The 48,164-nt window shown below is 43.2% G+C and carries 44 protein-coding genes (1 of these 44 only partly in view); all 44 read right to left on the minus strand.

All coding sequences use genetic code 11. The annotated features are described in order from the left end of the window. A protein-coding gene (locus HGJ98_RS09155; RefSeq protein ID WP_291350763.1) for an acyl-CoA dehydrogenase family protein crosses the window boundary here: on the minus strand, nucleotides 1–531 show its beginning. It extends 678 nt beyond the left edge of the window; 531 of the gene's 1,209 nt are visible here — the first part of the coding sequence; the start codon lies at nucleotides 529–531; its stop codon lies beyond the left edge, outside the window. A gap of 63 nt (nucleotides 532–594) precedes the next feature. Further along, the gene (locus HGJ98_RS09160; protein WP_291350764.1) at nucleotides 595–2,247 is read right to left on the minus strand and encodes a long-chain fatty acid--CoA ligase; all 1,653 of its coding nucleotides are present in this window, start codon (nucleotides 2,245–2,247) and stop codon (nucleotides 595–597) included. 342 nt (nucleotides 2,248–2,589) lie between these two features. Further along, nucleotides 2,590–4,143 carry an acyl-CoA carboxylase subunit beta gene (locus HGJ98_RS09165; protein WP_291350765.1) on the minus strand — a complete coding sequence of 518 codons (1,554 nt, stop codon included), beginning with the start codon at nucleotides 4,141–4,143 and terminating at the stop codon, nucleotides 2,590–2,592. A 39-nt stretch (nucleotides 4,144–4,182) separates the two neighbouring features. Next, a complete protein-coding gene (locus HGJ98_RS09170; protein ID WP_291350766.1) occupies nucleotides 4,183–5,661 on the minus strand; it encodes a 4-hydroxyphenylacetate 3-hydroxylase N-terminal domain-containing protein in 1,479 nt (492 codons plus the stop codon). 155 nt (nucleotides 5,662–5,816) lie between these two features. Next, a complete protein-coding gene (locus tag HGJ98_RS09175; RefSeq protein WP_291350767.1) occupies nucleotides 5,817–6,938 on the minus strand; it encodes a 4Fe-4S dicluster domain-containing protein in 1,122 nt (373 codons plus the stop codon). Nucleotides 6,939–7,073: 135 nt separating this feature from the next. Further along, nucleotides 7,074–8,276, minus strand: coding sequence for an ABC transporter substrate-binding protein (locus HGJ98_RS09180; protein WP_291350768.1), 1,203 nt, complete (start codon nucleotides 8,274–8,276; stop codon nucleotides 7,074–7,076). Nucleotides 8,277–8,584: 308 nt separating this feature from the next. After that, complete coding sequence (locus HGJ98_RS09185) at nucleotides 8,585–9,271, minus strand: lactate utilization protein (protein WP_291350769.1); 687 nt, start codon at nucleotides 9,269–9,271, stop codon at nucleotides 8,585–8,587. A 5-nt stretch (nucleotides 9,272–9,276) separates the two neighbouring features. After that, nucleotides 9,277–11,403, minus strand: a complete 2,127-nt coding sequence (locus tag HGJ98_RS09190) for an LUD domain-containing protein (RefSeq protein ID WP_291350770.1) — start codon at nucleotides 11,401–11,403, stop codon at nucleotides 9,277–9,279. 19 nt (nucleotides 11,404–11,422) lie between these two features. Further along, nucleotides 11,423–12,652: a (Fe-S)-binding protein gene (locus HGJ98_RS09195; RefSeq protein ID WP_291350771.1), complete on the minus strand. Its 1,230-nt coding sequence runs from the start codon at nucleotides 12,650–12,652 to the stop codon at nucleotides 11,423–11,425. Next, nucleotides 12,645–14,036 (minus strand): FAD-linked oxidase C-terminal domain-containing protein, encoded by a 1,392-nt coding sequence (locus tag HGJ98_RS09200; protein WP_291350772.1) that lies wholly within the window; start codon nucleotides 14,034–14,036, stop codon nucleotides 12,645–12,647. The genes HGJ98_RS09195 and HGJ98_RS09200 overlap by 8 nt, the downstream gene beginning before the upstream one ends. A 32-nt stretch (nucleotides 14,037–14,068) precedes the next feature. Then, nucleotides 14,069–14,674, minus strand: coding sequence for an indolepyruvate oxidoreductase subunit beta (locus tag HGJ98_RS09205; protein ID WP_291350773.1), 606 nt, complete (start codon nucleotides 14,672–14,674; stop codon nucleotides 14,069–14,071). Beyond that, nucleotides 14,664–16,595 carry an indolepyruvate ferredoxin oxidoreductase subunit alpha gene (locus HGJ98_RS09210; protein ID WP_291350774.1) on the minus strand — a complete coding sequence of 644 codons (1,932 nt, stop codon included), beginning with the start codon at nucleotides 16,593–16,595 and terminating at the stop codon, nucleotides 14,664–14,666. Before HGJ98_RS09210 ends, HGJ98_RS09205 begins: the two co-directional genes overlap by 11 nt. Continuing rightward, on the minus strand, nucleotides 16,592–17,698 hold the full coding sequence (locus HGJ98_RS09215; RefSeq protein WP_291350775.1) for a Coenzyme F420 hydrogenase/dehydrogenase, beta subunit C-terminal domain: 1,107 nt from the start codon (nucleotides 17,696–17,698) through the stop codon (nucleotides 16,592–16,594). The genes HGJ98_RS09210 and HGJ98_RS09215 overlap by 4 nt, the downstream gene beginning before the upstream one ends. A 48-nt stretch (nucleotides 17,699–17,746) precedes the next feature. Then, nucleotides 17,747–18,922: an iron-containing alcohol dehydrogenase gene (locus HGJ98_RS09220; protein ID WP_291350776.1), complete on the minus strand. Its 1,176-nt coding sequence runs from the start codon at nucleotides 18,920–18,922 to the stop codon at nucleotides 17,747–17,749. Between the two features lie 210 nt (nucleotides 18,923–19,132). Next, entirely contained in the window at nucleotides 19,133–20,458 is a 1,326-nt protein-coding gene (locus HGJ98_RS09225; RefSeq protein WP_291350777.1) for an acetyl-CoA hydrolase/transferase C-terminal domain-containing protein, read from the minus strand. 35 nt (nucleotides 20,459–20,493) lie between these two features. Next, on the minus strand, nucleotides 20,494–21,795 hold the full coding sequence (locus HGJ98_RS09230; protein ID WP_291350778.1) for a DUF362 domain-containing protein: 1,302 nt from the start codon (nucleotides 21,793–21,795) through the stop codon (nucleotides 20,494–20,496). A gap of 65 nt (nucleotides 21,796–21,860) precedes the next feature. Further along, the gene (locus HGJ98_RS09235; RefSeq protein WP_291350779.1) at nucleotides 21,861–22,748 is read right to left on the minus strand and encodes an MBL fold metallo-hydrolase; all 888 of its coding nucleotides are present in this window, start codon (nucleotides 22,746–22,748) and stop codon (nucleotides 21,861–21,863) included. A gap of 411 nt (nucleotides 22,749–23,159) precedes the next feature. Continuing rightward, on the minus strand, nucleotides 23,160–24,353 hold the full coding sequence (locus HGJ98_RS09240; protein WP_291350780.1) for a thiolase family protein: 1,194 nt from the start codon (nucleotides 24,351–24,353) through the stop codon (nucleotides 23,160–23,162). A 12-nt stretch (nucleotides 24,354–24,365) separates the two neighbouring features. Next, the gene (locus tag HGJ98_RS09245) at nucleotides 24,366–25,514 is read right to left on the minus strand and encodes an acyl-CoA dehydrogenase family protein (RefSeq protein WP_291350781.1); all 1,149 of its coding nucleotides are present in this window, start codon (nucleotides 25,512–25,514) and stop codon (nucleotides 24,366–24,368) included. A gap of 33 nt (nucleotides 25,515–25,547) precedes the next feature. Continuing rightward, entirely contained in the window at nucleotides 25,548–26,426 is an 879-nt protein-coding gene (locus HGJ98_RS09250) for a 3-hydroxyacyl-CoA dehydrogenase family protein (RefSeq protein WP_367142706.1), read from the minus strand. Nucleotides 26,427–26,581: 155 nt separating this feature from the next. Further along, nucleotides 26,582–27,748, minus strand: coding sequence for a thiolase family protein (locus tag HGJ98_RS09255; RefSeq protein ID WP_291350783.1), 1,167 nt, complete (start codon nucleotides 27,746–27,748; stop codon nucleotides 26,582–26,584). 62 nt (nucleotides 27,749–27,810) lie between these two features. Next, nucleotides 27,811–28,677 carry a 3-hydroxyacyl-CoA dehydrogenase family protein gene (locus tag HGJ98_RS09260; RefSeq protein WP_291350784.1) on the minus strand — a complete coding sequence of 289 codons (867 nt, stop codon included), beginning with the start codon at nucleotides 28,675–28,677 and terminating at the stop codon, nucleotides 27,811–27,813. A gap of 44 nt (nucleotides 28,678–28,721) precedes the next feature. After that, nucleotides 28,722–30,536, minus strand: coding sequence for an acyl-CoA dehydrogenase (locus HGJ98_RS09265; RefSeq protein ID WP_291350785.1), 1,815 nt, complete (start codon nucleotides 30,534–30,536; stop codon nucleotides 28,722–28,724). A gap of 63 nt (nucleotides 30,537–30,599) precedes the next feature. Continuing rightward, nucleotides 30,600–31,379 (minus strand): enoyl-CoA hydratase-related protein, encoded by a 780-nt coding sequence (locus HGJ98_RS09270; RefSeq protein ID WP_291350786.1) that lies wholly within the window; start codon nucleotides 31,377–31,379, stop codon nucleotides 30,600–30,602. 315 nt (nucleotides 31,380–31,694) lie between these two features. Then, a complete protein-coding gene (gene sucD, locus HGJ98_RS09275; RefSeq protein WP_291350787.1) occupies nucleotides 31,695–32,579 on the minus strand; it encodes a succinate--CoA ligase subunit alpha in 885 nt (294 codons plus the stop codon). 1 nt (nucleotide 32,580) lies between these two features. Next, complete coding sequence (gene sucC / locus HGJ98_RS09280; protein WP_291350788.1) at nucleotides 32,581–33,699, minus strand: ADP-forming succinate--CoA ligase subunit beta; 1,119 nt, start codon at nucleotides 33,697–33,699, stop codon at nucleotides 32,581–32,583. A 95-nt stretch (nucleotides 33,700–33,794) separates the two neighbouring features. Beyond that, the gene (locus HGJ98_RS09285) at nucleotides 33,795–34,199 is read right to left on the minus strand and encodes a MaoC/PaaZ C-terminal domain-containing protein (protein ID WP_291350789.1); all 405 of its coding nucleotides are present in this window, start codon (nucleotides 34,197–34,199) and stop codon (nucleotides 33,795–33,797) included. Next, nucleotides 34,196–34,594, minus strand: a complete 399-nt coding sequence (locus HGJ98_RS09290; protein ID WP_291350790.1) for a MaoC family dehydratase N-terminal domain-containing protein — start codon at nucleotides 34,592–34,594, stop codon at nucleotides 34,196–34,198. Before HGJ98_RS09290 ends, HGJ98_RS09285 begins: the two co-directional genes overlap by 4 nt. A gap of 161 nt (nucleotides 34,595–34,755) precedes the next feature. Then, nucleotides 34,756–35,460: an ABC transporter ATP-binding protein gene (locus tag HGJ98_RS09295; RefSeq protein ID WP_291350791.1), complete on the minus strand. Its 705-nt coding sequence runs from the start codon at nucleotides 35,458–35,460 to the stop codon at nucleotides 34,756–34,758. Next, nucleotides 35,453–36,217 (minus strand): ABC transporter ATP-binding protein, encoded by a 765-nt coding sequence (locus tag HGJ98_RS09300; protein WP_291350792.1) that lies wholly within the window; start codon nucleotides 36,215–36,217, stop codon nucleotides 35,453–35,455. The genes HGJ98_RS09295 and HGJ98_RS09300 overlap by 8 nt, the downstream gene beginning before the upstream one ends. Further along, nucleotides 36,189–37,229 (minus strand): branched-chain amino acid ABC transporter permease, encoded by a 1,041-nt coding sequence (locus HGJ98_RS09305; RefSeq protein ID WP_291350793.1) that lies wholly within the window; start codon nucleotides 37,227–37,229, stop codon nucleotides 36,189–36,191. The genes HGJ98_RS09300 and HGJ98_RS09305 overlap by 29 nt, the downstream gene beginning before the upstream one ends. A 3-nt stretch (nucleotides 37,230–37,232) precedes the next feature. Next, nucleotides 37,233–38,096 carry a branched-chain amino acid ABC transporter permease gene (locus tag HGJ98_RS09310; protein WP_291350794.1) on the minus strand — a complete coding sequence of 288 codons (864 nt, stop codon included), beginning with the start codon at nucleotides 38,094–38,096 and terminating at the stop codon, nucleotides 37,233–37,235. 185 nt (nucleotides 38,097–38,281) lie between these two features. Continuing rightward, a complete protein-coding gene (locus HGJ98_RS09315; protein WP_291350795.1) occupies nucleotides 38,282–39,490 on the minus strand; it encodes an ABC transporter substrate-binding protein in 1,209 nt (402 codons plus the stop codon). A gap of 346 nt (nucleotides 39,491–39,836) precedes the next feature. Then, complete coding sequence (locus HGJ98_RS09320; RefSeq protein ID WP_291350796.1) at nucleotides 39,837–41,516, minus strand: methyl-accepting chemotaxis protein; 1,680 nt, start codon at nucleotides 41,514–41,516, stop codon at nucleotides 39,837–39,839. Between the two features lie 81 nt (nucleotides 41,517–41,597). Further along, the gene (locus HGJ98_RS09325) at nucleotides 41,598–42,911 is read right to left on the minus strand and encodes an MFS transporter (protein ID WP_291350797.1); all 1,314 of its coding nucleotides are present in this window, start codon (nucleotides 42,909–42,911) and stop codon (nucleotides 41,598–41,600) included. Nucleotides 42,912–43,062: 151 nt separating this feature from the next. Next, complete coding sequence (locus HGJ98_RS09330) at nucleotides 43,063–43,473, minus strand: MaoC/PaaZ C-terminal domain-containing protein (RefSeq protein ID WP_291350798.1); 411 nt, start codon at nucleotides 43,471–43,473, stop codon at nucleotides 43,063–43,065. A gap of 3 nt (nucleotides 43,474–43,476) precedes the next feature. Beyond that, nucleotides 43,477–43,692 (minus strand): hypothetical protein, encoded by a 216-nt coding sequence (locus HGJ98_RS09335; protein WP_291350799.1) that lies wholly within the window; start codon nucleotides 43,690–43,692, stop codon nucleotides 43,477–43,479. A 3-nt stretch (nucleotides 43,693–43,695) separates the two neighbouring features. Continuing rightward, nucleotides 43,696–44,298: a hypothetical protein gene (locus HGJ98_RS09340; RefSeq protein ID WP_291350800.1), complete on the minus strand. Its 603-nt coding sequence runs from the start codon at nucleotides 44,296–44,298 to the stop codon at nucleotides 43,696–43,698. A 47-nt stretch (nucleotides 44,299–44,345) separates the two neighbouring features. After that, entirely contained in the window at nucleotides 44,346–44,648 is a 303-nt protein-coding gene (locus HGJ98_RS09345) for a 4Fe-4S dicluster domain-containing protein (protein WP_291350801.1), read from the minus strand. Between the two features lie 15 nt (nucleotides 44,649–44,663). Continuing rightward, nucleotides 44,664–45,497: a 4Fe-4S binding protein gene (locus HGJ98_RS09350; protein WP_291350802.1), complete on the minus strand. Its 834-nt coding sequence runs from the start codon at nucleotides 45,495–45,497 to the stop codon at nucleotides 44,664–44,666. After that, entirely contained in the window at nucleotides 45,481–46,158 is a 678-nt protein-coding gene (locus tag HGJ98_RS09355) for a PHP domain-containing protein (RefSeq protein WP_291350803.1), read from the minus strand. The genes HGJ98_RS09350 and HGJ98_RS09355 overlap by 17 nt, the downstream gene beginning before the upstream one ends. Nucleotides 46,159–46,235: 77 nt before the next feature. Next, complete coding sequence (locus tag HGJ98_RS09360) at nucleotides 46,236–46,940, minus strand: ABC transporter ATP-binding protein (RefSeq protein WP_291350804.1); 705 nt, start codon at nucleotides 46,938–46,940, stop codon at nucleotides 46,236–46,238. Then, on the minus strand, nucleotides 46,933–47,697 hold the full coding sequence (locus tag HGJ98_RS09365) for an ABC transporter ATP-binding protein (protein ID WP_291350805.1): 765 nt from the start codon (nucleotides 47,695–47,697) through the stop codon (nucleotides 46,933–46,935). The genes HGJ98_RS09360 and HGJ98_RS09365 overlap by 8 nt, the downstream gene beginning before the upstream one ends. Further along, on the minus strand, nucleotides 47,669–48,164 hold a 496-nt coding region (locus HGJ98_RS09370), incomplete at its 5' end, for a branched-chain amino acid ABC transporter permease (RefSeq protein WP_291350806.1). The genes HGJ98_RS09370 and HGJ98_RS09365, both read right to left, overlap by 29 nt.

Genomic DNA, 48,164 nt, shown 5'->3' on the forward strand with positions numbered 1-48,164 from the left:
TACTACCAAAATGCAATAATCTGCCAAATGCCCAATACTTGTCCATACTTTTTGACCATTTACAATATATCGATCTCCCATACGAACTGCAGAAGTACTTAAATTAGCTAAATCTGACCCAGCGTTAGGTTCTGAAAATCCCTGACACCATATGTGCTCACCAGAGAGGATTTTGGGAATAAATTCTCTTTTTTGTTCCTCGGTGCCACGTGAAAGTAACGTTGGTGCAACTAATCCCACGGAAAGACTGTCGAACATCTTCCATGGATAATTAGCACTTAACTCCTCAGTTACAATAATGTGCTGCATTAGGGTTCCGCTTTGCCCTCCGTATTCTTTAGGCCAATGTATTCCAGCATATCCCGCATCAAACAGTTTTCTTTGGAAGTTTCGAAAGATTTCCGCCTGGGTTTGCCAGTCTTCTGATATATCCTCTTCTGCCCAAGCAACTTCGGTAGGGATATTCTCTTTAAGCCAATTCAGAAATTTTGCTCGATACATTTGATCATCTGGACTCATTGTTAAGTTCACTTCTGAAATCCTCCTCTGCTATTTTGATATTAATTCAAGAAACCATCAAATTAACGAGTAAATTCAACGCTTTATCTTTTTCAGTTCATCTTCTTGGAGTTTACGCCATTGAAGCTTGCCACTGGCAGACATAGGGAAGCTATCAACAAATTGTACGAGACGAGGATATTTGTAAGCCGCCATATGCTCCTTAGCCCATTCAATGATGTCTTGTTCGCAATACTCACCGCGCTCATCTTGCTTAAGGATTACGTAGGCTTTAACGGTCTCACCTCTATGTGGGTCCGGTATTCCAATCACACAGGCTTGTTGAATTGCTGGATGCCTGTATAAAACGGATTCTACTTCTGCCGGCCAGACTTTGAAGCCAGAAGCATTAATCATGCGTTTTACCCGGTCTACCATGAAGAAATAACCTTCCTCATCGTACCTAGCTATATCTCCAGTACGCAAAAACTTTTTACCTTCTAGCTCAATAAAGGCTTTTTTTGTTTCCTCCGGTCTGCGCCAATACTCTTTTAACATTTGCGGGCCATTTATGACTAGTTCTCCCTGTTCGTTGGGCCCTAATTCTTGCAAGGTATCTGGATCTATCACCCTTGCGTCAACATCAAAAATTGGAATTCCAATGCACTGTAATTTTGGTCGTTCCGGTGGATTCATATGGGTTTGTGATATAGTTTCACTAAGTCCATAACCCTCCGTATAATGGGTCCCTAACAGTCGAAACAGTTTTTCACCGATAGCCTCTGGCAGAGGTGCCCCACCACCACCAACACTTAAGAGAGATTTCACATTATAGTTCGATAAGGATGGGTTTGCGAGGAAATCTACGACCATGGTTGAAATATTGGTCCAGTGCGTACAACCATGGCGTTGGACCAATGCTGCCGCCAAGTCTCTGTTCCAGCGACTCATCAAAACTATGGTACTACCGACAAAAATGGGTGCATTCATGCTGTGCATCATACCAGTGACATGATATAGCGGTAGGGTCGTTAAGGTAACGCTGCTGACAGTCAGGTCACGCCAAGCGGCAGAGCTAACGGTGTTGGTGTTCAGGTTTTGATGCGAATGAACACACCCCTTAGGTTTCCCTGTTGTTCCAGAGGTATAGGGTAATATCGCCATGTCCTCTGCACCTAATAAGTGTGGACCAGGTTCCAACCCTAAGGCTATTGCGTCTCGCCAATAAATGACATCACCAGCAAAGGTTCGATTAGGCACTAACACTTCGGGCGGAATCTGAAGATCATAGTCCTTTTCCAAATAGTCACTATAGGTTACAACGATTACATGCTGCAAAGGAGTACGCTGTGGTAAAGGAGCCACCTGATCATAGAGTTCTTGAGCTACAAAGGCAATTTTAGCTTCACTATCCTCAATATAGATAGCAAGTTCCTCTGTAATGTTCATGGGATTAATTGGTACTACCACAGCATTGGCCCGCAGGATTGCATAGTAAGCAATGATAAACTGGGGAGAATTTTGCATAAATATTATTACCCTATCCCCTTTGGCTACCCCAAGTTGTTGCTGTAATAACCCTGCCAGGGCGTCTACTTCTTCTTTAAAGCGACGGTATGTTATGGAACCACTATAGTAGTGAATTGCAGTTTTATTAGGATACCTTCTGGCTGATACCGCAAGGTTATCATAAACACTGGTCTCTGGAACTGGCAGAGTTGTAGCCAAGCGCTTTGGCCAATACTTCAAGTGGTTAGTTAACATTTAGCATCACTATCCTTTTATAAATTAGATATTGTTAAGCTAAACTAATTGCTACAATTTTTTTGTGAATATTCTGACTTTCAACTGCAATATTTGTGCCACTCAGAAAACAATTGCAAGCCTAAGTCCTATCGATAATTAAGTCCTCACAAATGAATAATATTATTTACTTTGTAGACAATTCTCTAATTCGTTGTGTTCAATGTATACAATGAGTGCGCTTCAAAAGAAAAGAACTAATCAGGTTTTCCTAAATTAGTTCTTTTGTTCCCATTGATTTTAATAGTTGGACATATTCTTTATAATCCCACACGGCGCTTATTCTGATTATGGTCGCATGGCATGTTGGTAGGGCCCCAATAGTTCTGGCAATAGGGCATAAGCATCTCTCACCCATTCGCAAAGAAGTGGTCGAGTTTCACGAGGATCAATAATCTCCTCAATACCAAAAGCTTCGGCTGTGCGAAACGGTGAACGGACGGATTCCATGCCAGCCATAATTTCTTTAAGCAGAGCTTCTGGATCTGGACTGGCCTCTAACTCCCGCCGATAGGCCACTTGAACTCCTCCCTCTAAAGGAAGGGAGCCCCAGTCACCCGAAGGCCAAGCGTAACGCAAATGAAGAGCGTGCCCATTGATCATACCTGCTCCACCAACACCGAAAACTCGTCTCAATATAACTTCAAGCATAGGCACTGTAGCTTGGTAGATAGCAGCTATAGCTCGAGCACCTCTTCGAATTGTCCCTCGTTTTTCGGCATTCAAACCTATATCCATTCCAGGTTGATCCACCAGATTAACAATGGGCAAATGAAATGTTTGGCAAAGGTCTACAAAGCGTTCTAATTTGTCGGCTCCCTTATCAGTAAGCCCTCCACCTCGTATAAAGGGATCAGGGGCGATTACACCTACTGGATGACCCTCTAAGCGTGCCAGCATCGTCACTGTACCGGCACCATAAAAACGTCCCATTTCGAATAAAGAGCCTTGATCAAAGATCATGGGCAATATTTCCCTGATCTTATAGGGTCGCCTTCGATTGCGCGGAATTACAGCGAGTAATTTTTCCTCTTTACGCTGAGGATCGTCGGTTGAAGCTATAACGGGCGGAAGCTGCCATACATTGGACGGCAAATAGGAAAGAAACGTTCTAATTTGTTGAAAAGCCTCCTGTTCTGATTTAACGACATTATCGACAACCCCGCTGGCCCTGTGAACAAGGACCCCTCCAAGTTCCTCTTTCGTTAATTCTTCTCCTGTCCCGAATTTTACAACAGGCGGACCCGCCACCATCACCTGGGAATTACTTTCCACCATCACTGAGAAGTGGGAGGTAACGACCCTAGCGGCGCCTAATCCCGCTATTGATCCGAGACAGGCTGCTACCACTGGGATACGACCAAGGTTTGCAACCACCAAGTCCCAAGCAGGATTCACTGGGACATAAGTATACCCTTCGTTGGACAAAAATTTAACGCTTCCCCCACCCCCAGTGCCATCCACAAAACGAACTATAGGAATTTTAAGGTCATGAGCCATACGCTCTGCATACTCCTGTTTACCTCGGACTGACCCGTCTGCAGCTCCCCCGCGTACGGTAAAATCATCCCCTCCAACCACAACTTTACGCCCCTCAATACGACCCGTACCCAGGACAAAATTAGCTGGACGGAAATCCGTCATCTTGCCATCCTCATAAATTGCTTTACCAGCCAGAGCCCCTGTTTCGTGAAACGTACCTTGATCAAGGAGTTGGTCGATTCTCTCTCTCACCGTCAACTTACCTTGGGCTCGGTGTTTAGCGACCCGCTCTTCTCCCCCCATTAGTTTAGCTAATTGTTCTCGTTTGTGTAATTCGTCAACCTCGGGTTGCCAAGTCACTTTATAACCCCCTCTGAAACCTATTGAGAGTCTATCGTATTACTGCTTTTTCGACCTAGGTGTCATTCCAGCAATAGCCCTTACAATATCCTTTTTGGCCTCTATGTCATACTGAGAAGTAATAGCGATCTGTTCCATGATCGGAGAACCACCACCATGATATGCACCATATTGGGCAGTTCCTGCAGATCCAGACAGACCAAAGTCAATAAACGTCATCCAAAATTTAATTTGCTCCTCAATGGGGATTTTCGGGTTCCGGTTGAGATACTTCTCCAACAAATGTTTGGTTTCAGGGTTGGCTAAATCTTTTTCAAAGGGGAAGGTTGCAGGCAAACCCCCTGCGATATCACAAAGGATCTCTTGTTCATGGAATACTGCCTCACCAGTTAGACACCTTCCGACGTTGGCATAGATAGAATTTGGTATATAGTTCCCAGGTCCATAGGGTACAAGACCCATGCCGGGCATGTAGACTTCCGGCTTACCTAGAGCTGAAGCCGTGTAGCCGGCTGCGTATCCGAGTTCACCCGTCATAATTAGCTTAGATAACAGTTCGCGCACATGTGGAGTCTTCTCAATACCGTTAATTTCTGCTGCCAGAGCCGCCAAACCGATGACATAGTCAAGTGTGGCTGGCTTACAGCCAGAGTAGGAGTGCCTATGAAAGAGGGCAAACAACAGAGCTGTTAGACCACCATGCTGGGTTTCCCCACAGAGAAACACACGTTCCCAAGGAACAAAACAATCGTCAAAGATGATATACGAATCTGTGTAGCCTACTTCAATTCCCCTCTGAAAGTGATCACGCTTACGACTACCATGTAAATGGACAACCTGCTTAATACCTTCATAGTCTGAAGGAACTGCAAAGCAAACTGCATAGGCTTCTTCACCTTTTTTTAGTGCCCTGTTTGGTACTACTAGAATCTCATCGGAAATTGAAGCCTCAGAAATGTGAACCTTTGCACCTCGGACGATAATCCCATCGCTACGCTCTTCGACAACGTGCACGTACATGTCTGGATCAGTCTGCTCCGCTGGGCGTTTTAGGCGCTCACCTTTGACGTCTGTCTGTGCACAGCTAGCTACTAAGTCTTCATTCTGAAAGCGTTCCAGCCACTTTAGCCAGTTGTCATGATATGCGGTTTTGGCATCAGGGGATTTCTGTGCTTCGTAAGACACTGCATTAATGGCGTTAGCGGCGTCTACACCCATGCACCGTTGGATACACCCTCCCACCTTGTGGCTTAACATACGAGTCATATCTTGCTTCTTGTGCAAGTCGTCAACGCTTTGGTGAATGTGGTTAAAGCGGTTAATAGTTTCCCCAGTGATGTGGGAGGTTGCTGTAAAAAGGTCCTTAGTAGCGGGGTCCCAGGCCGCATCGAAAGATAAACCCATGACGTTGATTGCCCCTTGTTGGCGCTCATCAAGCCGATCTATTTTCTCACCGTTAAAATATAGATTTTTATTCTTCTTACTTAATCCCTCGATATATTGCGCTTTTGTTCTCAATTCAATAACCCTCCTTTAATTTAATGAACTCCTAGTCTGACCTCAAATCTTCAATGAAGGAACCTAACAACAGAGTATGGGGTCCTATTCCCGCAATAATTAGAAAATTCTTTAAAAATTCTATTGCAAAAACCATACCAAACTAATAACCTGATTCACTTACCTTTTTCTAAAGCAATCCGCTGCATTTGTTCCTTTTTATTCTTCGGGGGAATGTAAATCGTTTTACGCTGTACTAAGGTTAGGGCATTTTGTTTACAACTTTTTACGCATACCCCGCAACCTAGGCAAAGGTCCTCAATCAAGCTAGCCTTTTTGCTTTTCTTATCTCCCGGGACTTTTTCCATGACTTGAATCCCCTCAATATGACAATTCTTTGCACACGTCCCACAGCCATTGCATTGATCCTCGTTTATCTGAGGTATGAAATTGCTCGGTTGCGCAGATAGAAAACGATGTTCCTTAGTTGCTTTTAGCACACCACAACAACACCCACAACAATGACATATATAGGCAGGGTTTTTTTGAACATTATCGGCTAAATGCACCAGACCCAGTTCCTCAGTCTTATCTAAAACCCTTAGTAATTCATCCATGCTGGCTGGACGTGCAAATCCGCGCTTAATAAGCCATTCTGAGGCATTCCCTAAAGAAGTACACACATCCTCAATTGGAGCATTACAGGTTTTTGTACCTAAGTGGGCAGCCTGGTGTCGACAATAACACATCGTTAGAGAACCACCACCAGCATCCCTAATTATTTGAGAAGCCTTTTCATAAGATAAGACTTCCGTTTCAACCTCATTAGGTAATAAACTTTCATAGGCCATCGTCTGAAAAAACTTCGTATTGGAACCGAAGAACTCTTGGACCACACCAGGTTCTTTATGATAGGCATGGAAAAGTTGGGCTAACTCGTGCATCGGTAACGTTTCGTTCACGCGCATAAAGGTATATTCAAAGAAACCGATCACCAGAGGGGTCAACATATAGTAGCTAACACCATTTCGGATAAAATCGATAACCAGACCTTTGTCCGCCATGGAATTCAAGTGTTCCCCAAGTTCCATGGGATTAAGGCCTGTAAGGGTTGACAACTGATTAATTGAGGTTATTTCCAACGGAAACTTGCTCCCAATAAAGGCCTGAGTTTGTGTATAAATGATGTGGAGGATTTGCATTAGCGTTGGATTGAGCGGTGCCCCCACAGGATTCTTATCTAACCGTTGAGCAAGTGCTAAATACACTTCATCCTTTGCTAACGTTAAGTGTCCCATTTACTTACCATCCCTTTCCTCAAAATTCTATCTTGGTTCCAATGGAGTTAAAGCAGATTTCCCCCAACCATTCAAGTCAGGGAAAATCTGCTTGACATTACTTTATCCGGATAGAATCTCTAGTCTGTAATACTATTAAGGGCTTAATGGATTCTTAATAGCAAAAGGTTTATTAAACTTCCCATTTTCTATAACGATCCCGGCGCCATTCGTCATTGAAGCACCTCCGAGACCAATGCCATAAAGTGTATGGACCAAGCTGGGGTCACTAAGAGGCATAACTCCCTTCATGCCCTCAAAAATCTTGGCAGCATCTGTAACGTTACCAGCTTTCTCCATTCCTTTGGCAAGCAGTATCATATGTTCATAATTATAGGTCTGCTCCGAAGCTGGTATTTTACCAGCATACTTTGCTTTGTACCGTTCGACAAAAGGAGCTGTTCCTGGTGTATCAAAATTGGCGATGGGACAAACACCCACGGATCCTTCAAGGTCTGTCATCGGAACAATATCAGCCATTTGGTCAAGCTTAGCTTGGTCCATGACGATAAATCCTCCCTTGAAGCCGAGTTGTCTGGCTTGTTTAACAACCTTAGCAGTCGGTTGAGACGGTCCGCCTATAAACAACACATCGGGGTTTGCCGCTAAGGCCTTGCTGATAAAGGTATTGAAATCTACTTCTTTGTTATAATCAACTGGGTTATTGGAAACAATCGTTCCACCAAGCTTTTCCCAAGCAGGAATTATCATTGAGCTCCAATCTTTACCGTATTGGGTTGTTGTGGGAATGAGGGCTAATTTTTTACCGAATCTATCCATAACTATTTTGGAAAACTCGTGAGGATATAGGTCATTGGGCGGAGGAAGCTGGAGTGTTAATTTGTTTCCTGTTTTAGAAATTTTGGGTTCACTTGTATAAGCCATTATTCCGAAACCGTCAGTCTCATTAAATTGTTGGAGAGCAAAAATTCCACCACTATGTGGAATAAAGATAATTGGGGTATCATACTCAGCTCTGAGCCTACGTGCATTTGTAGCTGCTTTATCTGGCATATATTGATCATCTAGCTTAATTAGATTTATTTTGTATTTTTGCCCGTTAATATTGATTCCTTTGGCATTAATCTCCTCTACTGCCATATCTAAGCCGTCGGTTACGTCTTTACCATATAACGCAGCCCCCCCGCTCATGGGGCCAGTGTACCCAATGTTCACGGTTTTGACCTCAGTACTAGCCGCTGGCGCAGTATCACTGGCAGTCGATTTAGTGCCGCAACCTGAGACTACTAGGAGAACACTTATAGATAGAACTAGCCATAAATTTTTTATAAGTTTCATTAAAATTATGCACCTCTTTCCCACTTTTCCTGTATTACTTGTCTTCCCCCTACTCTTTTAGCCATTACAAAGATTTAATAGTTCATCCCCCCTTTGTACGACTACAAGCATGATAATACGACACTATTTATTGATTTATTATGAACCTTTTGAATATTCAAAATAAACCAATAAATAATGTTGATGCAATATTTGTGCCACTTAAATCCAGTTATTTACACCTAATCCTTGAAAAGCGATGTCTAAATTCCATACAATTATCCTCTTTTAATGTTTACTTTGTACACAAATAAAGAGAAGTCAACCCCTCACTCTTCCACTAGGATAACATAAACTTCTTTCGGCCCATGCATCCCACGAACATTTTTCCCTTCTATATCAGACGTTGAGCTAGGCCCAGAAACAATTGAAATATATCGAACAAGTTTCCTATCTGTCTTTCCCAAAGACGCAGAACGAGCAACGATCATAGCATCAGCTAAATCAGGAACGATATGTTGGACTTTTGCCACAGCAATATGGGTATAGGGAAGTGAAGATACGGTATGAACACTGCCCCGTTCATCCATGAGCATTAACGATCCGTGATTGGCTACCACAGCCTGAACCCCAGTTAAGCCAAAAGCAGACTCAGCAATTTCTTGCCGCATCTTCAACCAGACGTCGTTTATTTCACCACGTTCAAACCCCTCCACATTCGTACCTTGTACCCTCACTCCTCTTTTCTGCAATATTTCGTGTATACCGAGCGCTTCTATCTGGGGGTCGTGACAAGTAACTATTCTACCTGATTGAGCTATCTCGGCTATTTTGTCGACTGCTTTCTCGGCATTGGAAACTAAGAATACGTGACAACCACGGCCTTCTAAGGTTTGAATTGCTTTCTTTTTTAGGTTCTCTTGATTCTTCAAGCAAAATCCTTCTAATTTGGCAAAACTCTTATTTACATTACAATGGTACTCGTCGCACTTTGGTCCTCCCATCGCCTGGTTCACTAGACTCACTCCCTTCCTCTTCGATAGGCATCAGCCAACAATTCTATAACATGCTTTACTTTAATAGGTTTATTTTGCTGGTATAACCTATCCGTCAAATGAATCATACATCCAGGACAAGCTGTGGCAAGGATCTCAGTCCCATTAGGTGTAAGTTCAATCTTACGACTAGCAATGCTGGTTGTCAGGTTGTAATGATCCAGGCTTACCATCCCCCCAAAGCCACAGCAGGCCTCATCATCCCCTGATGAGCCAAGGTTAACACCAGGAATTAAACTCAATATCTCCTGAGCATGATTTAACCCTAGATACCTTAAGTGGCAAGGTTGATGGTAGCTAACCTTGTATTCTAATGATTGATGAATCTCCTTCAGCCCCAAGTTCTTTTTACTTAGAAACTCGAAAATATCCCGTATCTTTTCACTAAATCCTTTTGCCAATCCTCCCCAATCTGGATCCTCTTCTAACAGCTTCCCATATCCTCTCAATGCTGTTCCACACGTTGGACAATCCACAATAATTTTATCGACTGTGCCAGTACAGAACACCTCTAAATTCCATCTGGCCACTTCTTTAGCCATCTCCAATTCCCCAGCAGCCTGCATCGGATAGCCACAACATACTTGTTCAGCTGGAAAAAACACATCTAGGTTTTGTTCCCTAAGCACTTCTAATGTTGCCCCAGCCACCTCTGAAAAGATCATATTATTAAGGCACCCGGCAAAGTATGCAACACGATCCTTTCCAAGAACGGCATCAGATTGTTCCTCCAGAAAGGTGAAGACTGGCTTTTCATTGATTGCAGGGATTAATCGATTCGGATCCACTCCCATCCAAGAAAAGCGGACCTGATAACCCTCTTCATTGTCAACCTTCTTAAAAGCCAATGGTTGTAGTTTTTGCCCCCAGCGCCATATTCGAGAACCTCTTTTACGGAAAAGGGTTTTCAGAATAAGCTTTTTTTGTCGCCCTAAACCGTACTTTTTCACTACACGCTGACGAATCTTTTGAATTAAATCTGGGATAGGAATACTTCCAGGACAGGCATCAATGCATTGACGGCAGCCGACACAAAGCGAAAGGCCATTTTCTGCTGCTTTTTCTAGGCCGTCACGTAAAGCAGTATGAATGATTCCTATTCCACCTAAATATTTATAGCCATATTGTTCCCCTAACTCTTTATAAACCGGACATCTATTTAAGCAAGCACCGCAATTAATACAGGCTAAAGATTCTTCAAATCCTGCACGTTTTGCTTCCCAGCGGCCCTCTTCCAAGAGAATAACATGAACCTCCTGCGGCCCATCCAAGGAATTCCGCCCAGGTCCACTTACAATGTTGATATATCCTCCGACGCTTACCCCAGTTCCATACAGGGCGGCAGTATGACAAACATGGACGGCCTCTTCTAAAGTTGGTACGATTTTTTCGATCCCTGCAAAGACGATATGAATGGGTGGTAAATTCGTGCATAATCTTATGTTCCCTTCGTTTTCAGTAAGAATAATTGACCCTGTATCGGCAGCGATTGCGTTAGCACCACTTATTCCGTATTGCGCTTTGAAAAATGAGTCTGGCAATAAGCCCCTTGCAGCGGTGACAATACTCGTGGGGTCAGGTGCAACAGCATGACCTGATTCCAGGCTAAATAGTTCTGCTACTTTGCCGACTGGTACATGAAGAGCTGGTCCTAGGGGATGGCTTGCCGGAATCTCTCCAAGCTGGCAAATCCTATCTCCCATATCAGTCTCAACCACTGAGACCCCATCTTTTAGAAGATTTTCTATAACACCCGTTTCTTTAGCCGCATTACTCTTGGCTTTGACAACCATACTCCCGGGCTTAATAATTTTCTGAACATAGGCAATTGCCTCTGCCGAGGTAGGAGCACAGAAAACCTGGCAGCCATTGTCCTCTAAATTCCGTATGGCTTCTTCAAGCCTTTCACGCAAATTAGCTATGGCCTGTGTTTTTGTCTGGCGGTGCAGAGGACCAGCTAGAGGAAAGTTCTTCACAGCTTTAACCTTAGCCGGTCCTAAAAACCGAGAAATTCTTCGACGAGCCATAGAGGATGACGTATCCTTAAGTCCATCGTTTACTTTAGCTCGAACATTTTTCAGCGAATAGCTCATATGGACCTCCTCTCATTCCCTACATAAGGTGCATAGCCTTAGCCAATAATTCTAAGGGATGGAAGACAGGCATCTGTTTTTCTAGACCGCCTCTTAGATAATAACGGCAAGCGGGGCATTGGGTCATGACGGCATCTGCTCCAGTACTCTGAATATTTTTCAATTTGCGCTCTAAGATGGACTCTGCCAAATCTTTATGGTCCACGAAGAAGGATCCTCCAGCTCCACAACATCGTTGAGGTTCATTCATTTCCGTAAGGCTCACCGCTGGCAGCATGGAAATCAGTTTACGAGGTGCCTGGATTAGATTAGGGCTCCACGCCCGATGGCAGGGCACATGGTAGGTTACATCCATCCTTTCCAGATCCTTAGATTCTCCTAGAATCAATTTAAGATTATGCCCTAACCCCTCGCGAGTAACGAACTCAGTAATCTCCACAACTTTTTCAGCCACTGAAGCCACCTTACTTTGGCAGGGGTCATTATTCTCCAGTGTTTTAGCAGCTTTTACTTTTAACATATACCCGCAAGAAGTACAATCTGTAATGACTGCATCCACGTCTAATTTAGAGAACAAATCCGCATTCCAGCGTACAGCTTCTTGCGCTGCCCCAAGTTCACCGTGGGCAAGAGCGGGTATTCCGCAGCAATGCTGGTTGGCTGGGATAACAACCTCATACCCAAGAGCGGTTAAAACCTTAATTACGGCATCCCCTATCTCGGGATAAAGGTAATTCGTAGCACAGCCAATGAAGTAACCGACTTTACCACGAATTTCTCCTTCAGGCTTAACGATAGAGGGTACACGCTGTTCAAACGATGGACTGGCAACTTCGGGAAACTCCTCAGGAACCATATTTAAACGCCTGGCCAAGGACAAGGCCTTGGTAGCAAGATTGGTTGTATGGCTGCGATTTACCACTTGTCGTAAAAGAAAACTTTTTCCCCTCCCTAAGCCATAGTTCTTTTGTAGTTCCACCCGAGCAGTAATAACAATATCATCGACCGGGATTCCACTTGGGCATCCTTGGGTGCAGTTGGTACAAAGAAGACAGCGATTAAGCAGTACTCCAGCTCGGTCACTTAGAATAAGGGTTTTTTCCAAGAGTAGGGCTTGTATGAGATTCAATCTACCCCTAGCTACACTGGATTCTAAACCATCTTCAATATAAACAGGGCAGTGTTCCAGACAAAAGTTGCACTGGATACAGCGATTGATCTCTTTGGCATAGTCTTTAAGCCTATACATGAGTCTCACCGCCATCTACCCATATTTTACCAGGATTCATAATCCCATTGGGGTCGAAAGCATGCTTGATCCGCCGCATTAGGTTAACACCAGCGCTTTGAAATTCCCATTCCAGAAAGGGCGCTTTTAAATATCCAATGCCATGTTCACCAGACAATGTTCCCCCTAAGTTCAGCGCTTCTTTAGCGATTTCACCCATAGCTTTTTCCGCTCGACGCATAAGTTCTGGATCACTTCTGTCTGTCAAAATTCCAGGATGCAGATTCCCATCCCCGACATGACCAGATACCCCAATAACCAAGTGGTTAAGTTCAGCGATTCTTTTAATTGCTCGGACCATAGCCGGAACCTGAGTACGATTAACAGTTGCATCCTCGATCAAGATGTTAGGGGCACGGCGAGCGGTGGCGGGAAAAAGTACTCGTCGGGCCAACCACATACGTTCTGCCTCTGAAGCATCACGAGCAATTTTCGTCTCTGTTACCCCCTTTTTTTGACAGATAGCCCTAATCTGTTGGGTCTCTTCCTTAACTTTTTCCTCATGTCCATCCAACTCAATTAACAAGAAGGCTTCTGCATCTTTAGGCAGCCCTAATGGCATAAAGGCCTCTATTGTTTCCAGGGAACTTTTTGTCAGCAACTCCAAACTTGAAGGCACAGCTCCAGCGGCAATGATCGCCGAAACCGCTTCTGCGGCCGCCTCTAATTCTGCAAAGACAGCAACCATTGTCTGACGACAGGCCGGCAAGGTTAGCAACTTGACCGTAACGTTTGAGATAATTCCCAAGGTACCTTCTGAACCCGTTAAGAGTCGAGCTAAGTCATACCCTGAAGACATCTTGACAGATTTACCTCCATAACTAATAATCTCCCCATCCGGCAAAACCGCCTTCACTCCTAAGACATAATCCTTAGTCGTTCCATATTTGACTCCCCGTGGTCCACCAGCTCGCGTGGCAACGTTTCCGCCCATCGTGCAGACCAGCATGCTTTGTGGATCTGGTGGGTAGAACAATCCCATTGACTCCACCAAGGTGTGAAACTTTTGGGTCACAACCCCACATTCTACCGTAGCCGTCAGGTTTTGCTTATCAACCTCAATTACTTGCCTTAGCCCTTTTAAATCGATGACGATACTTTCTGTCCCTGGGGTAGCTCCCCCGGCAAGACCGGTCCCTGCCCCTCGCGGTACGACAGGAATTCGATGAGTATTGGCGTAGCTTAAGACACGGGAGATTTCTGCAGACGTAACGGGTTGTACCACTACAGCAGGCATAACCCGCTTATGGGTAGCGTCATTCATATAAGCTAGCAAATCTTCCGGCTGGGAAAACACCCGTCGGGGATCAAGCAGTGCTTCTAAGTCCCGAATTAAACCAGGCATTTCTATCCACTCCCCTGCTTTCTAACGGATTATTAAATAGTTACAGCTTTGACCCCAGCCCGAAAGGCAGCTAGATTCAAGGTTAGGATCTCCCTGTCGAACATTCCTTTCAGTATAGTCTCATAAGTCTCCAACTGAATTTGCAAGGCATACACTCCAGCAAAAGCACCTGTCATTACCATATTCGTACCCACTGGTAGGCCTAGACCTACTGCAAGTTCTGTTGCCTCTAAGTCCCAAAGCCTTTGCGATTTTCTTCTAAGGCCACCCGTTAAAACAGCAATGTCAGGATAATGATCCTCGTTAAGCAAAACTCCCAAAGGATAATTTGGGCGACTATTCATAATGACCTGAGTTGACGAATTTCCAAAGTCTCTGAAGGTTCGTAAGGTCTCCAGTGGCTCAAACCCCAAGATGAAGTCAGCTTCTCCCCGTGGAATCAGGGGGCCACAGGGTTTGATTTGTGAAACTCGGATATGACTTGCGACAGAGCCTCCGCGTTGTGAAGCACCAAAGGTCTCCCCTACCGAAACGTAGTAGCCACTGTCCACAGCGGCTGTGGCAATGACTTGTGACGCTAGAACATTGCCCTGTCCACCAACCCCCGTGACAATGATGTTTAACACTTTAGCGGCCAAAGTTAGCTCCCTCCTCAACCTTGATTGCTCCTTGTGGACACAAGCTTACACAAACTTGACAGCGATTGCAGACAACTTCATCGATTATTGCCTTTCCCTTGAGAGGGTCCCAAATGGTCGCAGGACAAGAAAAGGTAGTACTACAAAAGCGTGAGCAACCACAATCATCTCCGATACATTGCTTTTGATTAATATAGACCCTAGGACGAGTTGATGCTTTGGCAGCCACTAGGGCACAGGGTTGTCGAAGGACTAAAACTTTTGTTCCCTCCGTCCTGAGCAGCTTCAAAACAACTGTAGTTGTTCCTTGTAAATCGAAAGGATCTTGGGTCACTACAGGAATTCTAAGTCCCTTTACGACCTCTTCAATCTGGAGACCCTCTACGATTTCTCCCATGGCATTTTTGCTCATTCCTGGATGTGGTTGATGACCCGTCATGGCTGTCGTCCCATTGTCCAAAACGATCAGTAGAAAGTGTGCTCCAGTATAACGGGCATTAACTAAGGCAGGTATTGTGGAGTGAAAAAATGTAGAGTCCCCAACGACAGCGATCACGGGTTGTTTAAAGTTAAACCTATCTAGTTTCCCAAGTCCATTAGCAATCCCTGCGCTGGATCCCATGGCATGCATGGTTTGCGGCAGGGTCCAACCGGTCCGTCTCAAAGCTAAAGAGTAGCATCCGATATCCCCTAGAATAACAGCCTTACGTCCGTCAAGGGCAACAGCAGACTTCATAGCCCAGAAGGATGCTCGATGTGGGCAGCCTGCACAGAAAGCCATTTCTCTAACTGGAACATCTGACGTTTCCGACTTGGCGCTTGACTTTGCATCAGTTTCTTCAGATTTATTATCTACCCCTAATACTCTGGCGATGGATTGTTTAACCTTGTCGGGATCCATTTCCCCAATTCCCGGCCCCTTAGGCCCAGCCACATGTCCTGATCTCTGCCCGTAAAACTCAATTGGATAAATTTTTGAAATATGCTGAGCAGCCAACACCATAACATTTTCTTCATTAAAAGGTTCTATTTCTTCTATAAAGATGACTTTCTCAGCATGCGTTAAATGTTCTAAAAGAAATTTTTCTGGCAATGGCCAAGTCATCCCTAGTTTAAGAACCCCAACTTCATTTTCCATTTCTAGGGTATCAATGGCCTCCAGCGCGTACAGCGTGCTGGGTCCAGAAGCTATGATGATTGTCTTAGCGTTTTGAGGTCCGAAATAAGTATTAAACGGTAATGTATCAGCTATTTGACGTAGTTTTGCTAACTTTACTTCTTGCATTTGATGTAACGCCGCATTAGTGACAAAACGGTCTTTTTGAGCAAAAATCGCTTCCTTATTCACCGCCTCTACCTCACCAAGGGTTACATTTCCACTGGCGTGGGAAATGCGTGTCACACAGCGCAAAGTCACGGGGAGTTTAAATTTCTCCGATAATTGGAAGGCCACCAGAGTCATTTCTTTAGCTTCTTCTGGAGTACTTGGTTCAAGAATAGGAATGTGAACCACTTTGGAAAGTAAGCGGGAATCCTCTTCATTTGTACTGGAGTGTGCACCTGGGTCATCTCCGACCACGAGGACCATTCCAGCCTTAATACCAGAAATTGAAATACTGACTAAACTATCTAAAGCAACATTCAATCCATTTTGCTTAACAATGCAAAGTGAACGCAGCCCAGCAAATGACGCTGCTGCCGCTTCCTCAATGGCCACTTTTTCGTTTACGGACCATTCAGCATAAAAATTATACTCCTTCGCTAAACGTCCTAAATTAGCTAAAATTTCTGAGGTTGGTGATCCGGGATATGAGGCAGCATAGCCTAAACCCGCTTCAATCGCTCCCCTAGTAATAGCTTCATTTCCAGTCATGAGGACAGAGCGTCCGGATTTATTGACCTGCAAGCTCAAGAAACTCATAGACCGGTTCCTCCTTCCTCAATCCCCTTAGCATAATCTGAGTTTAAGTTTAAATATGCATATCCTTTGCCTTGGTTTAACTCTTCCAAAACACGCTTCTTTTTTTTGTAAACAGCGCTGAGTAGTAAGGGCAGACGTTCCTCGGGGTAAGGTTTCGTTTCTAAGAGCCCCGTTGTACATACCCTATTTACAATTTCTTGTCCTTTGAAACTTCGGATGACTAAAGTATTCCATTCGGGATCGTTCTCAGTTGAACCGACTGAGACGTCAGCGAATTCCGCTGTTGGATCAAAACAGCGTAAACAAGTTGGACGAACGAAAGCCCTTAATTCATCAATTGGTACTTGAACATCCCCCTTTTCAGTTGTTGCAACTAGATAGTTCTGAGGGATATCCAATCTTAGAATTCTCTCTCCCTCAGTTTTGGTTTGTAGAAATGAATAAAATTCAGTCTCCAAAGTCCAAAAGCAAAAAAGTCCGATCATAAAATTAACCTTTCTTGCACTAAGGTTGTGTTGGGATGGATCAGTTAAACCCTGCATCTTTCTGAGCGCTAGGATCTGACAGGGACGTCCCACCGTCGTCAGATCCTCTAGCCCCCCAAATACCCCTTCATTAAGGATAGAGAGTGAAGGACTGGCACTGTAATTAGAACCAGCACAAGCAAGTACCTCCTCTCGGTTACGAGCTAAGTAAGGTGTCGGGGGACCGTTATCCTCTCCTCTTGTTAAAACCGCCCCTTGAGATTGGCCACTCTCTACCATGTAGGCAGCTAAGGTACTTACCACTCCACCGTATTGACCCGCACGGGTAATTTCTTTATTCAAAGAACGAGCATACAAGATTTCTAAGTAATTGCCCAAGCCATGATCAGTACGCTCTGTTCCAAACACTTGCCTGTCTAGATCAACCCAATTGGTCTGTGTGCGAGGACAAACTCTGTAACAATTTCCATCGACCCGGCTACAATCATGGATGAAAGCAATATGCTCATGTTGAGTCTTAATGTAGGGACATAAGCCGACACACAGGCCGCAGCGGGTACAGTCTCCGCTTTCCATCACCTCTTTCCTTAACCGCGAGGGCATCTTGGATTGCTCCATAATTTCCACCTCTTTTTCCCCTTTATTCTCTAAGTATTAGGTTGAACCTCAGTCCCTTTTTTCTCCTCTAAGATAGGCTTCTTCCAGCATAGCCAAAATACTTGGCTTATCTGTCTTAATTGGATAAGAGAAGTAAGTCGTGTCCATCACGACTAAATCTACAATATAAGGGAAGGAATCTCTGCCAATATTCAGGTTTTGCAACGTAGGAATTCCAATTTTTGTGTTTAGTGCAGATATCGTATCCGCAACAGCCTGACCAATTTCCTCGGAACCAGCATCGTCTTTGAAGTCTAATCCCATCGCTTTACCGACTCGTTTTACATTTATGGGGTCTGTTTTAGATACATACTTCATAACGGAGGGTAAAGCAATGGCACAAGCCGCTCCGTGAGGAACGTGGAATTTAGCACCCAAAGCATGACCAATACCATGGGCCATGTGAACCGTTGCATCTGTAAACGCGATTCCAGCATAAGTAGCAGCAAGCATCATATTTTCTCTTGCTTCCATGTTAGTACCTTCCGCAACAGCGATTGGAAGGTATTTGAACACAAGTTCAATTGCCTTTACCGCAAACATAGCAGAATATTCATTCCAATTACGTTTAATAGTTAAGGCTTCAGAGGCATGAGCTAAGACATCCATTCCTGTTGTGGCGGTTGGATAAGCAGGTAAAGCTATAGTCAAATTGGGATCTAAGATCGCAACATTAGCTGTGCACCCTTCACCAAGAATAATCATTTTTCGATTCTCAGTTGAGGAAGTAATCACACCCATATTCGTCATTTCACTACCCGTACCAGCTGTAGTTGGAATCATAAACATAGGTGTTCTAGACTTGTTATAAATAGTACCGATGCCATATTGAGTAATGCTGCCGGGGTTAGATAATAGGATATTGACACCTTTTGCAGTATCCATAGAACTTCCACCACCAATGGCCACAATCCCATCAACGTTTTCTTTTCTGCCGAGTTCTCCTGCTTCATTAACCACAGTATCTGGAGGATCAGGCAAAACACCATCATAGTGAACCACTTCAATGCCTTCGCTCTCAATCGCTTGAATTATCTTATCTGTAAGACCAGCGTCCTTCACACCTTTGTCATAAACACAAATTACCTTTTTACACCCAATTTTTTTTAATCGTTTACCCGCTGATAGAGACGTATTGGAACCAAAGATCATTTCTGGCTTGGCAATAATATGGAAATTATTCACAAAAAACCCTCCCTTAATATTCATTTATCTGAATATTGTTGCAATTTTAGTGCCAACATGTGTTTGTAAATAAAAACCCTCTAGAGACAGTTATAAGTCTCCAGAGGGTTAATTAAATGTATATAAACAAAACAAATTCAAATCAATTTATGCCCATTCTTGTACATTAACCATACAACCATACCCTAACCTTCCGCCGAGTCAGGTGCTTTATCTCATAAGGTCAAGTTTTCGGGCCTCTCTAATTAATTCATCCCGAAAATCCGGATGAGCAATGCTGATTAATCTCTCTGCACGCTCCCAGATTGGTTGCCCTTTAAGATTAACAATCCCATACTCCGTCACCACATAATGAACAACTGGTCGCGTAACTGTGACCACAGCCCCTAATGTCAGGAGTGGGTTGATGCGGGAATGCACTTTTCCTTTCGAGTCTGTATACGTCGAAGACATACAAAGGAAGCCTCTTCCACCCTTGGAATTATAGGCGATATCTGCGAAATCCAACTGACCACCTGATCCGCTGATCATCCGAGAACCTTTCGATTCTGAACACACTTGTCCCGTAAGATCGATTTCAATACAATTATTAATCGATACCACATTATCATTTTGACTAGCTGTCTTACGATCGTTGGTATAATCCGCAGGATAACCCGCACAGGCAGGGTTATTATCAATAAAGTCATATAGTTTTTGTGAGCCAGCAGCAAAGGTGTAGACCATCCGACCTTGATCGATTTGTTTTCTCCTTCCTGTAACTCGTCCTGATTCTACCATATCCACCATACTGTCACACAACATCTCTGTGTGAATTCCCAAGTCTTTAAGATCGGACTGAGCAATCATTTTCCCCAAGGCATTGGGCATCCCGCCAATCCCGAGTTGCAGGCAATCTCCATCCCTAAGTTCCTTAAGAATAAACTCTGCAATTTTCTTATCAACTTCCGTTGTTTCCTCTTCACCAATCTGTGGTAAATCATTATGCCCGCCTTCAACAACATAAGTAACTTCAGAAATGTGAAGATTATTGCCATATCCCCCGTGAGCATACGGCATACTCTCGTTGACTTCTACAATAATCGTTTTAGCCATATCTGCTGCCGCTCGAAAATGGGTAATAGTCGGTCCCATATTGAAATATCCGTGTTTATCCATTGGAGCAACTTGTATCATTAGAATGTCGGGAGGACAGTTTTCCCGAACATATCGAGGGGCTTCTGAGTACTTCAAAGGACCATAATGCACTCTCCTTGTTTTGGCATACATTCGGTCCAAGGCCGTGAGATGTGTAGAATTCCAAGTGCTATGCACCCCTGTAGGATCCGCCATATGTATGGCATGGGGGCGAGTTGAGATTCCATTAACAATAACAATATCCTGAAGTTCTGGGATACGTTTAGCAAAAGCTGGATCTAGAACGGGCAATGTGTTTGCTGCAAATGTATATTGGATCCAATCCCCATTTTTAACCACACTAACTGCTTTCTCTGGAGAAACTAGTTTGCTTTGGTATTCTTGTACCCATTTGGACATCTTGTTTTCCTCCTTAACTCTTTCGAAATCTATGCCTACTCCACCGACCAGTCAGAAAGGTTGAAACCCTCCTTCCCTTTATATCGATCAAATAAGTAATGTCGGAAACGCACATATTCGTTATAATCACATTCGAGTCCCTCTTTACCTAACTCCTCGGCCATTTTTTCCAAATCAGGTGGACAACCCCAAAGTGTGATAGCCTTTTTAATATTAGGATTATCCTTATTTAAATGACAGGCGCATTTGCCAAAAAGAACAGTATTGTCAAAGCCAGTTGAGGCTAACTGCTGTTTGCCGCAGATTACTTCAACATTTGGAAACGGCACCCCTTTAAAAGCAGAAGAGATTAAGATTAACATGGGATTGAATTGGACGGAACATCCCGTACACAGACTGCTGTCATACTTACGAATTGCAAGCCCAGTAATACCTCGCTTTTGGAAACCGGTAGGGCCAGAATTATCTTCTGCCCACTCAAAATCATGTTCTACAAAGTTTTGATGATCTGCTATCCTCTCTCCAGTTACTTCATAGTCGGATAGTTCTAGACTAGACCCGTGTCTTTTGGCGTAATTAGTCAGATGCGGCACCTCTTTGGCATTATAGCCCAGAATGGCTGCTCCCACGAGGTCACAAGCAAAAGGATCACGTGAAGCTATTAGAAGGTCTTTTTTAAACGCTTTTCCGGTGGGACCAGGACCTTTTTCAAGGGTATATAGACCATCAATGATGGTCAGAGCCACTGGCAGCTTGTCGATAATGCGAGGAAACGTCAGACTAAGCTCCTCATTCCCTAGACCGTGGCAATACTGTTTTGACTTTTTACTTAAACATCCCTTAAGATTCTTAATTCCCAGTGAGACCTTCGCTTGGCTATGAGTTTTTAAGACCGGAACATTGATAATCTTGTCTGCTTCCAAAGCCTTCTTAGCAATATCTAGCTTGAATCCATCACCATAATCGATCTGTACAAACTCTTCCTGATTAAAATCAACTAATTTAACTCCATATCGCTCTTGAAGTTTTTTATAGCCCAATGCCTCGTAGACTTCATGTCCGGTAGTTCTTAACTTAGGAAGGGAGCCTTCACCTATGGTCAAATGATTGAATCCATGTTCAGCAAGTATTCGTACTAAGGCACTGATTACACTACTGGTGGTTACGACACCATAGGGAGGAAACGGTAATTCAAAATCCCAACTAACGATATTTGGCTTAATCAAGATTCCGTCATTCACATTCAATCCTGCTAGACCATCGCTTAATCTTAAGCTCTCTTGAAGTGATTCATAGACATCGGAAACTTTAATAATTGAAACGGCAGCTTTAGCCATTGAAACCCCCTCCAGTCTTATTTTCTCGCTTGTCCGAAACGGCCGACGACCTTATCCCATCTGCTTTAGGCAAAAGCTTTAAATTTTTGATTTAATTCATAGACCCTTCCTTGTTTGATTAGATACTGCAAATGCTTTCGGATCATAACCTCTTCGAAAAAACGATAAAGCCGTTGAGGTTCTGGAAAGCGATGGTATATGATTTTCTGATTCACTAATTCTTCTAACGTCTGGGGAACACGCAAATAATGCAGGATCTGTTCGTCTCGAAGTTCAACTTTCGCTAAGTAGTCTCTTAATCTTTCGGTGATATTGTCTGTGACAATCCCACTATGGCTTGTTGCCAATACTTTTGGGTTTAAATCAATGAGCCGAAGGATGGATTCAATAAATATCTCCAAATCCGAGCGAAGGTTGCCATACCAAGGCCCAAAAGGAGATAGATCGACATCTCCCGAAAATAGCACCCCAGAGTTTTGTTCGAAGAGGGCAATATGTCCAGGCGTATGACCCGGTGCGTGAATTACCTGTAAACTTATGGAACCAAACTCCAGTACCTCCCCATTCACCAACTCTTTGTCAACTTCACAACTTACAGGACCTCCTGGAAAAAGAGAGGGATCAGGGCCAAGGCTTCCATTCAATCCGGTATAAGCCATAAATTGTTCTGTTGAACGTAAAGCAGGAGCATCTAACGTATGGGCCCAAATCTGGGCATGTGGAAAATACCTGTTGCCAAAAACATGATCCATATGATAATGGGTATTGATGATTACATCCACTTTTCCAGATTCAATAATTCTCTCAATACGGCTACGGCCGTAACCTGTATCGACCAAAACCTTTACCTCGGAATCGATCATTAGTCCATTGCAGTAAGGAAACCGACCACTCATCTTTCCGTGGACAAAATATAAATCAGGCTGAAGTTCGGTAAATATTTTTTCGCTCATTATCTCACCCAGTTTCTTGATACCGTACAAGATTATTCATTACTGACACAATTATAAATATTCAGTTATTAGCCACAAGGACGCTTCCTCTTTCCCATAAACTGATTAGTTGTTACTATTGCAAAAGCTATGCCAATTATTTAAGTTCTATAATTCATACTTTTCAGTAAACTCTTTAAGGTTTGGAGTTAATAGACTGTATAAAATTGATACAGAACTTAGCCTTTTCATAACATAAGTATACAACCAACGTCCACTTTTCGAACAACAATATCTACTTTTCAAGACCCCTGGCACGGATGGTCGTTGGAGTGACCCCTGCACTATATCGGTGACATTAAATCTCTGGAGATTAATGTCACCGAAGTTTTCTATTAACCTTGGTTAATTAATGAACTCGTTGATTTTTACTTAGATCATCAAATTCTCCACAACTGTTGAGATTCCTTGCCCTCCGCCAATACACAATGTAGCCAAACCGTATCTCTTGCCAGTCCGCCGCATTTCATTGATTAATTTGATTAAGATTATTGCACCTGTTGCACCTAATGGATGCCCTAAGGCAATGGCTCCTCCATTGACATTCGTTTTGGAGAGATCTAAGCCAAGTTCTTTCACAACGGCCAAAGACTGTGCCGCAAATGCCTCGTTAAGCTCAATTAAGTCTATCTGATTTAAGCTTAAACCTGCCATCTTAAGGGCGGCTTGAGAGGCTGCCACAGGACCTATACCCATAATTTGTGGGGGTGCCCCTTTCGCTGCAATCCCTTTAATTCTTGCTAATGGTTTAAGCCCAAATTCTTGGGCCTTCTCAGGAGTTGTTACCATCAAAACAGCTGCAGCATCATTACGACCACTTGAATTACCAGCCGTAACTGTACCCCCTTCTTTAAACACCGGGGCAAGTTTCCCGAGCTGAGCCATACTGGTTTCACGAGGATGCTCATCTTGATTAAAAATCGTAACACCTTTTTTAGTCTTTATCTCAAAAGGAACAATCTCTTCTGCGAACAGTCCCGCTTCAATCGCACGCAAGGCACGTTCCTGGCTAACCAGAGCAAATTCATCTTGCTCTTGCCGACTTATAGTATATTTCTCAGCTAAATTTTCTGCCGTTAACCCCATTGTCAAGCGACCATAACGATCCTCTGGTTGGCAACGGGGTTGACTTTCAGTGTTTGAATCGAGAATCACAGAATTACCCATTCGAAAGCCATAGCGAGCGTTCCTTAGATAATAAGGTGCTGTGCTCATACTTTCTGCTCCACCTGCCATAATCACTTCCGCGGTTCCTGCCCAAATTGCCTGAACTGCATTGTTTATAGCGGTCAGAGCGGACCCGCACTGACGGTGTACCGTGTAGGCAGGCACTTCTTCAGGCATATCTGCTCTCAGCAGAGCCAGACGAGCCAAGTTGGGATTATCTCCACTCTGTTTTGTATGACCGAGAATAACTTCGTCGACTGCCTTTCCAGGAATACCGCTGCGCACGAGTATTTCTCGCATAACCTTTTCAGCTAGATAATCAACTTCTACTTCTTTCAGAGTACCGCCCACTCTACCAATTGCTGTGCGAACTCCAGCAACAATAACAGCCTCTTGCATTTCCATTCCTCCTTATAACGCAAATTCCTTTCTTAACTGACCCGCGATAATGTTACGCTGAATTTCTGACGTTCCTTCGTAGATGCGAGCAATTCTTGCGTCCCGATAAAATCGTTCTACTTCGCATTCTCTCATATATCCCATACCACCATGAATCTGAACAGCTAAATCTGCTACTCTTCCATAGGCTTCTGATCCAAACGTTTTAACAATCGCTGCCTCTTTGATCACGGTTTCTCCCCGATCAATTTTCCGAGCGACATCGTATGTTAAGCTCCGCAAAGCCTCGATATCAATGGCCATATTTGCTAAATAATGTTGAATTATTTGATTATCAAAAATAGGCTTGCCAAATTGCACACGCTGCAGAGCGTATTTAGCACTTACTTCTAATAACTTTTCGCAAGAACCAAGATTTCGAGCTGCCAAACCGGCACGTCCATTGGCTAAGATTTTAAGGGCATTTACATATCCCTGACCTAGCTCGCCTAGAACATTTTCGACGGGAACTTCACAGTCTTCAAATATCAGCTCTGCAGTTTGAGATCCGTGAAGACCCATTTTTTTCTCATATTTACCGACAGTGAACCCCTTAAAGCCCCGTTCAACGATAAAAGAGGTGATACCCTTACTTCCTTTACTCTTGTCCGTCACCGCCATAACCGTAAATACATCTGCAATGTCACCATTTGTAATAAACTGCTTAGTGCCGTTTAGTATATATTTATCCCCTTTTAACACAGCGGTAGTTTTCATATTGCCAGGATCTGAACCCGCTGACGCTTCAGTCAGAGCAAAAGCTCCGATTAATTGTCCAGTGGCCATTTTAGGCAAGTAACGTTGCTTTTGTTCTTCATTACCAGCCATTACAATCCCTACACTGCCGATTCCATTGTGACAACCGATAATGGACACGAAGCAATTTGGTCCCCGACCTAGTTCTTCGAAAATCATAACCTTGCCCAACATACCCGCACCTAGACCGTCATATTCTTGTGGAATACTTAAGCCAAACAACCCCATCTCCGCAGCCTTATCTAGTAAACTACGAGGGACTTTGTCTTCTTCCTCCATTTGTTCACCCAATGGTTCAACATCTTTTTTAATTAAGGTGCGTACTGCTTGGCGAATAATATTCAATTCTTCATCGGAAACGTTCATTGCAAGCCCTCCTGTCTGTTTGCGTCTAACCTATTACTTTTGGGGGTATTCATAAAACCCTTTGCCCGTTTTTCTACCCCATTCTTTTTTCACAAATTTTTCAGCAATGGTTGGAGAAGGACGGTAGATAGGGTCACCGGTTTCTTGATAACGTTCAAAACCAACGATATAGGTAAGATCAATACCCGTTAGATCCATCAATCGAAATGGACCCATAGGATGCCCAAGGGCTAGGGTAACCGCGGTATCAATCTCTTCGTGCCCTGCGATTCCCATATCAAGCAAATATATTGACTCATTTTTAATAGCAGTAAGCATCCGGTTGACCAGGAAGCCATAGATTTCTTGTTTTAACAAAACTGGAGTTTTGCCCATGCTGACGCAAACATCCATTAATGCCTGCGCGGTTTCTTCTGAAGTATGAGGTCCTTTAACAACTTCTACGAGCTTCATCACTAAGGCTGGATTAAAGAAGTGCAAATTGCAGACTTGTTCGGGACGCTTCGTCACGTCCGCTATTTTAGAACTTACAATATAGGAACTATTAGTAGTGAGAATGGTATGGGGCGGACATATTCGATCTAATTCTGCAAACAGGGTACGCTTAATTTCTAACTTTTCTATAACCGCTTCTATTACAAGGTCTGCATCACCAGCCGCCTCTGCAAGATCTCTGGTAAAGGTAAGATTCTTCCTAGCGGCATCAGCCTGGGCTTGCTGGAGTTTACCCTTGGCAACTCGTTCCGGTAGATAGGTAGTCACGAATTGCTCAGCCTTCTGCAGTACCTCTTCATTTACATCCGTGCATTTTACTTCGAAGCCTGCCAGAGCTGCGCTGCAAGCAATTTGATGCCCCATATTCCCTGCTCCAACAATGCAAATCTTCTGGATTTTTTGAGCTCCCACATTCATTCCCCCTAGAATAATTCTCCTCTGACTTTCTCTGTTATATAGAACCCCAGGATGGTTTAGAATTTAAGATATTCATTGCTTAAGGTAAGTCTCCCCCAACCTTTCGGGCCAGGGGAGATCAACAAGTTACTTACTATATAAATGTAAAGCAATACTTATACTCTTTCGAAAATAGTAGCAATACCTTGTCCGCCGCCGATACAAGCTGTAATCATACCTAGCTGAACATCCCTGCGGTTCATTTCGTGGACTAATTTTGCAGTGAGTATCGCACCTGTTGCTGCGATTGGATGACCATGAGCAATCGCTCCACCGTTTACATTCACCTTATCCCAGTTGAAATGAAGCTCTCGATCCACAGCTAACACTTGGGCAGCAAACGCCTCATTCAATTCAATTAAATCAATATCGTCTAAGGTAAGACCTGCTTTGGCTAAAGCTTTCTTCGTTGCAGGTACTGGACCAATTCCCATAATGTTAGGATCAACACCAGCATAGGCAAATGTGCGGATTTTAGCTAATGGTTTAAGTCCTAAGCTCTTAGCTCTTTCAGCCGACATTACAACTACGGCAGCTGCAGCATCATTTAATCCTGAACTATTGCCCGCTGTAACGGTTCCACCTGCTTTAAAAACAGGAGAAAGCTTACCCAATCCCTCAAGGGTTGTTTGGGGTCTAGGGTGTTCGTCTGTATCAAAAACCATCGTCTTACCCTTGCCTAATGGAATGGTAAGAGGGACAATTTGGTCTTTAAAGAAACCGGCTTCCATAGCCTTACCCATTTTTTGTTGGCTATTAAATGAGAACTCGTCTTGTTCTAAACGACTAATCTGATATTTTTCGGCTAAATTTTCTGCGGTTACGCCCATTGGCGGATTACCGATTTCATTGGTTGAAAGCTGAAAACCTTTACGGAAGACAGGCCCAGTCTTACTAAAAAAGTCCATGTGTTCCATAATATACGGTTTTAGAGAACAGCTCTCTGTGCCTCCTGCAATAAAAACGTCGCCCATACCAGCCATAACAGCTTGAGCAGCCAAATTCACGGCGTTTAAACCAGAACCGCACTGACGATCAATGGTAACTGCTGAAATATCCACGGGCAAGCCTGCCTGCAAAACACTTAGACGTCCAATATTACCTCCAGCATTTAAACAGTTTCCAAAAAAAACGTCTTCTATCTCATTGGGATCTAAATCTATACGTTTAATCACTTCTTTAATGACTTCTGCACCATAAATCTCAGGTGAAATCCTACCTAAAGTTCCTCCTGCGCGACCTATTGGTGTTCTAACGGCTGATACAATAACTGCTTCATTCATGTAAATACCCCCTATCAATTCTTAGATACCCAATTATATGTGAGTATTTAAGGTGTTTTAGATCACTCGTAAGTGTAATAGCCCTTTTTAGTTTTCTTACCCCATTCTCCCTTAGTATATTTCTCAACAACTAAAGGCGAAGGCCTGTCTTTAGGGTCCCGACTAGTCTGATAGCGTTCCATTGCAGAATAGTAAGCAAGATCAATTCCAGTTAAGTCCATCAGTCGGAAGGGCCCCATTGGATGACCCAATGCATTCGTCACTGCTAAGTCAATTTCTTGCGGAGTTGCAATTCCCATGTCAGCTAGGAACAAAGCCTCTTGAGCAAGGGCTGAGAGGATTCGATTAACCAAGAAACCATAGATTTCTTTCTTAAGCCAGACGGCAGTCTTGCCAAGTTTAGCGCACAAATCCATCGTTACTTGGGCGGTTTCTTCGGAAGTATGAGGTCCCTGAACGACTTCAACTAGTTTCATAACCAAAGCGGGATTGAAAAAGTGCATGTTACAAATCTTATCCGGGCGATTCGTTGCATCGGCAACCTGCGAACTCACGATATAGGAACTGTTCGTAGCGAGTATAGCATGAGGAGGAGCAATTCTATCTAAATCTGCAAAGAGCTTTCTCTTAATAGCCATTTTCTCAACCGCAGCTTCGATAACAAAATCAGCATCCCCTGCCGCATCCTCAAGGTTTGACGTAAAGCGAATGTTTGCCAATGCTTGGTCAGCCTTTTCTTGGCTTAATTTTCCTTTAGCAACCCTTTCTGGCAAATAGGAACGTGCGAATCCTTCTGCTTTGTCCAACATTTCTTGGCTAATATCCGTACAAGCTACTTTAAAACCAGCTAATGCACAACCTAAGGCAATCTGGTGGCCCATGTTGCCCGCTCCAACTACACAAATAGTTTTGATATCTTCTAACTTCATAAATATACCCTCCTTAAAACTACTAACTTCTTTGAAAACAAGTACTAAAAAGCTTCTTCTGGAATGTCCATTGCAGATGTATCATAGTCTTTGATAATCTGTGCCGTAGCCATTACATCAGGCACAATATTACGCAAATAGAATTGAGCCGAGCAGATTTTTCCTTTGTAGAAGTCACTGTCGCCAACTCCTTGGGCCAGCTTGTCTTGAGCAACTAATGCCTGTTGCATTAGTAAGAAGGCGCAGTAGAGTTCAGCGGTTACTCTTAAAACTCTAGTACTGTACAGTGGCACCAAGCGAATATTTTCTTTCATATAGCCAAAAACAGTTCCAATGAGTTCCTGATAGGTCTTTAGCGCTTGATTGAGCATTGAAAACTCACGAGTAAATTCAGTATTCTCAGAGTGTTCCTTAACAAAGACACCAATCTCTTGCAGCCACTCTTTGAAAACACTCCCCTTATCTAAGGCAAACTTGCGGAAGACCAAATCCAAGGACTGAATGAAATTTGTACCTTCCCAGATAGAATAAATTTTAACGTCCCTTGCCTGACGAGCAATTGGGTACTCCTCGGTATATCCGTATCCTCCATGGACTTGAATGGCTTCCGTAATCATTAACCAAGCTTGATCCGAGCTGTAGGCTTTAATTAATGGTGTGATTAATTCAATACTACGTGTAGCTTTACGAACCTCCTCCGGATCATCTCCAAAAGCAATCATATCTAAATAGTAATACCCTTTAAAAATCATAGCCCGCATAGCTTCAAGGGTTGCTTTTTGAGTGAGCAGCATTCTACGAATATCTTCATGTTGAATAAGAGGTACCCGACTTCCTTTGGGATTGTCAATAGGACGACCCTGAATACGGTCTTTGGCATACGCAACGGCATTATTATAGGCCACAGTAGCTACTGACAGAGCGCAGTGTCCCGTGTCGATACGAGATCCGTTAATCATCTTAAACATTTGGGCCATACCTTGCCCGTGTCCTTTTTCATCCAGGGGTGAACCTAATAGGAAGCCACGGCACGAATCTTCTTCACCGAAGTTAAGTACCGCCGTAGCAGATCCTTGAAGCCCCATCTTATGCTCGATTCCTACGGTAACAACATCGTTTGGTTCTCCTAAGCTTCCATCTTCGTTAACCCAGATCTTTGGAGTAATGAAGAGTGCCAAGCCTTTTGTACCTGGAACCCCTCCATCAATTCTGGCTAAGACCAAGTGAATAATGTTCTCTGTAAGATCATGATCTCCACAGGTAATGAAGCATTTTGTTCCTTTAATTTTGTAGATTCTAGGGTCATCCGTGGGATAAGCCTTACTTAACATGTCCCCCACATCAGAACCACCGCCGGGCTCTGTGATACACATGGTCCCACCCCAGGTAGTCTCGAACAATTTAGGGGTAAAGAAGTCAATTTGTTCTTTGGAACCGAACTGTTTAATCACGGATCCAACTCCACCGGGTAAACCTAAATATGCTACGAACGCTGGGTTAGCTGCAATCATGTATTCATGGACCGCTCCATATAAAAGGGATGGCAGTGAGCCTTCTCCGTCCTTATCTTTGTTACTAGCACCCCAACCATTTTCCGCTACATATTTAAAGGCGTGATGAAAGGAGGGAGGAACCGTTACTTTCCCATCCTTAAAGACGGCCCTAATCGTATCTCCGTCATCGTTAGTTGGTGCAACAACATCTCTACAGACTTTTAAGGATTGGTCAAGAATACCATCAACATCCTCCATGCCATAGACATCTCTAAAGCGTTTCAATCCAAGTATTTTCTGCCCATCAAGCCATTCTTTAATTATAAATTTATGATCCCGGGTATTATATCGAAAGTTACTTGCCACAACACATACTTCCTCTCACATTAGTTAAGATTATTAATTTAATCATTTAATTAAGCACGGAAATTATTTCCCTTGGAAGTTGGGTTTGCGTTTTTCTATAAAGGCTTTCATGCCTTCTTTCTGGTCCTCAGTTGCGAACAATAAGCTAAAGCATTTGTGCTCATATTGTAAGCCCCTATCCAAATCCATCTGTAATCCTTCGTTGATACAGGTTTTAGCCATCTGAATGGCCACTGCTCCACGGGCCGCAAATTTCTTGGCCATTTTCTTGGCTTCTATTAACAACTGATCTGTTGGCACGACTTTATTTACAAGACCAATGCGCAAGGCTTCCTCTGCCGAAATAAACTCACCGCTGAAAATCAGTTCTTTTGCTTTACCGGCTCCTATGAGACGTGGCAAACGCTGAGTTCCTCCGCCACCCGGGAGAATACCTAACTTTATTTCTGGTAAGCCAAGCTGAGCATTGTCAGCAGCAATGCGCACATCTGCTGTCAAGGTTAGTTCACACCCACCGCCCAAAGCATATCCTGCTATTGCCGCAATGACCGGTTTCGGCATATTTTCGATTAGATTGAAAGCTTTGAGGGATGGTCTCACGCTCGTAGATACATCCACCGCTGTTGCTGTAGCCATTTGCTTAATGTCAGCCCCGGCTGCAAAGACTTTTTCACCACCTGTGATAATCACTACCCGAACTGTTTCATCGGCAGTTAACTGTGTTGCTGCCTCCCCTAACTCAATAAAGACTTGGCTATTTAGAGCGTTCAGAACCTCAGGACGGTTCAGGGTGATCGTGGCAACTCCCTCTTCAATTTCCACAAGGATTGTTTCGTAAGCCAATTTTTCTTACCTCCTCCGATTGCTAATTTTTCACCTTTCGCTTTAGAATTTTGACCTTTCCGAATATTCCAAAAAGATTACATGCTTTTTCTTATATACAAGAATCATGCCAAATAACTAAGGAGAATCTGAAAACTAAAAAATTAAAATGAACATATTGAAAATACACACTTTTTCGTATAATTTTTTTTAAAAATTATTTAAAACTATGCCTTACCAAATTTAAAACCCGTTAATATTCCGCCTGTATGTGTATACAACTAAAACAATCGCCCTTTGTGATGCACATAATGTATACAAATAATACGACTAGATTTATTGCTGAGAGCTTTCTTTATCGATTATTTCCTTTACAATCCCTGGTACTTCAAAGGGCAGTTCTGCTACTCTTGCACCCGCAAGTGCTAGGGCTTTTACTTTACCGTCATACGTTCCTTTACCTCGTTCGATAATAGCACCTGCATGGCCCATCCGCTTTCCTGGGGGCGCGCTCTTTCCTGCAATATACGCGACAACAGGCTTGGTCATCTCCTTTATATATTCCGCAGCCTCTTCCTCTGAGTTACCTCCAATTTCTCCAATTAAAACAACCACTTTAGTTTCTGGATCTTGTTCAAATTGCTTTAAAACATCCACAAAGGTAAGACCTACGACTCGATCTCCCCCCAAGCCAACGACTGTGGATTGTCCGATACCCTGAGCTGTAAGATTCCCAACAATTTCGTAAGTTAAAGTCCCGGAGCGGGCTACAACACCCACTGATCCAGGTATGAAAAACTGATTAGGGGGAATACCCATTTTACATTTACCAGAAGATACAATTCCAAAGGTATTTGGTCCAATGACCGTAGCCTTTAAACGTCTTGCATAGGCAATAAGGATCATCTCGTCATGAACCGGTATATGCTCGGTGACCACAACCACAACCTTGATCCCTGCTTCAAGAGCTTCCAAAGCAGCATCTTTAGCGTAAGCTGCCGGGATAAAGATAACAGACGCATCAATCTTATGGTTTTCACAAGCTGCTCGTACGCTGTCAAAAACAGGAATACCTTCAATAGTTGTTCCACCTTTACCAGGAGACGTGCCAGCGATTATCTTGGTACCGTAAGCTAACATTTGCTGTGTATGGAAAAGACCCTGTTTTCCGGTTATACCTTGAACCAAAACGTTAGTGGTTTTATCAACTAATATAGCCAACTCAATTACCCCCCGCCAGCTCAACAGCCTTTTTGATCGCATCTTGCATGAAATCATAGGCCTCAATACCAACATCTTGAAGAATTGCTCTGCCAGCTTCTTGGTTGGTACCGACGAGACGAATGACTACTGGAACTGGGATATTTCTGCTCTTCTTGATCGATGCAAAGGCACTAGCAACATCGTCGCAACGGGTAATTCCTCCAAAAATATTAATAATAATTGACTTAGGGTTTCTTGATAAAATTAGTTCTAGGGCCTTAGCCGTTCCTTCGACTCCCGTTCCGCCACCTGCATCCAAAAAATTGGCCGGTCTGCCACCATAATAAGAAAGAGTATCAAGAGTTCCCATAGTAATACCAGCACCATTGGCCATAACTCCAATATCTCCATCTAATTCAACAAAGGAGAGACCTAGGTCATGGGCCGCTTTTTCAGCTTTAGTACGTTCCTCGACATGCGGCAGGTCTTGTTGACGATAAAGCGCCTCGTCATCGATTGTTATCTTAGAATCTGCAGCAATGACGCGATCCCCACTAATCACTAACGGATTTATTTCAACTAGTTCAGCATCTTTTTGGATAAAAAGCTTGTATAAACAATCCACAATCTTAACTAATTCTTTCCCTTGAGAACTATTCAAAGGGATGTTCATTCTTCTAACGACATCACAGGCAATAAAGTTTTGCATACCTAGCTCAATATCAATGTATTTTTTTATAATATGCTCATCAGCGACTTCTTCAATATCCATACCTCCATGTACAGAGGCGATTAGTACTGGTTGTTTGGTTGCTGAATCAATTGTAATTGCCAGATAAAGTTCCTTCTCGATCTGAAGTTTTTCTTCCACAAGAAGAATCTCTACTGGTAGGTTCTGAATCGTCATTCCAAATAGTTCCTGAGCCGCCGCCTTAGCACCTTCAGGATGATCGACAAACTTGATACCACCAGCCTTACCCCGTTTACCTGACAGAACCTGAGATTTGATCACTACTGGTCCACCAATTTCTACGGCTGCAAGTGCTGCCCCATCAGAGGTAGTAACCATTCTCCCTTTTGGAATTGGAAGTCCGAACTCGGCAAAGATATCTTTACCCATATATTCGAACAGTTTCACAATCGATCACTCCTCTCGTGCGCATGTTGTGCGCTTCAATAATCCTTACTATGTTTACACTTCAACGATAATAAGCAGCTAACGTTAAGCATAGTTTATGGATTAACGGAAATGGTGGCTAGACCCGATAAGACCCTTGCCATTTTGTCATTAAATGCTTCTAAATCTAGAATCAAACAATTTTTCATACGCGCTTTAACATAACCATAGAACTTAATCGTATCACCTGGACGCACCACATTTTCAAAACGCACTGCAAGTTCACTGATTGTTCCCTCGTGGCCAATCCAATCAGTGAGCATCGCCGACATCTGAGCCATAGTTAGCATGCCATGAACAATTACCCCTCCCAAGCCCGCTTGATGCGCGTAATTCTCGTCTAGGTGAATGGGATTAAAGTCTCCCGAAGCCTCTGCATACTGACGAACTTGCAAATGGGTTGGTACCCACTCTTTAATAGGAAGTCTATAATAGACTTCATAATCCAGTAAACTTCTCATTCGGCTTCCCCCTTTGCCGGGGCAATCAACGTAGTACTGCTTGAAAAGACTAATTCGCCTACCTTATCGTAACCTGTCGTCTCAAGGACAATGAAGGTCATATTTCCAAGCTTGCCAACACGATCATACACATCTTTAATGCAACGCTTATACGTCAGAGTTTCCCCTATCCTGAGCTGACGATGGTAGGTTATTTTTTGTTCTCCGTGGATCATTCCAGGAAGAGGCAGCTGAATTCCGGGAAAGCCGGCATGCTTTAATGTACACACCAATGTCGGGGGGAGTTGGTCACCAAACGGAATGCCAATGGCCTCAGCAAACCTTCGCCCTAACTCTGGCTGTATTTGCAATTGGATAGATTCGCTTTCTAGACCAATTAACTCTTTTCCAATCATACGTTCCTCCTTTCCAGTAATCACTTACTTAAATAAACTTATTAGCTTTTCACTATCCAATTTGACCAATATACCTGTTCTCGCACCATTTAATCCAAAATAAATCCATAATGCTCAAATTGCAAAAACTATGCCAGCCTTCCCTTACACCTCTATCTGTCCTAACCTATATAGGCCTTTTTAACTTCCTCATTCCCTGCCAGTACATCACTGCGATCATGCATGACCACTCGACCATTTTCCAATACATAACCCCGATGAGATACCTTTAAGGCCAGATGAGCGTTTTGTTCCGCTAATAGCACTGTCTTCCCAGCTTCATTAACAATCTTCACAGCATCAAAGACTTGCTGAACCACTATAGGAGCCAGACCAATCGAGGGTTCGTCTAATAGCAATAACTCGGGGTCGGACATCAACGCCCTTCCGATGGCTACCATTTGCTGTTGCCCTCCACTCAGAGACCCTGCTAAGGCATTCTCTTTATCTTTTAGTGCTGGGAATAGTTCATAGACCATAGTCAGACTCTTTTTTATTCCCTCTTTATCATGACGACGGGTATAACCCCCTAAGAGTAAATTTTGCTTCACAGGCATGTGTGAAAATAGAGCCCGCCCTTCCAAACACTGAGAAATCCCCAATTTCACCATTTTAAAGGCAGGTAGTTGAGTGATTTTTTCACCCTTAAACTCAATGCTCCCACTGGTTGGCTTCAGTAATCCGCTGATCGTTCGGAATAGCGTCGATTTGCCTGCTCCATTTGCTCCTAATAAGACCACAAACTCTCCCTTGTTAACCTCTATGTTAACGTCCTGTAGAGCGAGGTAACTTCCATAGGACACATTTATCCCAGATAATTTAAGCATGCTCGGCCCCCCCTAAGTAAGCTTCTATCACTCGGTCATTGTTGCTGATATCTTTTGGGGTCCCTTCCGCAATTTTTGTACCATAGTTCAAAACCATGATTCTGTCCGCCAAATTCATAACCATCTGCACTTTGTGTTCAATTAAACACACTGTAATTCCAGCTTGTCGAATCTTCTGAATTAAATTTGCCAGTTCGCTGGTTTCTCCATGATTAATACCCGCAGCCGGCTCATCCAGCAACAGTAAGCGTGGTTCAGTCACCAGGGCCAATCCAATAGCTAAGCGTTTGGCCGCCTCTTGGGAAATGTTTCCTACCGGTTGATTCTTCACCTCGGTGAGTCCTATGAATTCTAAGATCTCCCCCGCTTTTTCTCGGCTCGCTCCTTCGTCCCTCCGCGCACGTTTGGTATTAAAGATCGCATCGAGCATTCCCATTTTGGTTTTAGATCGATAACCAATGATCAGATTGTCCAGTACTGTACTATCTGTAAAAAGGTTCGTGGTCTGAAAGGTTCTACCTATGCCGCTACAGGCAAACTCATGGGTCGGAGTGCCTGTCATATCCTTACCCATAAAACTTATCCTTCCGGAACAGGACGGATAGAAACCGCTGATGAGATTAAAAAATGTCGATTTTCCGGCACCATTAGGTCCAATAATGGCTACAATTTCCCCTTCTTTGATCTCAAAAGTCACCTTATTTAAGGCGGTCAGACCGCCGAAGTTTTTAGTTAAAGCCTCGGTTTTTAGCAGCATGGCTTTCTCCTTTCGACGGCAGGTTAGTTCCGGACTTCTTTCCTTGATTAACCCGTTTCTCTAGCTTAGCTTTTAATGACTTAGTTGCTCCTACCAGCCCTCCTGGGAAAAACTTAACGATTACGATGAGCAGTGCCCCGAAGACAACCATCCGATATTCCTGCATAAATTGGAGGCTTTCAGTGATTCCTGAGGCTAAGAGGGTTCCCACTAGGGGCCCGGCTATGGTCGCTTGCCCTCCTATTAATAGAAACAACAAAAATTCAAAGGTTAGATGGGTTGAAGCAATCTCGGGACCTAAAAACCGGATATAGCTCGAAAACAAGGCCCCTGCAATACCAGTAAAGAAAGCTGCAATACCAAAGGCCAGTAACTTGCTTTTCATGACATTAATCCCCAGGGTAGCTGCTAATTCTTCACTGTTACGAATCGATTTGAAGGTTCGACCGACAAGGGAGGACGCGATACGGCTCATGACAAAGATGGTTAGCAGTAAAAAGGCTAGAACCAGATAATACTGAGATTCCAGGGATTTAAAGGAAATAGGCCCAATGCTGGTCGGTATAGGAATTCCGATTAAGCCTCGGACTCCTCCAGTTAAGCTGTCCCATTTTTCAATGACTAAGTGAATGATAACACCTATGCACAACGTCAGGATTACAAAGTAATGTCCCCGGGTTCGGAAGGAGATTAATCCTACCAGTAAAGCCAAGAGTGTGGTTGATGCAGCAGCGATCGGCAGGGATAACCAAAACGACAGTCCCAGCTTTAGACTGAGTAACCCGGAGGTATAGGCTCCCATTCCAAAAAAACCGGCTTGGGCTAAAGAAAGCTGCCCTAAATAACCCACGATCAGGTTCAATCCATAGACCGCAATGGCATAAATAAAGCCTAGGGTCACGACGGTTAGGTAATATCGATTAGGGCTTATATAGGGAAAGGCGATGGCCAGCGCAAAAACAGCTAAATAGCCGATATACTTGACTTTCGACGATTGATTCGTTGACTTCATTACTTAATGCCCCCCCTTTGCAAAAAGGCCTGAGGGTCTGAGCGAAAGGATTAAGACTAAAATTGCAAAGGCAATGACATCTTTATAGTCGCTGGAAATATAGGTCGCACCGAGGCTCTCCGTCATACCTAAGATGAAACTCCCGAGCACGGCTCCTGGAATACTCCCCATTCCTCCAATGACGATAATCACGAAGACTTTCATAATGATCAGTGAACCCATGGCGGGATACACTAGAAAAATCGGTCCGGATAGGGAGGCAGCTGCTGAAGCCAAAATGGAGGCTACGGCAAAGGTCAGCATCGCCACTCGATTGACATCAATACCAACGAGACTGGCACCGTCCCTGTTTTGTGCCATGGCTTCAATAGTGGATCCAATCAATGTATGCTTTAGAAACACATACAGGGCTACCATTAAAATAACCGCTCCAGCTATGATAATCAGTCGTTGTTCGGTCAGTCGAACCCCGCCAATCATAACTACATTGTCATAGATTGCCGGGATACTCCGAAAATCCGAACCCCAGAGCACTCGGGCTGCGGCTTCAAGAAACATCATAGCTCCAACTGCCGCTATAAACTTATTCGTACTAGGGCTATTACGCATAGGATTAAAGACAATTCGTTCTAATAAAATCCCTAGGACAGCCAAGACAACCCCTGCAATAATAGCTGACACCCAGTAGTTAATTCCATATAACGTCATCATAAAAAAGGTCACATACCCACCAACCATGTATAAATGTCCATGGGCGAAGTTAGGCACCTCCATAATGCCATAAATTAGAGTGAGTCCTAACGCAACTAAGCAATAAATGCTCCCCAAGGTGAATCCGTTGAAAATCTGCTGTATTAATAAATCCATAGAACCACCCCTTCCATCCTCTCCAGGAATAGACAAGTCAATTAATCCCGGACTGTTTTTAATCCAAATTTGAATTAGGAAGGACCGCATGGGACTTCAACGCCATGACGGCCCTCCGAGTTTGAGTTCTTTCTATATTTAATCTCTGACCTCTAATCTGATCTCTGACCCCTGACCTCTATGCTTTATTTCTTAGTCGTATCTGCAGGATTCGGAATACTAAACTGTTTACCATATTGTCCATTTTCAATCATGATCCCAGTACCCGGGGTCATTGAACCGCCGCCTTCAGCTATCCCTGGAATGTGAGCTGTGATAGTAGGATCATTAAAGGGAGTAACAGCTCGCATGCCTTCTAAAATCTTGGCAGCATCGGTAACATTCCCTGCTTTTTCGATCCCTTTGGCTAACAGCATCATATTGTCGTAGTTCTTACTTGATTCCCACGCTGGAACTTTACCATTATATTTAGCCTTGAAGCGCTCTACAAAGGGCTTTGCTCCTGGACTATCATATAGATAAACCGGCGTCAAACAGACAGCTCCTTCCAAATCAGTCAAAGGAATAACACCTTCCATTTGTTCTACTTTCGCCTGATCCATGAGAATAAATCCGCCTTTGAAACCGAGTTGCCTTGCTTGTTTGATGACCATGGCAGTTGGTTGAGAAGGTCCTCCAACGAATAACACATCTGGATTTGCCGCTAAAGCCTTACTAACGTAAGTATTAAAATCGACTTCTTTATTATAATCAACCGGGTTATTAGCTACGATGGTACCACCCAGCTTTTCCCAGGCCGGAATCACTGCCTCGCTCCAGTCTTTCCCGTATTGGCTTGAAGTAGGAATAAGAGCTAGCTTCTTGCCAAACTTGTCCATAACCTTCTTTGAGTACACTTCTGGGTAGAGACTATATGGAGTCGTCATCTGAACAGTTAACTTATTTCCTGTTTTGGCTACCTTTCCTTCACTGGTATACGCCATGATCAGGAATTCATCAGTCTCATTAAATTGTTGAAGAGCGAAGGCGCCGCCACTATGTGGCACAAAGATGACAGGGGTTTCAAACTCTGTCCTTAACCTGCGCGCATTGGTTGCAGCTTTATCAGGCATATATTGGTCATCTAGTTTAATGAGATTGATTTTATACTTTTCGCCATTGACCAATAGCCCTTTGGCATTTATTTCATCCACCGCAAGATCTAAACCTTCAGTTACATCCTTACCAAATAATGCTCCGCCACCACTTAACGGTCCGGTATACCCTATATTAACTGTTTTGACGTCTCCACTCGCCCCAGGGTCTGAACTTGTAGGAGTAGATTTATTTCCACAACCCGATACTACCAATAGTACAATTAAGCTTAGTACTAACCATATACTTTTCCGTTTCATTTTTTTTACTTCCACCCTTCCAGTTATTAAAGAGATTTTGTTACCATTGCTGCTTCATAAGACTAATATCTAAGTGCGATTCAGCGACTCCTCCCCTCTCAAAACTAAATCTTTGTTCTTTTGCAAATAATTCAACTATTTTCAACATTTAAACTATTATTGCAAGAATTATGCCATTTCTATATACTTGCCTTTCGTGATGTTAAGGAAAATAAATGTATAATTTATATACATGCATGTGTATCCATGTATACTTTTTAGATGGTAAACAGCAAAAAAAGGGCCTCGTCACAAATTACTTATGACTGAGACCCTAAAATAGAGTGAATTGTTTCATTTGTATACTTTATATTTTAAACCTGGCAACTCCTTCAGCCAATTGCTCAGCATGTTCATTAAGATGACTCATGAGTTGATTAACTTGTTCTAGATCCATAGACACATTAGTAGCTGAAGCTGCAACCTGTTGTGAACCAGCAGCCCCTTGACTAATGGTCTGGTTTACATTGTCAATCGCCGCTACTACTGAATTGACAATTAGGGTTAACTGAGCAGCCGTGGAAGAAAATTCCTCTGTAAGGATATAAAAGTTCTTGGCGTCGTTTTCATACTGAGTGCCTGTTTCTACTAGCTTATCATAGTCCGGTCTTACAACTACGTCGATAAAATGAAGGACTTCGTAGGCGCCTGCAGCCAGATTCTCATGAGCCTTGACCACAAGACCTACTAAATTATTTATATCTTGAGCCGTTTTGGAGGACTGCTCTGCCAATTTACGTACTTCCTCTGCTACTACGGCAAACCCTCTTCCATTATCCCCTGCTCGTGCAGCCTCTATAGCGGCATTTAGGGACAATAAATTAGTTTGATCCGCAATCATCGAAATGCTCTGGGTAAGTTCGCTAATCTGTTGTACGACCATAGATTCTTCGATTGCTTTTTTTAGTCCCTTTTCTCTTTCTTCATAAATTCCAGTTGCTTCTACTAATGCAGAGTTGGCTTCATCCTTCAATTGTTGAGCACGCAGCTCGATCTCTTTCGCCTTTTGACTTCCTTGATAAGCATGTCCTTCCATTTGGGAAATGAATTGACGAAGCTCATCGCTCGAAGACGTAATTTGTTGTGTTTCAACTGCTATTTCTTGAAATCCGCTTGAAACTTGTTCTGTGGAAGCTGCAATCTCTTCCGAATTAGTTGTAACCCTCCGGATAGCCTCTCTAGAAGAAGCTGTTGCCTGCTGGAGATTGCTATTAACCCTTAACGCTAAGGCTATCATTTCCCTCAAGCTTCCCGCAGCTTTTCCTAATTCTGCGACTAAGAGACCTAGCTCATCCTTACCACCCTTAACCTCAATGGCTAAATTTCCTTCTGATAGCGCTTTAGCTACCATCATCCCATTAGAGATTGATTTATTTGCAGAACGCATAATAGCATTAACCAGGATTATGCCGATCACTAAGGCAATACCGAATACGGTAAGGCTAATCGTGTTGACTCGTTTGGTTAGAACCGAGGCTAAACCAACGCCCTCTTTCATTTGCACATTTTCAGCAGAAATATAGTTGTCTAAAGCCTTCATGAGTACAACATTATCCGGGGCAGCTACATTTGTCATATACATAACGGCAGCTGACAACCCTTGATTCTTGTACATGTTGATAATGTAATCCGGGTGGTATGAGAAAGCTTGAGCAGTCGTTTGGACTTCCTCAAATTGAAGCTTTGACTCCCCCTTCACTCTTGCCTCAATGTACTTAAGATATTCAGCACTTTGGGTGGTTGCCTCTTTATACTGCTGCAAGTATTGGTCAGAGCCTGTTGCTAAATAACCTTGAATTGCTGCAATTTGGCGTGTGTATTGTAACCCTAGATCCTGAGCTGCTGCCTGTATTGGCAGCTGATAACTACCAAAGTCATCTACTACACTGGTAAGGCCTCTAACCAAATAAAAGACTGTACCAACGAGGAATGCCATCAGCAAGAGAATTGTTAAGTACCCCAAAGAAATCTTTTTTGACAATTTCATAACGGCAATCTCCTTTCAAGATTTCATAGTACTCCGAATTCTCTTTGTGGTTTGATACAGGATTCATTGTAATGCTCTCCTTTAGATCTTATAGCCCTGGCTGCTTATGGATATATTCTTTTCAAGTGATGTATCTTTTGAAAAAACTGTAGCTAATGCTGCAATTCCATATGCAAACAACAAATACCTAAAACCAATAGTAAACGAACTAGCCGTCAGTTCACCCGAGCTCTGAACACTTTGAGCCATGGCAACACTACAAAGCAAGGGAATGATTGCAGCCCCCGCCATATTAAAAAAGTTACCAATTCCTATTGCCGTTCCTGTCAAGGGTGTGGGATACAACTCTTTCATCAGAGTGAATATTGGGCCAGAGCTAATACCTGCTAACAACCCGCTTAATAGAAAAATAAGGGCAATATGCCAAGGCAATAAGAAACTTGTATAGAAAGCAAACGGTATCCATAAAAAAACAGAACCTAGACTACCAATGAGCATAGGCAATTTACGGGAATGAAAAACCTTGTCCGAAAGGATTCCACTGAAAGGTAAGCTTAGTAATTGGCCCAAAGATAACAACATTATCAAATAACCAGCGGATATCCTGTTCATACCAAGAATAGTCATCAAATACGGCCCTGCCCACAAACTTTGAAAAGCCATTGCAGCACCGTAAGCAAAGAAATTCCGTATGGCGATAGGCCACATACCCCATTCGGAGAGTACCCATTTCATCGCCAATTTTGAGCTGATTTGTCTTGGTTTATTATCAGATTGTTTTAACATTTGTCTATCATCGAGCAAAAACCAGGTAGCAAAACCCAGAACTAATGCGATGACGCCCATCATAAAGTAAACTGTACGCCAATCAAGAAATTCGACTAGGAAGGCTAAGGGTACAGAGGCGCAAAGAATCCCTATTATCCCGGAAAAAACCAGCAGACTTGTCAATGTTGAGAATATTTCAGGAGGAAAATAACTTGCAATAAATTTTTCCGTAGGAACAAAAATACAGGATACAGACAGCCCTATAAGAAGCCTCGAAATAAGGCTTAATTGAAATGTCGTTGCCAGGGCGAAGATAATCGAGGCAAAGGAGGTTAGCAGCAGCATTGCAGAGACTAAACGTTTAGGTCCAATACGATCGACTAAAATTCCGACTGGGAACTGCATTAGAGCGTAAGGGTAAAAGTATACCGCTGCCATAATAGTCATTTGTGAAAGGTTTAAATTAAGATCCTCAATCAAACGATCTGCCATAATGGCAATAGAAACCCGGTGAAACATTGCTAGAATATATCCTAGATAAAGTATGAGCAATGCTCCCCTGAGACGCAAATTGACCTTAAAAAACATTTCTTTATATGAAAAATCCTTTGTATGTTTTGTTTCCAAGGCCTAATATCCTCTCTAAAAAACTGAATACGTAATTGTCATGACTTCTTAGTTAAGGCCTAAGAAGAAATTAGGGTTACAAACCCTAATCTCTCCAATACATTAATAAAATCGGCTAAAGGTACATAGGTCTCGAATAGGCATCGGCAGATTAGTTTAGGAGATTTAGGTGAATATGGGCTATCCCCGATAGTACTCTCTTATCCTTCTCATTTAACGCTTCTAAATCGCATATTAAGGTTTGTTCAGATCTAGCCCTTATAAAACCTGTTAATCTAATCCTGTCTCCGGGCCGAACCATTCCCACAAAACGTACATTTAGCTTCCCTATCCTACCCTCATTACCCATCCATTCGGTTAACATAGCAGCCATTTGAGCCATCGTAAGCATACCATGAGCAATTACTCCTCCCAGGCCAGCTTGGCGTGCATAGATATCATCCAAATGAATAGGATTAAAGTCTCCCGAGGCTTCCGCATACTGGCGTATTTGCATGTTACTTGGAACCCATTCTCGAACTGGTAATTGATCAAAGACCTGATGACTATGCAGATTTTTCATTGTTCACCCTCTTTTCCAGGGAGATAAGCCTAGCTTTTGGTTGAGTTTTATGACTTTGATCGAAGCCATTTCCAATTCTGGATCGAGAACACTAGCCAACATATATTCGTTCAACGCTTCATGTAAATGTCCCGCTTGCTCTTTGACAATACCCTCACCTAAATGTCTCATTGCTAAACTCTCATGATCTATATCATCTGGGTTATGTCCAATATGCACAAGTTAACCCCCTTGTTGCACACGAAATACCAACTCGCATAATCCACTGTCATTTAAATCCTTACTACAGAACATATCCAAGCTCAGACTAGTCTTTTCAGCGGCAACTTGGTTGGCTGCTAAACAAAAAACATGACAGTTATTGAGCCTTTTTTCGGCGAACATTTTGCCAATACTACAGTTAAAATTTCGAAATTTTAGTGCCTTGGTCGTCGCCTCTGTGACTGTCCATGCATCTCTTGGGCGCAAAGTCAGTATTCCAAGTTCAACATAACGTTCAAAGACATGGGGAAAGCTTATTCCAGTCTGCTTAGCAACACGTTCGATCATCTCCGCCGTTCTGTCCCGAAAAGTATCGGAGTCAGCTTCATTAATCAAGAGGTTCATAAAGGCTTTCCCCCGGTTTATTAGATACTCCTCGCTGGTTTCTCCCTCAGAATCAAATAGACTTTCTAATGGGAATTCCTCCATAACTTTATAGATTAGTTCCTTTGGCATATCGTATTTATAATCTTGACCTGGGTTTATTTTGAGTCGTCGGTTGCCAGCTACTTCAGTGCTGGGGTTGCCTTTGACTTTCTGCAAAACTTTAAAATCCAAAGCCATACGAAACTCCCCTTTATTTTATATTAAAGCCAGATCTTTTTAGATATTTAGACATTTCGTTCTTTCAATTGCGCTGCCCGTTCCTCTTTATAAATCTGTGCTAATTGATCTTGAGCAACGAATTCCAAATTAATCGCCCCTGTAGGACAAACCTCAATACAATCTCTACAACCAGAACATTTGTCAAAATAGCGACCAACAATTTTATATTCTTTGGGATCTGTCTCCCGACCTTTCCATTTCTTCGTAGGACCACATACAAAAACCACGGAGGGACAAACACTTAAACATTGGCGACAGCCTAATGGATCTTTGCATAAATCATAGTCTATCTTGATTTGAGCAATCATCAATTTTCCTCCTTATTACCAGTTTTCGGCCAATCCCGGCAGACTTTCTCGGTTTAATAATTCTATTGCTCCGCTCGGGCAAGCCGTAACACATAAGCCGCATCCAAAGCATTGATCCATATCGACATAGGCCTTGTTGGTATAAACCTCAAGGTTAAGGGATTTAAATTGGCATCGTCCTAGACAGCTTTTGCATCCAGTACACGTTTCTCGATCTACTTTAGCTACGGTATGCCCCTTTAACAAGAATTTAAAATCATAGTCAAGTCTATTGCGAACTGCAACACACCCTGGATACTCACACATGCATAGTCCCCCTATATAGGGTGTTCCGAAAACATCAACCGTCTGAACCCGCCCCTCTTTGTGGTTCATCATGGCCCATTCCTTCGCTTCTTCTGGAGTTAGGAACTCGACCCCCCCACGGTAGGTTTCTGGCCAACGTTCCCATTTATACATACCCGGACCAATACCCATGCAAGTGAAATTTTCGTCATCAGGCATACCCCGCTGAACTCTACGACAACCACACGTCATTTTTACTAATGGATAGGCTATGTCTAAAATCTGCAAGTACTCATCGAGGGTGACAACCTGTCCGAAATGAGTTTGATAGGCATGTTCTAAAGCCTCACGTTTAATATCTTCTTCCCATTTTAGGTCTCCGCTGATTCGTGCTTTAACTAACTCCGCAACAACCCCTGCTCCCATACCTGCAGCCTGCGGATCTACATCTGCACCTGAAGCCTCATGTCCTTCTTTACGCACCTTATAAAGACGACGTGCATAGTTTTCTGGGTTAAGATACCACTTTTCTCCGTTACCATATTTTTCACATACCCAACACATTTTGAGTCTCCTCCTTCTTCTTGGCATAAAAGCTTCCTTTACGCAACTGACTGACTAATTGGGCCTCGTTTAAGACCGGATAATCAAATACAGTAACACAGGAGCCAACACTGAGTGTACTATGAGCATCACTACCCCCAGTTCCCTTTTTGCCTAAAATACCTGCTGCCTTTTGCGCCGCTAGAATTTCTTTCCAACTGCTACGTCCATTGAAAGTTTCCAATGTATTTACGAAGCTAAACACAGATCTCCTACATAGTTCCTCAATATCTATCGGCTCTAAACCTCGTTCTTCCCTGGACAAAGTTGAAACTCCAAAATCCATGCGAAAAGGATGAGCGACAACCATTACTCCTCCTAATTCTTCGACCCTTAAGGTTAATTTGGAAAGGTCCTCTCTAAGGTGAAGTAAGGGCTGATGAACACCATAAACCAAAATTTCGCCGACAGGGGTACTTAATTCTACCCCACTATATACTTGAATCCCGCTCTCATTATGCAATTTAGCTAAATTACCTGGATCCCAGCAGTAATCATGATCTGTGATACAAATTCCACTTAAACCTTTCTTACACGCAGCCTGCACCAAATCCTCCACAGTCATACGGCTACAAGCAGAACCTTGGCTGGAGTGGGTATGTATGTCAAATTCCATGCTCATATACCAAATCCTTCAATTAATTGGTTCTTACAGTTTAATGCAAAACTAATGCCAACTAATTCTCTCCAGCGATTTGTTTATCCAATATAAGCCTTTTTAACTTCTTCATTACCTGACAGTACATCACTTCGATCATGCATGACAACTCGACCGTTTTCTAATACATAACCACGATGAGACACCTTCAAGGCCAAATGGGCATTTTGCTCTGCTAAGAGAACTGTCTTTCCGGCCTTATTCACAATCTTTACCGCATCAAATACTTGCTGAACTACTATGGGAGCTAGACCAATTGAGGGTTCGTCTAACAACAACAATTCCGGATCAGACATGAGTGCCCTTCCTATCGCCGCCATCTGTTGCTGTCCACCGCTTAAAGAACCTGCTAAATCGTTTTCTTTATCTTTCAGGACAGGGAATAATTCATAGACCATGGTCAAACTCTTTTTTATACCGTCTTTATCTTTACGCCGGACATAACCCCCTAAGAGTAAATTCTGCTTCACCGGCATATGCGAAAATAGAGCCCGCCCTTCCAGGCATTGGGATATCCCTAAGTTTACCATCTTAAAGGCTGGCAATTGTTCAATTTTATGACCCTTAAACTCAATACTTCCACTCGTTGGCTTTAGTAATCCGCTAATCGTCCGAAAAAGCGTTGATTTACCAGCACCATTGGCCCCTAATAAGACGACAAACTCTCCCTTATTGACTTCTATGTTAACATCTTGTAATGCAAGATAGCTTCCATAGGACACATTTATTCCAGATAATTTAAGCATCCTTGGTCCCCCCTAAGTAAGCTTCTATTACTCGGTCATTGTTATTAATTTCTCTTGGGGTTCCTTCAGCAATCTTCGTACCATAATTTAAAACCATGATTCTGTGCGCCAAATTCATAACCATCTGCATCTTATGCTCGATTAAACACACTGTAATCCCAGAATGTTGAATTTTCTCAATTAACTTCACTAACTCGCTGGTTTCTCCATGATTAATACCCGCAGCCGGCTCATCCAGCAACAGTAAGCGCGGTTCAGTCACCAGGGCCAATCCAATAGCTAAGCGTTTGGCGGCCTCTTGGGAAATGTTTCCAACCGGTTGATTCTTCACCTCGTTGAGTCCTATGAATTCTAAGATCTCCCCCGCTTTTTCCCGGCTCGCTCCTTCGTCCCTCCGCGCACGCTTGGTATTAAAGATGGCATCGAGCATTCCCATTTTGGTTTTAGATCGATAACCAATGATCAAATTGTCCAGTACTGTACTATCTGTAAAAAGGTTCGTGGTCTGAAAGGTTCTACCTATACCGCTGCAGGCAAACTCGTGAGTTGGAGTGCCTGTCATATCCTTACCCATAAAACTAATTCTTCCGGAACAAGACGGATAGAAACCGCTGATGAGATTAAAAAATGTCGACTTTCCGGCCCCATTAGGTCCGATAATGGCTACAATTTCCCCCTCTTCGATCTCAAAGTTCACCTTGTTTAAGGCGGTCAGCCCGCCGAAGTTTTTAGTTAAAGCCTCGGTTTTTAGCAGCATGGCTTTCTCCTTTCGACGGCAGGTTTGTTCCTGACTTCTTTTGGTTAACCCGTTTCTCTAACTTGGCTTTTAATGACTTCGTTGCTCCTACCAGCCCTCCTGGGAAGAACTTAACGATTACGATAAGCAGTGCCCCGAAGACAACCATCCGATATTCTTGCATAAACTGGAGGCTTTCTGTGATTCCTGAGGCTAAGAGGGTTCCCACTAGGGGCCCGGCTATGGTCGCTTGCCCTCCTATTAATAGAAACAGCAAGAATTCAAAGGTTAGATGGGTTGCAGCAATCTCCGGACCTAAAAACCGGATATAGCTCGAAAACAAGGCCCCTGCAATACCGGTAAAGAAGGCTGCAATACCAAAGGCCAGTAACTTGCTTTTCATGACATTAATCCCCAGGGTAGCTGCTAATTCTTCGCTGTTACGAATCGATTTGAAGGTTCGACCGACAAGGGAGGAAACGATTCGA

It is taken from the genome of Desulfosporosinus sp. (genome assembly GCF_014237355.1).
Taxonomy (GTDB): Bacteria; Bacillota; Desulfitobacteriia; order Desulfitobacteriales; family Desulfitobacteriaceae; genus Desulfosporosinus.

Coding starts and splice junctions, on each gene's coding strand:
- HGJ98_RS09175 (WP_291350767.1), bottom strand. CDS start 6,938: ATGGGACACTTAACGTTAGCAAAGGATGAAGTGTATTTAGCACTTGCT.
- HGJ98_RS09180 (WP_291350768.1), bottom strand. CDS start 8,276: ATGAAACTTATAAAAAATTTATGGCTAGTTCTATCTATAAGTGTTCTC.
- HGJ98_RS09190 (WP_291350770.1), bottom strand. CDS start 11,403: ATGAGCTATTCGCTGAAAAATGTTCGAGCTAAAGTAAACGATGGACTT.
- HGJ98_RS09195 (WP_291350771.1), bottom strand. CDS start 12,652: ATGTATAGGCTTAAAGACTATGCCAAAGAGATCAATCGCTGTATCCAG.
- HGJ98_RS09200 (WP_291350772.1), bottom strand. CDS start 14,036: ATGCCTGGTTTAATTCGGGACTTAGAAGCACTGCTTGATCCCCGACGG.
- HGJ98_RS09210 (WP_291350774.1), bottom strand. CDS start 16,595: ATGAGTTTCTTGAGCTTGCAGGTCAATAAATCCGGACGCTCTGTCCTC.
- HGJ98_RS09215 (WP_291350775.1), bottom strand. CDS start 17,698: ATGGAGCAATCCAAGATGCCCTCGCGGTTAAGGAAAGAGGTGATGGAA.
- HGJ98_RS09225 (WP_291350777.1), bottom strand. CDS start 20,458: ATGTCCAAATGGGTACAAGAATACCAAAGCAAACTAGTTTCTCCAGAG.
- HGJ98_RS09230 (WP_291350778.1), bottom strand. CDS start 21,795: ATGGCTAAAGCTGCCGTTTCAATTATTAAAGTTTCCGATGTCTATGAA.
- HGJ98_RS09235 (WP_291350779.1), bottom strand. CDS start 22,748: ATGAGCGAAAAAATATTTACCGAACTTCAGCCTGATTTATATTTTGTC.
- HGJ98_RS09240 (WP_291350780.1), bottom strand. CDS start 24,353: ATGCAAGAGGCTGTTATTGTTGCTGGAGTTCGCACAGCAATTGGTAGA.
- HGJ98_RS09245 (WP_291350781.1), bottom strand. CDS start 25,514: ATGAACGTTTCCGATGAAGAATTGAATATTATTCGCCAAGCAGTACGC.
- HGJ98_RS09250 (WP_367142706.1), bottom strand. CDS start 26,426: ATGAATGTGGGAGCTCAAAAAATCCAGAAGATTTGCATTGTTGGAGCA.
- HGJ98_RS09255 (WP_291350783.1), bottom strand. CDS start 27,748: ATGAATGAAGCAGTTATTGTATCAGCCGTTAGAACACCAATAGGTCGC.
- HGJ98_RS09260 (WP_291350784.1), bottom strand. CDS start 28,677: ATGAAGTTAGAAGATATCAAAACTATTTGTGTAGTTGGAGCGGGCAAC.
- HGJ98_RS09285 (WP_291350789.1), bottom strand. CDS start 34,199: ATGAGAAGTTTACTGGATTATGAAGTCTATTATAGACTTCCTATTAAA.
- HGJ98_RS09290 (WP_291350790.1), bottom strand. CDS start 34,594: ATGATTGGAAAAGAGTTAATTGGTCTAGAAAGCGAATCTATCCAATTG.
- HGJ98_RS09295 (WP_291350791.1), bottom strand. CDS start 35,460: ATGCTTAAATTATCTGGGATAAATGTGTCCTATGGAAGTTACCTCGCT.
- HGJ98_RS09300 (WP_291350792.1), bottom strand. CDS start 36,217: ATGCTGCTAAAAACCGAGGCTTTAACTAAAAACTTCGGCGGTCTGACC.
- HGJ98_RS09305 (WP_291350793.1), bottom strand. CDS start 37,229: ATGAAGTCAACGAATCAATCGTCGAAAGTCAAGTATATCGGCTATTTA.
- HGJ98_RS09310 (WP_291350794.1), bottom strand. CDS start 38,096: ATGGATTTATTAATACAGCAGATTTTCAACGGATTCACCTTGGGGAGC.
- HGJ98_RS09315 (WP_291350795.1), bottom strand. CDS start 39,490: ATGAAACGGAAAAGTATATGGTTAGTACTAAGCTTAATTGTACTATTG.
- HGJ98_RS09320 (WP_291350796.1), bottom strand. CDS start 41,516: ATGAAATTGTCAAAAAAGATTTCTTTGGGGTACTTAACAATTCTCTTG.
- HGJ98_RS09330 (WP_291350798.1), bottom strand. CDS start 43,473: ATGAAAAATCTGCATAGTCATCAGGTCTTTGATCAATTACCAGTTCGA.
- HGJ98_RS09340 (WP_291350800.1), bottom strand. CDS start 44,298: ATGGCTTTGGATTTTAAAGTTTTGCAGAAAGTCAAAGGCAACCCCAGC.
- HGJ98_RS09345 (WP_291350801.1), bottom strand. CDS start 44,648: ATGATTGCTCAAATCAAGATAGACTATGATTTATGCAAAGATCCATTA.
- HGJ98_RS09350 (WP_291350802.1), bottom strand. CDS start 45,497: ATGTGTTGGGTATGTGAAAAATATGGTAACGGAGAAAAGTGGTATCTT.
- HGJ98_RS09355 (WP_291350803.1), bottom strand. CDS start 46,158: ATGAGCATGGAATTTGACATACATACCCACTCCAGCCAAGGTTCTGCT.
- HGJ98_RS09360 (WP_291350804.1), bottom strand. CDS start 46,940: ATGCTTAAATTATCTGGAATAAATGTGTCCTATGGAAGCTATCTTGCA.
- HGJ98_RS09365 (WP_291350805.1), bottom strand. CDS start 47,697: ATGCTGCTAAAAACCGAGGCTTTAACTAAAAACTTCGGCGGGCTGACC.